This is a genomic window from Klebsiella sp. KPN54798, assembly GCF_021184225.1.
In the GTDB taxonomy this organism is placed as follows: domain Bacteria; phylum Pseudomonadota; class Gammaproteobacteria; order Enterobacterales; family Enterobacteriaceae; genus Klebsiella; species Klebsiella pneumoniae.
This window is the reverse complement of record NZ_CP089234.1, coordinates 4,913,632-4,969,158: the sequence shown is the minus strand read 5'-3', so window position 1 is coordinate 4,969,158 and position 55,527 is coordinate 4,913,632. Positions and strand designations below refer to the sequence as shown.

Below are 55,527 nucleotides of genomic sequence, written 5' to 3'. Positions count from 1 at the left end.
TTACCGACAGGCTACCGAGACCTTTACCCAGGCTTTGGTTAACCGTCAAATTGGTACGGTTGCGCAGCGAGCGCGAAGTGTAGTAGCCGTCATTAGAGTAGCTATCCAGGACCTCTGAGAGAGTATGAAATCCGCGAGTGGAGTAGCGGTAGCCGGCGATGGTCACGTTTGTACCCGTTTCAAGAATGTTTTTCCCGTAACGAACACGCCAGGACTGTCCGGAGGTCTTTTCATTCTCTTTCATTTTTGACCAGGCCTGGGTGACGTCTGCCGAGGCGGCGCCCAGTTCACCAAGGTTATAGCCAAGCCCTGTCGACAGCGCCTGATATCGCGAAGCCGCCTGCATGCCGCCATATAGCGTCATGCTGCTGGAGACGCCGTAGGTCGCGGTGGCTTGGGTAAACGGCGTTTCATCGACTCCGCCATCGTACGGGCGATATTTACCAGATGTGATCTCATATTCCAGCTGATCCTCACGGACCATCACCGGCAGGGTGGCGAACGGCACGACAAATTCTTGTTTCGATCCGTCGGATTCCTCCACTGTGACGTAAAGGTCGCCGCTACCGCCGCTCGGGTACATATCGGTGATTTCAAACGCCCCGGGAGCGACATAGGTCTGGTATACCTGATAGCCGTTTTGTTTAATGATGACGCGGGCATTGGTTCTGGCGATACCGCGAATAATTGGCGCATAGCCGCGCATACTTTCCGGCAACATCGTCGTATCGGTGGCCAGCTGAATACCGGTAAACGGCACGCTGTCGAAGATACCGTTGAGCGATGAACTCTCACCCATCACAAGGTTACTGTTGATGGAGCGGATGCTGCGCTGCATATAGAGATAGGCGGAATCCCAGTCCCCGGCACCGCTGTTGTTTTTATTCCAGGTGCTGAGGTTACGGATGCGCCACGGGCCAACGTTGAGGCCGGACTGCAGATTCAGACTGTAGTATTCATTATTGGCCTGCATGTCGTTTGAGCCGCTGAACTGATAGTTCACCAATAACGCGTTGATGCCGTCATCAAACTGATCCGGTGGAATATATCCCTGTGCGGTGGTGGATAAGGCCGCCTGCGGAATAGAGATATTTAAGCGCTGGGCGGTAAAGTCAAAATCTGCTTTGGTGTCAGGAATGACAGAAAAGTTTGCACAGCCGTTTTGATCCTCGGCTAACTCTGGAAAGGCTTTTATCCTTACGCCATATTCCGCGAGTGCTTTTAGACTCAGGCAGGGAACCAGAGCGGGTTCGCGGTTATCGCTGCTGGCGCGATTGTTGGCGACAAACTTTATGGTCCTGGTGTCCAGGTAGCGGCCATTAAACATAATATCGACCCGATAATCCCCTGGCGCCTGCGCGTTCTGAGTCTGAAATATGGATAAATCGGGAGTGGTTGATGGATCGCTACCATTCAATGAGCTAATGAATGAGGGATCGAAAAAGTCACGTGCTTGCGCTTTATTATTCAAACCAGAAAGCAATGCCGGAAGCATTGCGAGAAAGACGGTGGATAGTTTGAATAATCCATTATTCTTATTTGGCATAGACACATCCCTATAATGATAAAATAAATTTCTTATTACAGCGATGAGGAATAGAGCGACCCTGCTCCGCCATAATCATTGACCACTTTCCAGGTAATGCTGGAGGCATTAATATTTTCTTTTAGCGTCACTTCTTTGGTCGTCATTGGGGCGACGGAGTTGACTTCCGGCTTCACTTCTTTCCCACCAAGCTGGATGCTATTGAAATAAAAGAAAAACGGTGTCGGATTTTTGATGGTCAGCTTTTTGCCGGCCTTACGCCATTCGAGCTTTTTCGCTTCCGTATTAGGGGAGAGGTCGAAAAGTGTTTTGGGACGATAGACCAGACGCATGCGGTGACGAACCGCCAGTTGAATAGTATTGTTATTCGCTTTGGCATCATCTGCCGGAGGAATCGCCATCACGTTAAAATAGTACATGGATTCCCGGTCGGTCGGCGCATTAACGTTGCCGGTGGCAAACAGACGAACCGTATTCTGTTGTTTCCCCTCGAGGCGAAAAAGCGGTGGGGTAGCCATAAACGAAGGCGCTTTCCCTGCAGGCGTTTCAACCCAGGATTTAATCAGATAGGGAATATCATCTTTATTTTCGATTTGCGCGGTAATTTCACGCGCACCTTCCTTATAGAGGTAGCGGGTGGATTCAACGACAATACCGGCATGAGCAATACTGCTGAGGAGTAATGCACAGGATACGGTGAGATTTAATAAGGTCCTGAACATGGCTTTTCTCTGAATGCAAAAAAGGGCCCGCCGTGAAGCGGGACCCTTTAGGGAAAAATTAGAGGGTGTAATCGATAGTAAAGGTCGCAACACCTTTAACCGGACCTTCGGTAACCGGAGTCGCGGCGTTAGTTCTTACATAACCAGTGGTGTACTTCAGCTGAGTACCGTTGGTTGCAGAGTAGCTTTCGGACATAGTGTCGGAACCGTCGAAGGCTACGCGATGTGCATCGCTGACGCGCTGGATACCGATGCCGATACCGGCTGCACCGTTAGCGGCGGTGTTGTCCAGAATGGTTGCATCGCTGCTGGAGGTGCCACTAACATTTACGGTCACAGCGGTTACCGGTGAAGTGCTGCCCTGGGCACAGTCTTTCACATCAAAACCGAAGTCCTGAGTTTTGAACAGTTTACCAGCCGCTTCAGCGTTCGCTTCGGTGGTGGTAACAGTGATCAGCTGTACGATACCGTTGTTCAGGGTACCCGTCGGAGTCACGACGCAAGAGTTAGCTGCATCAGAGACTTCACCCAGTACAGTTACCTGAGCGGTGTTGGTTGCCATTGCCTGAGCACTCAGCACTGCAGATGCAGCGACCATTACAGCTACGATTGTCTTTTTCATTTAATTAATCCATATATAGATACTTAGTCCTGTGTAGAATCGATAACAGTTATCAAGGGAATGGAGTATGCATTCGCATTGATATTGAAAATAAGCGTCAGCTTTCCTTTATATAGTGCTGAGACCAATCATCCTGTTGAACGACGCTACCATATCGCTTGCCATAGCGAACCATGGAGAAGCGGGAGTAATTTAAAAGTCTGGTGCAAAAAATGCTTGTGAATTATTGATGAAGCACCCGTGAATTTAATGCTGCCCCCCATCTCTGATGAGATGTGGATTCCAGTTGAGATTAATTTAATCTGAAAATGTGACCATTAAGCAAGTTAGCTATCGCTTGTTTTTTTATCTGCGGTATCCTGTGGGCTGAACTTCAATGTGAAATGTACCTGTTTCCATCTGAAACAAGAATGTTCACATAATCGTTTGGTTGAAATCATTTGATTTTATTATGGATAATAGGGTTACGTGGGGCAAGGATATGGATGACGCAGTATTATTTAATGGGTGTATAATTAATCAGGAGATTATATTTAATGCCAATATGAATGAGCTGCGGCCGCTTGCCGGGGACGGGGAGTGCATCAGCCTCAATGCGCCAACCGCCAGATGCTTGCTGCTGCTTTTGCAGAATTGCGGCAAAGTCATTTCGCGGGATGAGTTCCTGGCGGCTGTATGGGAAACACGGGGGGTGGTCGTTTCGCAAAATACGTTCTATCAAAATATCTCTTTGCTGCGAAAATCGCTGGTAAAAGCTGGGCTATCTGAGGATATCATTATCACCGTCCGGCAAAAAGGCTTTAGCGTCGCTCCGAATACATTGGTCATTCCTCTCTCTGATGAAGAGTGCGAGAATATGAACCGGGTGACATTAACGCATTATCAGAATAATAAAGTTGTCGGCTTTATTTCTGAAGATAAGGAAAAACCTGACACTCATTTAAATCTTCCACTAATAGAAAACTCATCAAATCATGGCAGTGATTTGATGGCAAATAAACCGGAAGAAGGTGAAAAAGTATCTGAGCGGTTACATGTTACTTTTAAAATACCCATATGGTTAATCGCGCTAATTGTAGTGATGATTGTAATTAATATTATTGTGTTGGTCGTGCTAAACCGGTAGCTCGTCGCACCCAGGGGTTATAGCGCGGTGCGATAGTCATTTGCTGGTCACCTTAACACCCGTCTGTCGAAATCTTCCTATCGAAGGTCTGCCAGAACGTCCTGGCAGACCTTCAGTTTATTAACGCTGCTTCAGCCCTAAATCCAGCGGCGTCTTGCTGGGTTCCCCGCCGATCTCGCGCGCCAGCTTCGGCACCATATAGCCGGAGATGAGGGTCAATAGTTCACGCATGATTTCACGGGCTTCATCATCGCTGACCATGAAGTGCGCCGCCCCCTGCACCCGATCCAGCACATGCAAGTAGTAGGGCATTACCCCGGCGTCAAACAGCGCATTGCTGAGGTCGGCCAGGGTTTGCGCGTTGTCGTTCACCCCGCGCAGCAGCACGCTCTGGTTGAGCAGCGTGACGCCCGCCTGACGCAGCATGGCCATCGCCGCGCGAAACTCACCGTCAATTTCATTGGCGTGGTTAACGTGGTTAACCAGGATCACCTGCAGCGACGAACGCTGGAAGCGGCTGGCCAGCGTCTCGGTGATGCGCGCCGGGATCACAATTGGCAGGCGGCTGTGAATACGCAGACGCTTAACGTGTGGAATAGCTTCCAGCTGGGTCATCAGCCAGTCAAGCTCATGATCCTTCGCCATCAGCGGGTCGCCGCCGGAGAAGATGATTTCATCAAGCTGCGGATGTGCCGCGATGTAGTCCATCGCCGTCTGCCAGTTGCGCCTGGTGCCCTGATTTTCGGCGTATGGGAAGTGGCGGCGGAAACAATAACGGCAATTGACTGCACAACCGCCTTTCACCAGCAGCAGGGCCCGGTTGCGATATTTGTGCAACAGACCGGGCACCACGCTGTGCTGTTCTTCCAGCGGATCGGTGGAGTAGCCGGGGGCGACGATAAATTCTTCCTCGGCGGTAAGTACCTGACGAAGCAGCGGATCGTTAGGGTTGCCTTTCTCCATGCGGGCGATAAACGCGCGTGGGACGCGCAGCGGGAACAGGCGTCTGGCCTCGCGTCCGGCCAGCAGTTTTTCATCAGCGTCTACATTTAAAAGACGCAGCAGTTCATCAGGACTGGTCACAACATTGGCAAGTTGCGTTATCCAATCTTCTCTGGATGGGGTATTTAGGGTTACAATATGCGCCATTTTGTGGCTTAGCTACCAGTTAAACAATTTCAGAGGGCCTTATGGCGACTTACTATAGCAACGATTTTCGTGCTGGTCTTAAAATCATGTTAGATGGCGAACCTTATGCGGTAGAAGCCAGCGAATTCGTTAAACCAGGTAAAGGCCAGGCGTTTGCGCGCGTTAAGCTGCGCCGTCTGCTGACCGGTACCCGCGTTGAGAAAACCTTCAAATCTACCGATTCCGCAGAAGGCGCGGACGTTGTCGATATGAACCTGACTTACCTGTACAACGACGGTGAGTTCTGGCACTTCATGAACAACGAAACCTTCGAGCAGCTGTCTGCTGACGCGAAAGCGATCGGTGATAACGCTAAATGGCTGCTGGATCAGGCTGAGTGCATCGTGACCCTGTGGAACGGCCAGCCGATCGCGGTCACCCCGCCGAACTTCGTTGAGCTGGAAATCATTGAAACCGATCCAGGCCTGAAAGGCGACACCGCGGGTACCGGCGGTAAACCGGCGACCCTGTCTACTGGCGCGGTGGTTAAAGTTCCGCTGTTCGTTCAGATCGGCGAAGTGATCAAAGTGGATACTCGCTCTGGCGAATATGTATCCCGCGTGAAGTAATTTCGCGTCATGATGACCGGCGTAGCCTCCGTGCTGCGCCGCTCTTTTCGTACAGGCACAACGAGCACGATACATGAAGCGCAGCGTTAAACTCCTGGTGTTACTCTTTCTGAGCAGCGCGCTGTTGGCTGGCTGCAATACCGCCCGCGGTGTGGGCGAAGATATTCAGGGCCTGGGCCACGCTATCTCTCACGCTGTGAGCTGAATTTCCCTGCCGTTTCGTTAATGGCGCTTGCCTCCCGGTATGTCAGCCTCCTCCACGCATACTCCTTTTCTCTTAAAAATCGCAAAGATCCCTTCATCTTTGGACGGTTTGTCTATGCTTATAGGGCATGAAAACAAAACTGACACTAAGGATGACATTATGGTGAAAAAAACGATTGCAGCGTTCTTTACGGTTTTGGTCCTCTCTTCAGCACTGACCGCTTGTAACACCACGCGCGGTGTCGGTGAGGATATTTCAGACGGCGGCAACGCAATCTCTGGCGCGGCAACCAAAGCTCAGCAATAAACGCCGTCAACGGTACGGTTTAGCGCCGTACCGTTCTTCACTTCTCTCATTCCGTTGGATATACTCACCACGACTTTTCATCCACCTTACGGGACGACCCGTAAGCGTTTCTCATCCGGGGACGGCCCCAGCAAAGGAGCCTTATGTCCTGGATAGTCTTGTTTATCGCTGGCCTGCTGGAAGTGGTGTGGGCCGTCGGCCTGAAATATACCCATGGCTTTAGCCGCCTGGTTCCCAGCGTTATCACCATCGTGGCGATGGTGGCCAGCATGGCGCTGCTCTCATGGGCGATGAAAACCCTACCGGTAGGTACCGCCTACGCCGTCTGGACCGGGATCGGCGCCGTGGGGGCCGCCGTGACCGGTATTGTGCTGTTAGGGGAATCCGCCAGCGCCATGCGTATCGCCAGCCTTGTCTGTATCGTGATTGGCATCATTGGCCTGAAGATCAGCGCGCACTAATCATAGCGCTGATTGACCCAGACCAGTTTGCCGACATCAAAGCCCTGTCGGGTGGCAATGTCCAGCATCTGCTGCCTGACCTCCGGGGCGATGGTCGGCGCCCGGGCCAGCAGCCAGAGATAGTCGCGATCGGGGCCGCAGACCAGCGCGTAACGATACTCCTTATCCAGAGCAATGACGTTATAGCTGCCGTAGAAAGGGCCGAAGAAGGAAATCTTCAGCGCGGCGCGGCTGGGCTCCCCGGTAAAGTACGCTACCCCGTCCGTTTTCTGCCACATGCCGCGGTCGGGGTTATAACCTTTATTCACCACATCCAGACCGCCGTCATCACGTGGGTGCCAGGCGATCGTGACTTTTTCCAGCCCGCTTTCAAAAGGGTGGTCAAAGCGGGCGATTTCATACCAGGTACCCAGATAGCGCTGAACGTCGAAGGGACTGACCACGGTGACGCCCGGCGGCGGGGTGGGCGTGCTGCAGGCGACAGACAGGAACGAGACGGCAATCGCGGTGATTATCGGCAGGATACGCATGGCATGCTCCTTGCTGGCTTTTAAGCTAAGTGTAGAGTCCAGCAGGGAAAAGGCGGCAAGATTTTTCTATGAAGCGAGCCCGGTAGCAGAAATGCGACCGGGCTCTTGCAGGATCAGATAAACAGTACGCCAACGAGGGTGATGACGCTGAGGATTGCCGCCAGGCCGTAGAAGACCCATTTACCGTTTGGCACATGGATTTTCAGATCGTGCATGGCGTGGTGAATACGATGCAACCCACACCACAGCGGCAGGACAATCATCAGAAAGATGAATGCGCGGCCGATAAAGCTTTGGGCAAAGGCCAGCACACGCTCATAGCTGAAGGCGTCGGCCGGAGCGAGCCCCAGCGGCAGCAGGATGCCGACCAGCAGCACCATCACCGGCGCGACGATCGCGCCCCACATGCCGCCTGCGCCAAACAGCCCCCAGAATACGGGTTCATCGGAACGTTTCGGATTGGGATTAATCATCTCAGCCTCCTTACCAGAACAGGGCGACAAACAGGATCACCACGGTGACCACCGCCGTCACCACCCAGAGCCCTTTAATGACCGGCTCTGGCCCCATTTTTTCGCCTTTGATGATGACGTTGGCGGCTTTCGGCGCCAGCTCAAACCAGGTTTTGGTGTGCAGCAGCGCCGCCGCCAGAGTAATCAGGTTGAGGATTACCACCACCGGGTTTTGCAGGAATCCGATATATCCCGCCCAGCTCTCGGCGCCGTGCTTGAGGGCAAACAGCCCATAAATCAGCACAATGCTAAACCATACCGTCGGTACCGCTGTGCCTTCCCGTACCATGTAGAAGCGATAAAACGGCAGCTTTTTCCACCAGGTGGAGGTCATTGGTCGCACGTAGGGTTTGCGTTTCGTCGTCATAATGCACTCCTTAGCGTGGTTTCAGGGTGGCGATAAGAAAGTCTTTCGAGCTTTCCACCTTGCCCTGCTGGATCGCGGCCGCCGGGTCGACGTGCTTCGGACACACTTCCGAGCAGTAGCCAACGAAAGTACAGGTCCAGACGCCATTCTGGCCGTTAAGCTGCGCCATGCGTTCCTTTTTACCGTGGTCGCGGCTGTCTTCGTTATAGCGGTGGGCGAGGGTGATCGCCGCCGGGCCGATAAATTCCGGGTTCAGGCCGAACTGTGGACAGGCGGCATAGCACAGCCCGCAGTTGATGCAGCCGGAAAACTGATGGTATTTCGCCATCTGGGCCGGGGTCTGCTTGTTTGGCCCCTGGTCAGGCGTGCGGTTATTGCCGATGATATACGGCTTAATGGCTTCCAGGCTTTCGATAAAGTGGGTCATGTCCACCACCAGATCGCGCTCGATCGGGAAGTTGGCCAGCGCCTCAACTTTGATGCCTTTGGTGTAATCGCGCAGGAAGGTTTTGCAGGCCAGCTTCGGCACCTTGTTGACCATCATGCCGCAGGAACCGCAGATTGCCATTCGGCAGGACCAGCGGTAGCTCAGGTCTGGCGCCAGGTTGTCTTTGATGTAGCCCAGCGCGTCCAGCAGCGAGGTCTGTTCATCATAAGGCACGTCATAGAATGCGCTGTGCGGTGCGGTGTCGACCTCCGGATTGTAGCGCACCACTTCGACTTTCAGGTTTTTCATCTCAGCCATGGGTGGTCTCCTTCTTCTCAGCCGCGTCCGCTTCTGCGCCATAGACACGTTTTGCCGGCGGCAGCGTGGTGATCTTCACATCGCCATATTCCAGACGGGTAGTGCCATCGGCCTCGCGGAAGGCGAGAGTGTGCTTGAGGAAGTTGACGTCGTCGCGTTCGGTACAGCCTTCATCCAGACGCTGGTGCGCCCCGCGCGATTCTTTACGGGCGATGGCCGAGTGCGCCATACATTCGGCAACGTTTAAACCGTGCCCCAGCTCAATGGTGTAAAGCAGATCGGTATTGAACACGCTGGAGTTATCGGTAATGCGCACGCGCTTAAAGCGCTCCTGCAGTTCAGCCAGCTTGTCGATCGTTTTCTGCATCAGCTCCGGCGTGCGGTAGATGCCGCAGCCTTCCTCCATCGACAGCCCCATTTCATCGCGAATTTTCGCCCAGTTTTCGTTACCTTCCTGGTTGACGATATCTTTCAGGCGCTGCTCCACATCGGCAGCCTGCGCATCGAGGGCGGCGCCGTTTGCCTCGCCCGCCTGAGCGGCGCGCTGCATGGCCTGCTCCCCGGCCAGGCGGCCGAAGACCACCAGCTCGGCCAGCGAGTTGGAGCCCAGGCGGTTGGCGCCATGTAAGCCAACGGACGAGCATTCGCCCACGGCAAACAGCCCTTTGATCCGGGTTTCGCACTGCTGATCGGTTTCAATACCGCCCATGGTGTAGTGCGCGGTCGGGCGCACCGGGATCGGCTCTTTCACCGGATCGACGCCGACGTAGGCTTTCGCCAGTTCACAGATAAACGGCAGACGCTCCAGCAGTTTTTTCTCGCCGAGGTGGCGGAGATCGAGGTAGACCACGTCGCCGCGCGGCGTCGGGATGGTGTTCCCTTTCCGCCACTCGTGCCAGAAGGCCTGGGACACTTTGTCGCGTGGGCCCAGCTCCATATATTTATTCTTCGGTTCGCCGAGCGGGGTTTCCGGGCCCATGCCGTAATCCTGCAGATAGCGGTAGCCGTTTTTGTTGACCAGAATCCCGCCTTCGCCGCGGCAGCCTTCGGTCATCAGGATCCCGGAGCCCGGCAGGCCGGTCGGGTGATACTGAACGAATTCCATGTCGCGCAGCGGCACGCCATGGCCCAGGGCCATCCCCATCCCGTCACCGGTGACGATGCCACCGTTGGTGTTGTAGCGGTAGACGCGCCCGGCGCCGCCGGTAGCCAGCACCACGGCGTTAGCGCGGATCTGCACCAGGGTGCCTTCCATCATATTCATCGCCACCAGGCCGCGGGCCTGCCCGTCATCGACCAGCAGGTCAAGGACGAAATGTTCGTCAAAGCGCTGAATTTGGGGAAACTGAAGGGAGGTCTGGAAGAGGGTATGCAGCATGTGGAAGCCGGTTTTGTCGGCGGCAAACCAGGTGCGTTCGATTTTCATGCCACCGAAGCGTCGGACGTTGACGCTGCCGTCGGGGCGGCGGCTCCATGGGCATCCCCACTGCTCCAGCTGGGTCATTTCCGTCGGGCAGTGATGAACAAAATAGTCGACGACATCCTGCTCGCACAGCCAGTCGCCTCCCGCGACGGTGTCGTGAAAATGGTACTCAAAGCTATCGTGATCCTGGGCAACGGCTGCGGATCCCCCTTCTGCAGCGACCGTATGGCTGCGCATCGGATAGACTTTAGAAATCAGGGCGATTTTAGCGTTGGGGTTGGCCTGAGCGGCGGCGATAGCGGCACGAAGGCCTGCCCCGCCGGCGCCAATTACGGCGAGATCGGCTTGAAAAGTTTGCACGACATTCCTCCAGTTTTAGTGTATTTCGCCGCCGGGCTGGCGAAAAAGTATCACTGCTCCTTTATAGGTACAGGAGTATAGCCTTAGGGTCAGTATGGAAAATTGACGTGTTCGATTTTTTTATCGATATGTGCGGTTATTTATCAGTGGTATTTATGCGTCAGGGTTAACGATAGATTAATGGCATGTAGTCTGCCGGAGATTGCACAAAATTTGTTTCACTCGCCGGTTGCGAGTAGACTTCGTGCCCTTAATTTGCAATCGGAGAAAGTACCATGAGCGAGACGGCAACCTGGCAGCCGAGCGCACCCATTCCCAATCTGTTGAAGCGCGCGGCGGTGATGGCGGAAATCCGCCGTTTCTTTACCGATCGCGGCGTGCTGGAGGTGGAGACGCCTTGCATGAGTCAGGCGACGGTAACGGATATTCATTTGTTCCCGTTCGAAACCCGTTTCGTCGGCCCGGGCCATTCTCAGGGGCTTAACCTGTACCTGATGACCAGTCCGGAATACCACATGAAGCGCCTGCTGGCGGCAGGTTGCGGCCCGGTCTTCCAGCTGTGCCGCAGCTTCCGTAATGAAGAGATGGGGCGTCATCACAATCCGGAATTCACCATGCTGGAGTGGTATCGTCCATGCTATGACATGTATCGCCTGATCAATGAGGTGGACGATCTGCTGCAGCAGGTGCTGGAGTGCCAACCGGCGGAAAGTCTCTCCTATCAGCAGGCGTTTCAGCGCCATCTGGAAATTGACCCGCTCTCTGCCGATAAAGCACAGCTGCGTGAAGTCGCAGCGAAGCTGGATCTGAGCAATATCGCCGATACTGAAGAAGATCGCGATACCCTGCTGCAGCTGCTGTTCACCATGGGCGTGGAGCCGCACATCGGCAAAGATCGACCAACGTTCATTTATCATTTCCCGGCGACTCAGGCCTCTTTAGCGCAGATCAGCCCGGAAGATCATCGGGTCGCTGAGCGCTTTGAGGTCTATTACAAAGGTATTGAGCTGGCGAACGGTTTCCACGAGCTGACCGACGCCCATGAACAGCGCCTGCGGTTTGAGCAGGATAACCGCAAACGCGCCGCGCGCGGCCTTCCGCAGCAGCCCATCGATAACAACCTGCTGGCGGCGCTGGAGGCGGGTCTGCCGGACTGCTCCGGCGTGGCGCTGGGCGTTGACCGCGTGGTCATGCTGGCGCTGGGCGCTGAAAGCATCGGCGAAGTGATCGCCTTTACGGTAGACCGCGCCTGATCGCTTTTTCACCTCCCTCCGCCGGCGGGTGGGGGAGGTGAAAGACGACTCTGAACCTGACACCCTCGCCCCGGCTTTAGCCCGAATACCCACAATTTCCCTCCGTGATTTTGCTACTATCCGCGCTCTTTTTATGAGGCCAGGCGTCGCTCGTCGGGGCGATGCCCACGTTTGGATAGATTTATGCATCAACAACTCAAGAAGATGAGCCTGATCGGGCTGATTCTGATGATCTTCACCTCGGTGTTTGGCTTTGCCAACAGCCCATCGGCGTTTTATCTGATGGGCTATAGCGCGATGCCGTTTTACCTTTTTTCCGCCCTCTTTTTCTTTATCCCGTTCGCGCTGATGATGGCGGAGATGGGCTCAGCTTATCGTCGCGAAGAGGGCGGGATCTATTCCTGGATGAACCACAGCGTCGGGCCGCGCTTTGCCTTCATTGGTACCTTTATGTGGTTTGCCTCGTACGTAGTGTGGATGGTGAGTACCGCCGCTAAGATCTGGGTCCCGCTCTCTACTTTTTTGTTTGGCGCGGACAAAACCCAGACCTGGGCGCTGGGTAGCCTGACGCCGACGCAGACGGTCGGTATTCTGGCGGCCTGCTGGATGGTCGTGGTGACCTTTATTGCCGTCAAAGGGATCAATAAAATCGCTAAAATTACCGCCGTCGGCGGTATCGCGGTGATGGGGCTTAACCTGGTGCTGCTGCTGGTGAGCGGGGCGATCCTTCTGCTTAACGGCGGTCATTTCGCCCAGCCGTTAATCTTCACCCTTTCGCCTAATCCCGGGTATCAGTCGGGCATGGCGATGCTGTCGTTTGTGGTATTTGCCATCTTTGCCTATGGCGGAATTGAGGCGGTCGGCGGCTTAGTGGATAAGACCGATAAGCCGGAAAAGAACTTTGCCAAAGGTATTATCATCGCGGCGATCGTTATCTCGATCGGTTACTCGCTGGCGATTGTGCTGTGGGGCGTGAGCGCCAACTGGCAGCAGGTGCTTGGCGCGCGTTCGACCAACCTCGGCAACATCACCTATGTGCTGATGACCAGCCTCGGGGCGACGCTGGGCCAGGCCCTGCACCTGACCCCTGCGGCGTCAGCCCTGACCGGGGTCTGGTTCGCCCGAATTACCGGCCTGTCGATGTTTCTCGCCTACACCGGCGCGTTCTTCACCCTCAGCTATTCTCCCCTGAAAGCGATTATCCAGGGCACGCCAAAAGCGCTCTGGCCGTCGGTGATGACCCGTCTCAACGTCAACGGAATGCCCGCCGCGGCGATGTGGCTGCAGTGTCTGCTGGTCGGGGTGTTTATCGTACTGGTATCGTTCGGTGGGGATAGCGCTTCCGCGTTTTATAACAAGCTGACGCTGATGGCCAATGTCTCTATGACCTTGCCTTATCTGTTCCTGACCATCGCCTTCCCGTTCTTCAAGGCGAAAACCCATCTTGACCGGCCGTTCGTGATCTTCAAAAACCGTCCGTCGACGCTGCTGGCGACCGGCGTGGTGCTGCTGGTGGTGACCTTCGCCAATATCTTCACCATTATCCAACCCGTCATCGACAGCGGGGACTGGAACAGCACCCTGTGGATGGTCGGTGGGCCGATCTTCTTCTCACTGCTGGCGCTGGGGATCTACGAAAGCTACCGTCGGCGCATGGCGTCCGGCGCGCTGGTGATGGAGAGTTAAAGAACCTGCCCGGCGGTGCAGCCGGGCAGGGGATGGTTTACAGGCTACCAGCCGTACGGCGGCTGGTTTTTCCGGCCGAGGTCATGGTTTTACTGCTTTGCCTGCCGTCAATACTTTCCAGACGCATCTGGAATGGAGGGAACGGCATATCAATGCCATGCTCGCGGAAGCCCGCCAGGATCAGCTGATGCATCTCATGGCGCAGCGGCATGCGGTGCCCCATCTCCGCGGCAAAAATACGTAGCTCGAAAATCTGGATCCCCTGCTGCAGGTCGACGAGAAACGCCTCCGGCGCCGGGGTATCGATGACCAGCGAGCAGCGATGCGCCGCGGCGATGAGAATTTTCGTCACCTCTTCGGTATCGGCGTCCACAGGCGCCGGCACCGTCAGCACCACGCGGGTAACCGAGTCCGACAGCGACCAGTTGATAAACTGTTCGGTAATGAACGCCTTGTTCGGCACGATAATCTCTTTTCGGTCCCAGTCGCTGATGGTGGTCGCACGGGTATTAATGCGGGTGACGCTGCCCGTCAGGTCGCGAATGGTGACCGTATCGCCGATGCGGATCGGCTTCTCAAACAGGATAATCAGGCCGGAGATAAAGTTGGCGAAGATCTCCTGCAGGCCAAACCCGAGACCCACACCCAGCGCGGCGACCAGCCACTGCAGCTTCGACCACTCGATACCGATCATTGAGAAGCCCACCAGCCCGCCGACCAGCATCAGCAGATACTTAGTGATGGTGGTGATGGCGTAGCCGGTGCCGGGGGTTAAATCGAGATGCTGGAGGATCGCCAGTTCCAGCAGCGCGGGCAGGTTGCGTACCAGCTGAGTGGTGATGATCAGCACCAGAATGGCAATCAATACCGCGCCAAGCGTAATAGGCTCAAGGCTTTCCACCCCTTGTACCGTCGAGGTCACGTCCCACAGCGAGATATTCTCAAGGAAGCCAAACGCCGAGTGAATTTCCGACCACAGCACGATGACCGATAGCAGCGCGATCAGCATCAGCAGGGAGCGGACAAGCCGCAGCGACTGGGTACTGATGGCATCGAGGTCGACCTCGCTGACCTCCGTCTCCACCGACCCTTCCGGGCTGCTGACGTGAACGGGCTCATCTTCGCCGCGGGCGCGCTGAGCGAGAATTTCCGCGCGACGATGGCGGGCCCGGTCGAAGGCCAGCCGGCGGCGCTGGATCAGCATCCAGCGGCGGATGATGTGATAGACCACCAGCAGCAGGAACCAGATGGCGACCGAGGTTTCCAGACGCGCAAGCAGCGCCTGGGCGGTGGCGAGGTAGCCGACGGCGGCCGCCAGCATGGCCACCAGCGGGGCGCCAAGCATCAGGTTCCACAGCAGGCGGTTCACCATATTGTCGCCATTCCCCTCTTTATCCAGATAGAGCGGAATACCGGCGTGCTTAAGGCTCAGGGTGACCACCGCCAGCGCGCCGCAGATCAGCAGGAAGCACAGGCGGCCCAGCGAAGCGGAGAATTCGCGGTCGTTAAGATTATCGAACATGATCAGCGCCATAATCAGCGGCACAATCAGCCCGATGCTCATCAGGTAGTAGCGCATCGCCTTCGCCACGCGGCTACGCGGCCAGCCGAAGTGGGCGATAAACAGCCCGTTTGGCCGGGCGAAGGTGGCGCAGATCATCACCACCCACAGCAAAGGCACCGTCGCGGTGACTCCATCGCCAATCGCCACCGCCAGCGGGAACGGCCAGGCGGACTGCAGACCATAGCCGAGCGTCATCCACAGCACCGGCAGCGGCGAGGCCACCAGTATCGACCAGAAGACCGTGCGCAGCGTCAGCCAGAAGTGATCCTGGGTGACTTTCCCCACCCGGGCGCTGGAGCGCTCGAGAAAGCGGGTGAAATGGCGCCGCGAGCTGATGCTAAAGCCAACCAGCAGCAGGGCGGCAAACAGCGGCAGCAGGGTCTCTTTGCTGGTAAGCATCATCGCGCTGGCTTTGCCCAGTTCGCTGATGGTATCCAGGGAGATCAGGCGCCGCAGATCCTGGACGATCTCCAGCGGCCAGGAGAAGCCGATGGGGCTGACGTCCGAAGTCCAGAACAGATAGCGGTGGGTGGCTTCGTTGATCTCTTTCAGCGCGTCTTCCAGCTGGCCGTTGGCGACCTTCAGCTTGGTGAGCTCCAGCATCAGGGTGTCGCCGCCGCGCAGCAGCGAGTTCAGCAGCTCGTTCTGCGTGCGCAGCTGCGCCTGCAGGATCTTGTTCTGCTCGCTGGTCAGCGGTTCGCCGTCGGCCTGGCGGATCTGCCGCAGCTGCGGCTGCTTACTCAGCAAATCTTCAAAGCGCAGACGCTGCACACGCAGCTGCGCCATTTCCGTATCCAGCTGCTGCGGGCGAGGGCGCTCCGGCAGCCGCGCCACCTGGGCGCGCAGGGCTTCGCCCAGCAGATTGGAGGAGCCCAGCCACTGCGACTGCTCGCGCAGAGTGTTTAACGCCTGGCGCACCTGCAGCGTTTGATTCGTCGCCTGCCGCTGCTGGGACGCCACCAGATCCATGCGCTGCGCCTGCTGGTTCAGCGCCTGGGAGAGCTCACGGTTGACCTTAAACTGGGCGGTGATGTCCGGCGGCAGGTTTTCACTGTTCTCCGCCAGCAGTTCGGTACTCTCCAGCGCCTTTTCCGCCTCCCGCTGGCGCTGGCTGTTTTGCAGATTGCGCAGCGCCTGCAGATAGGCATCCAGCTGCTCGCTCTGTTTTTGCGCCAGCTCGGAACGGGCGCGCGACAGCTCCTGGCGGTTGTTGGCGGAGAGCTGGGCGAGGTCGAGTTCATCCACCAGCGCCTTCAGACGCGCCGATTCCGCCTGCAGGGCAAGATTTTGCGCCTGGGCGAGAGCATTGTTGCCGGTTTGCGTGCCGATGCGGCGCTCAACCTCATTGAGCTGACGACGGGCATCGGTTTGCTGCTGCGGCAGCTGGTTCAGGGAGTCGGCGATTTCACGCGCGCGATCCTGCTCCTGCTGCGCCTGGCGGCTCGATTCCAGCAGTTGGCTGCTGACCTGCAGGATCTCCTGGTTCAGCGCATCGGCGGTCAGGCCGGTTGGCACCTGGCGCGGCTCTTCGCTCAGATTATTGAGCTGGGCACGCAGGCTTTGAAACAGTTTGGGGAAATTGTCGATAACGTCCTGATACTGACGGGCGCGCTCGAGGGATGATTTTCGCTCCTCAAGCGCGTTCAGCGCGGACTGCAGAACTTCAACGGTTTCAGGCTGGGCGGGCTTTGCCGCCTTCGCCTGTTCCAGTTCCTGGGTTATCTGTTTAGCATCCGGGGCTGTCGCAGCGTACGCCCCGAAACTGAGGCTCAAGGCCAACAGGAAAGTGTATATCAGGCGCACGGCATAACCCTTTTGCTGAAGAATTAACCTTGGTCTTGTTTATCGTCAACCAGCGGGCTGGCGCGGTGTTCGGCGCGGATCTCTTCTTCCGGTAACGGAGCGGGTTCAGCGGCGGCGGTCGCTTCCACTGCTGTCGCCAGCGGTTGGCCGATCTTGGTCACGGACAGGCTTTGCAGCGTGTCGACCAGCTTCACCTGGCCCGGGGCAAACAGGTTGATCACGGTGGAACCCAGTTTGAAGCGGCCCATCTCCTGGCCTTTCAGCAAGGCGATGGAGCCTTCGTTGTCGCCAGCGGGCCAGGTCCAGCGTTTAATAATGCCTTCGCGCGGCGGGGTCACGGTGCCGGACCACACGGTCTCGATGCTGCCGACGATAGTTGCGCCCACCAGAATTTGCGCCATCGGGCCAAACTCAGTATCAAACAGGCAGATGACGCGCTCGTTACGGGCGAACAGGTTCGGCACGTTCTGCGCCGTCAAGTGGTTAACAGAGAACAGGTCGCCAGGAACGTAGATCATTTCGCGCAAGATGCCGTTGCACGGCATGTGTACGCGGTGATAGTCGCGCGGCGACAGGTAGGTGGTGGCGAAGCTGCCGTTACGGAACAGGTCGGCCATCTGATAGTTGCCGGCCAGCAGGGCTTCCAAACTGTAGTCATGACCCTTAGCCTGCAGGATTTTATCGTTCTCAATGGCGCCAAGCTGGCTGATCACGCCATCGGCCGGCATCACCAGCACGTTTGGATCGGTATTCAGCGGGCGAACGTCGTCGCGCAGCGGGCGCACGAAGAAATCGTTGAAGGTGCGATAAGCCGCGGTATCCGGCTTCTGCGCCTCTTTCATATCGACCTTGTAGTATTTCACGAACAGATCGATGACCAGCTTCGTCAGCCAACCTGCGCGTTTGCTCGCACCCCAGCCTGCGAGGCGGGTGAGCCACAGTTTAGGCAGAATGTATTGCAGTGAAAGTTTAAGATCGTTTAACAAAGTAGCCTCCAGGCCATGATATGTCGTTCCTGACCCCGCCTGCGGGCGGGGACCTGAAAAAAGGGGACGATTCTATACGTAAAACTCGCCAAATGGCATCTGCGTAAGCTGCGTCATCACCGCTGCCCGGCAGCGCCTGACGTGATGCTCAGCTTAATGATCAGTCATCGGACGAGGAAAAGTTTTTACGCGTTTTTACCTGTACCTGCGCCATGCTTTCCAGGATGCGGTGGTAGTTCTCAAAACGGCTTTCGGCGATCTTGCCGTTCTCTACCGCTTCGCGAAGCGCACAGCCAGGATCGGTATCGTGTTTACAGTCGCGATATTTGCAACGGCCTAAATAATCATGGAATTCGACAAAGCCGTTGGTGATTTGTTCCGCTTCCAGATGCCACAGGCCGAACTCACGTACCCCCGGTGAATCAATCACATCGCCGCCGTGCGGGAAGTGGTAGAGGCGTGCCGCGGTGGTGGTGTGTTGACCTAAGCCGGAAACGTCCGAGACATCATTGGTGAGGATCTGATCCTCGTTCAACCCGAGCAGGGCGTTCAGCAGGCTCGATTTACCGACCCCGGACTGCCCGGCGAAGATACTGATGCGGTCGGTCAGGGCCGCTTCCAGCGGCTTAAGGCCGTCCTGAGTCCGACTGGAAACCAGCAGCACGCGGTAACCGATGTTGCGGTAGATATCCATTTGCTCATTGACGAAGCGCAGACCATCATCATCCAGCAGATCGATTTTATTCAGCACAATGAGCGGCTCGATATCCTGCGCTTCGCAGGCCACCAGATAGCGATCGATAATATTCAGCGACAGCTCAGGCAGGATCGCGGAAACCACCACGATCTGGTCGATATTGGCGGCGATAGGCTTCACGCCGTCGTAAAAATCCGGACGCGTCAGGACGGAGGCGCGATCGTGCACCGCCTCGACGATCCCTTTGACGCTTACGCCGTCGGCGGCGTCTTTACCCGGCCGCCAGACCACGCGGTCGCCGGTGACCAGCGAGCGGATCGTCCGGCGGATATTGCAGCGATGCACGCTGCCGTCAGCGGATTCGACGTCGGCATGCATACCAAAGCGACTGATGACAATGCCTTCCGACGTTTCGCCAAACAGGTTGTCATCGTAGTCGGCCTTCTCCGCAGTGGTTTTCAGACGGCGCTGGTGGTTGGCTTTGACGCGGCGCTGCTGGCCTTTGGAGAGTTTATTTTTACTCAATCGAACTGGCTCCTGGTCGCCCTGATGGGGCAAAACCTCTATGATACACGCTATTTTAGATGAATATAGTCACGCGAGAAGGGTGGAAAATAGCATGAGTGCAAATGAAAACAACCTCATTTGGATCGATCTTGAGATGACAGGGCTGGATCCGGAGCGCGATCGCATTATCGAAATCGCCACCCTGGTGACCGATGCCAACCTGAACATTCTGGCTGAGGGCCCGGCCATCGCGGTGCATCAGTCGGACGCTCAGCTGGCATTAATGGACGAGTGGAATGTGCGGACGCATACCGGCAGCGGTCTGGTGGATCGCGTAAAGGCGAGCACCGTCAGCGAGCACGATGCCGAACTGGCGACCATTGAGTTTCTTAAGCAGTGGGTGCCGGCGGGCAAGTCGCCGATCTGCGGCAACAGTATCGGCCAGGATCGTCGCTTCCTGTTTAAGTACATGCCGCAACTGGAAGCCTATTTCCACTATCGCTATCTGGACGTTAGCACGCTGAAAGAGCTGGCGCGCCGCTGGAAGCCGGAAATTCTCGACGGCTTTAAAAAGCAGGGCACTCATCAGGCGATGGACGATATCCGCGAGTCGGTCGCCGAGCTGGCTTACTACCGCGAACACTTCATTAAACTGTAAACCGCGACCGGGCCCTGTGCGCGGCCCGGTACACTTTTCTGCGTTATTTAAACCACTTCTGCTGCATCTGCTGGAAGTCAGGTGTCGCCATGACCGCGGCCAGGGCATCGTTGATGGCGTTCAGCAGCTCCGGATCGTCTTTGCGCACCGCAATCGCATACTGCTTACCGTAATAAGCCGGGTCGGTGGCCCGTTCATCCATGATGGCGTAGTCAGGGTTCTCCTGCTGCCAGGCGTCGAGGGTGGCGAAGTCGCCCATGACGCCGGTTATTTGCCCGGCTTTCAGCGCGGCCAGGGCGCTGGCGACATCGTCGTAAGGGACAGCCTGTACGGCTTTCTGTTTATCACGCAGGTAGCGCTGATGCAGCGTGCCTTTCACCACGCCGACTTTTTTAGCCTTCAGATCGGCAAAGGAATGGGCGACATCTTTGTTGACGAGCACTACCCCGGAGAGCGCCTGGCGATAGGGTCGGCTGAAGGCGACCTGCTTCTCACGCATCGGGATCACTTCCATGCCGGCAATCACCGCGTCAAATTTCTTAAAGCGTAAAGCCGGGATCAGGGTATCGAAACGCTGCGCCGTGAACTGGCACTGCGCCTGCATCTGCTGGCACAGGGCGTGCGCGAGATCGATATCGAAGCCAACGGGCTGATTTTTGCCGTTGGCGGTGACAAACGGTGGATTGGCCGTGGTGGTGCCAAAATGGAGCGTCTCGGCTGACGCGGTTCCGATGGCCAGCGTGCTCAGCAGCAGGACGGTGAGGACTTTTCTCATGCTAATTCCCTGTTTGGCGTCGGGGTGGCCTCGTTATACGTCGCGCCACCGCTGTATGATGCGAGCGATTTTGCGTCATTCAGCCGGGCGGAAAAAGCGATTTTGCCCGTTATGACGCTTATTTATACAATTCAGCGGCGTGGGTGGCGAGAAAATGTCCATTTAAACAAAAAACGCAAAAAAGTGATCGTCAGGGGGTTGCAGGGGCATCGAATTCTCGTATAATGCGCCTCCCGTAACGACGCAGAAATGCAAATTACGACGCCATCGAAATATGGCAAAAAATGCAGTAACGCGGGAATAGCTCAGTTGGTAGAGCACGACCTTGCCAAGGTCGGGGTCGCGAGTTCGAGTCTCGTTTCCCGCTCCAAAATTTGAAAGCACCATCCTGATCAAAGGATTTCATCTCGCAGATGCGGGGCGAAAGCCGAAGATTAAGCGGGAATAGCTCAGTTGGTAGAGCACGACCTTGCCAAGGTCGGGGTCGCGAGTTCGAGTCTCGTTTCCCGCTCCAAAATTTGAAAGACACACCACACCAGTCGCAGTTTTCAGGTTGCTAGACGGTAGCTTGAATGACGATGATTAAGCGGGAATAGCTCAGTTGGTAGAGCACGACCTTGCCAAGGTCGGGGTCGCGAGTTCGAGTCTCGTTTCCCGCTCCAAATTTTCTTCCATCTCTTATTTATCCACAGTGCAATCCAGCGCCGGGGATGATTTTCGTTTGGTCCGCAGAAATACTGTGAACAGAGTTATCCACAGGTTGTCGTTCCGTCACTGGCGGCGCAAATGCTTCGCTTTGTAAATAGTGTCTTTGTATGTGATTGAAATTTAACAAATAAATTTCATTTCAAAATGTTAATCCGATCACTTGACCTTGGTCTGCGCCTTGAAACGCAATGTGTTTTAGATTTTATTCACAGCCTGTGAATGAATCAGGCGTCGCGCGGCAAGCCTTTCTCTACCACTCTGACCAGACGTAATTTTTTCGGCAGCTGTACTTCAACGGCGTCGGCGTTCCGCTTTTTCAGTTGCTGGGCAATCGCCCACTCAATGTGTTCGTCGAGAAGCGGGTGCTCGCCCCGGCGGCTCTCCAGGGCGCGAAGATGGGCTTCATCCCAGGGCGCATTGCCCAACGCGACGGCGATATTACGCAGCCAGCGCAGGTGGCCAATGCGACGAATCGCCGACCCTTCGGTCACCTTCAGAAACCACGCTTCGCTCCAGGCGAACAGCTCCACCAGCGGCGGGGCATGCAGCGCTTTGCGTGGGCTGAAATCCTCTTCATCGGTGAGCTGTGAGAAACGGTTCCACGGGCAGATCAGCTGACAATCATCACAACCGTAAATACGGTTGCCGATAAGTGGACGGAACTCCTCGGGGATTGCACCTTCCAGTTCAATGGTGAGATAGGAGATGCAGCGCCGGGCGTCGACGGTATAGGGCTCAACGATGGCCCCGGTGGGACAGATGGTCATGCAGGCGACGCAGCGCCCACACTCTTCCGCGACCGGGCTGTCGACCGGCAGGGGCAGATCAATCAGCAGTTCGCCGAGGAAAAAGAACGATCCGGCGTCGCGGCTTAAGATAAGTGAGTGCTTACCTGTCCAGCCTAGGCCCGCTTTTTCTGCGATTGGCCGTTCCAGGATAGGCGCGGAATCGACAAAAGGTCTAAAATTGAGCGAAGCACACTGTTCCTGAATCTTCTCCCCCAGCTTTTTCAGGCGATTACGTAGCAGCTTATGATAATCACGCCCGAGGGCATAACGGCTGACGTAACCCAGCGTGGGATCTTTCAGGGTGCGGGCAAAGGCGGCGTTAGCGGGCAGATAGTTCACCCGCACGCTGATGACGCGTAACGTACCGGGCAGCAGTTCGTGGGGACGGGCGCGCATCATACCGTGACGGGCCATCCATTCCATTTCGCCGTGGTATTGTTTATCCAGCCATGCCTGCAGTTTGGGTTCACTGGCGCTGAGGTCGGTATCGGCGATCCCCACCTGCTGGAACCCAAGCTCTGTGCCCCATTGTTTGATTTGTTGCGCTAACTGAACGAGATCGAGGGCTGTGACATGATGGACCATACAATGACGAAAAACCCTGACAGTATACCATACAACATTTGGCCTGCGGAGGCGCTGCGCCTGGCCGAACGAGAGGCGGCGGACAGCCTGGGGCTGACGCTGTTCGAACTCATGCAGCGCGCGGGCGAGGCGGCGTTCCAGCTGGCCAGCTGTGCTTATCCTGCCAGCGCGCACTGGCTGATCCTCTGCGGACATGGCAACAACGGCGGCGACGGATATGTCGTTGCGCGTCTGGCACAGGCCGCGGGGCGGCGGGTGACGCTGCTGGCGGTGGAGAGTGACAGCCCGCTGCCGGAAGAGGCGCAGGCGGCGCGGGAGGCATGGCTTAACGCCGGCGGCGTGATCCATGCGGCGACCATCCCATGGCCCGACGATATCTCACTGATTATTGATGGCCTGCTCGGCACCGGTCTGCGCAGCGCGCCGCGCGATCCCGTTGCGGCGCTCATCCACCAGGCGAACCACCACCCGGCGCCGGTGGTGGCGCTGGATATCCCTTCCGGCCTGAATGCGCAGACGGGCGCGACGCCAGGTGCAGTGGTACAGGCCGACCATACGCTGACCTTTATCGCCCTCAAGCCGGGGCTGCTGACCGGCAAGGCGCGGGATGTCGTCGGGCAACTCCACCATCATGCGCTGGGGCTCGAACGCTGGCTCGCCGGACAAAGCACTCCTCTGACGCGGTTTTGCGCCGCCCACCTCGCCGACTGGCTGCCGCCGCGGCGGGCCACCTCCCATAAAGGCGATCACGGTAAACTGGTGATTGTCGGCGGCGATCGCGGCACGGCAGGCGCTATCCGTATGTGCGGTGAAGCGGCCCTACGCAGCGGCGCGGGACTGGTGCGAGTACTTACTCACCCGGAGAACGTGGCGCCCATTGTCACCGTGCGGCCGGAATTAATGGTAGATGAACTGACGCCGCAGACTCTGAAAGCCGCGCTGGAGTGGGCGGACGTGGTAGCGATTGGCCCCGGGCTGGGGCAGCGCGAATGGGGACGCAGCGCCCTGCGCACGGTGGAAAGTTTTAACAAACCGATGGTCTGGGACGCCGACGCGCTGAACCTGCTGGCATTCAATCCCGATAAACGTCACAATCGCGTGCTAACGCCGCACCCCGGCGAAGCGGCCCGTCTGCTGAACGTCAGCGTGGCAGAAATTGAAAGCGATCGCTTACTTTCTGCGCAGCGTCTGGTAAAACGGTATGGTGGCGTGGTTGTGCTGAAAGGCGCGGGCACGGTGGTGGCCAGTGAAAGCGGGGCGATGGGCATTATCGATGCCGGCAATGCCGGGATGGCCAGCGGCGGGATGGGCGATGTGCTCACCGGCATCATCGCCGCGTTGTTAGGACAGCACCTGACGCCGTATGATGCTGCCTGTGCCGGGTGCGTCGCTCATGGTGATGCCGCCGACCGACTGGCCGCCCGCGAGGGCACCCGCGGCATGCTGGCGACCGATCTCTTTTCCACGCTCAGGCGTGTTGTTAACCCGGATGTGATTGACGTAGACCATGATTAACCGAGTGATTCCTTTACCCGATGAGCAGGCCACGCTGGCCCTTGGCGACCGCATCGCGCAGGCCTGTACCGGCGCCACCGTGATTTATCTGTATGGTGATTTAGGCGCGGGGAAAACGACCTTCAGCCGCGGCTTTTTGCAGGCGCTCGGTCACCGCGGCAATGTCAAAAGCCCAACTTATACCCTGGTGGAGCCCTATACCCTTGAGAACCTGATGGTGTATCACTTCGATCTCTACCGTCTGGCGGATCCTGAGGAACTCGAATTTATGGGGATCCGTGATTATTTTGCCGACGATGCCATCTGCCTGGTGGAATGGCCGCAGCAAGGCGCAGGTGTCCTGCCTGACCCGGATGTTGAAATTCACCTTGATTACCAGGCACAAGGGCGTGAGGCGCGTATTACCGCGATCTCCTCACGGGGTGAATCTTTACTGGCGCGTTTAGCCTTTTAGCCTGAAGGATGACGGGATGAAGTATCGCATAACCACCTGGCTTGCCGCTGCGCTGATGCTGTCGAGTCTTCACGCCACTGCGGCGAGTTTATCCGATATCCAGGTCTCTAACGGAGACCAGCAGGCCCGTATTACCCTAAGCTTTGTCGGTGAGCCGGAGTACTCCTTTACCCCACAGGGTAAACGTCTGGTGGCGCTGGATATCAAGCAGACCGGCGTATTGCAGGGACTACCGCTGCAGTTTAGCGGCAGCAACCTGGTGAAGAGTATTCGCGCCGGCACGCCGCAGGATACGCAGACGCTGCGTCTGCTGGTGGATCTGACGGAAGATGGCAAAACCCGGGCGGTGAAGCAACAGAACGGGGCGAATTACACGGTGGTCTTTACCATCAACGCCGACGCGCCGCCGCCGCCGCCTCCGCCGCCCGTGGTGGTGAAACGGGCCGACCCGCCGCCGGTGATGCCTTCCCGGACGACGACGTCAGGGCGTAACCCGTTCAGCTCGTCGGGTCATGAACGGCAGACGGTGATGACCTCCTCTCAGCCGGCGATGACCAACAATCAGACCGTGACTCGCCCGGCGGCCCGTACGGTGTCGGCGGATGATAAGGTGATTATCGCCATCGATGCCGGACACGGCGGTCAGGATCCTGGCGCGATTGGCCCGAACGGCACCAAAGAGAAAAACGTGACTATCGCTATCGCGCGCAAGCTGCGGGCGTTACTGAACGCCGATCCGCAGTTTAAGCCGGTGCTGACCCGCGACGGGGATTACTTTATTTCGGTGATGGGCCGCTCTGACGTGGCGCGTAAGCAAAACGCCAATTTCCTCGTCTCTATCCATGCTGACGCCGCGCCAAACCGCGATGCCACTGGCGCCTCGGTGTGGGTGCTCTCGAACCGTCGCGCCAACAGCGAAATGGCCGGTTGGCTCGAGCAGCATGAGAAACAGTCTGAACTGCTCGGCGGTGCGGGCGATGTGCTGGCAAACAGCCAGGCCGACCCCTACCTGAGCCAGGCGGTGCTGGATCTGCAGTTTGGTCATTCCCAGCGCGTCGGCTACGATGTGGCGACCAACGTGCTGAGCCAGCTGCAGCGTATTGGCAACCTGCACAAACGCCGCCCGGAGCATGCCAGCCTTGGAGTGCTGCGCTCGCCGGACATCCCGTCGATCCTCGTGGAAACGGGCTTTATCAGTAACAACGGCGAAGAGCGGCTGCTGGGGAGCGATGATTACCAGGAGCAGATTGCGGAGGCGATTTATAACGGCTTACGCAACTACTTTATGCAGCATCCGCTGCAGTCGGCGCCTCGCGGCGAGGCGGCGCAGACCGCCAGCGCCGCGGCGCCGGGCGGGATGTTGATTAACTAAGGAGCAGGGGATGCCGATTCAGGTTCTGCCGCCGCAGCTCGCCAACCAGATTGCCGCCGGCGAGGTGGTGGAGCGGCCCGCGTCGGTGGTGAAAGAGCTGGTTGAGAACAGTCTTGATGCGGGCGCCACGCGGATTGACATTGATATCGAACGCGGCGGCGCGAAGCTTATTCGCATCCGCGATAACGGCAGCGGCATCAAAAAAGACGAGCTGGCGCTGGCCCTAGCTCGTCATGCGACCAGCAAGATCGCCTCGCTTGACGATCTGGAGGCCATTATCAGCCTCGGCTTTCGCGGCGAAGCGCTGGCCAGTATCAGTTCGGTAGCGCGCTTAACGCTGACTTCGCGCACGGCGGAGCAGCAGGAAGCCTGGCAGGCGTATGCTGAAGGCCGCGATCAGGCGGTGACGGTGAAGCCGGCGGCGCACCCGGTCGGTACCACTCTGGAAGTCCTCGATCTGTTCTATAACACCCCGGCGCGGCGCAAATTTATGCGCACCGAAAAGACCGAGTTCGGCCACATTGACGAGGTGGTGCGCCGCATTGCGCTGGCGCGCTTCGACGTCACTATCAACCTCAGCCATAACGGCAAGGTGATGCGCCAGTATCGGGCCGTCGCTCAGGATGGCCAGCGCGAGCGCCGGCTGGGGACAATTTGCGGCGCCGCTTTTCTCGAACATGCGCTGGCGATCGAGTGGCAGCATGGCGATCTGACCCTGCGCGGCTGGGTCGCCGATCCGCTGCATACCACCCCGGCGCTGGCGGAAATTCAGTATTGCTACGTTAACGGGCGGATGATGCGCGATCGGCTGATCAACCATGCTATCCGCCAGGCCTGTGAAGACAAGCTAGGGGCCGATCAGCAGCCGGCGTTTGTGCTGTATCTGGAGATCGATCCCCATCAGGTGGATGTAAACGTCCACCCGGCCAAGCATGAGGTGCGTTTCCATCAGTCGCGCCTGGTGCACGACTTTATCTACCAGGGCGTACTGAGCGTACTGCAGCAGCAGCTTGACGCGCCGCTGGCGGAAAAAGACGACCCGCCGGCGCCGCGCCCGATGCCGGAGAACCGCATCGCCGCGGGCGGCAACCAGTTTGCGCGGCCAGCGGAAGCGCGGGAGCCTGCGACCCGCTTCAGCATCACGCCATCGCGTGAGCCTGCGGCCTCCAGCGGCAAACCGGGCGGCGCGAGCTGGCCGCATGCGCAGCCGGGTTACCAGAAGCAGCAGGGAGCGCTTTATCGTCAACTGCTCGACACGCCAACGGCGCCAAAGCCAGCGTTGCAGCCTCCGGCGGCGGCAGAGTTGGCCGGTCACAGTCAGAGCTTTGGCAGAGTGCTGACGATTGTTGGCGGCGACTGCGCGCTGCTGGAGCGCGAGGGCGGTCTGGCGCTGCTGTCGTTGACCGTTGCCGAGCGCTGGCTGCGCCAGGCGCAGTTGACCCCGGGAGCGGAGGCGGTATGTGCTCAGCCGCTGCTGATCCCGCTGCGGTTAAAAGTTACGGAAGGGGAAAAGCAGGCGCTGGCCGCCGCTCAGCCGGCGCTGGCGCAGCTAGGGATCGATGTGCATACCGATGCCCTGCACGTGACGGTGCGCGCGGTCCCTTTACCCTTAAGACAACAAAATTTACAAATCTTGATTCCTGAACTGATAGGCTACCTGGCGCAGCAAAACGCATTCGACGTCGGCAATATCGCCCAATGGATGGCGCGTAATCTGACGAGCGAACAGACGTCATGGAATATGGCGCAGGCGATTGCGCTGCTGGCGGACGTTGAGCGTCTTTGCCCGCAGCTGTTGAGAACGCCGCCGGGTGGCCTGTTACAACCTGTAGATCTCCATTCGGCGATGAATGCCCTGAAAGATGAATGATGTAACCGAGGCGAGCCTGCCCAAGGCAATTTTTTTAATGGGCCCGACGGCCTCCGGCAAAACCGCGCTGGCGATAGCCTTACGTAAAGTTTTGCCAGTAGAGTTGATTAGCGTTGATTCCGCCCTCATTTATCGGGGAATGGATATTGGCACCGCCAAACCGGATGCTGCGGAGCTTAGCGCTGCGCCGCATCGGCTGCTGGATATTTTGGATCCTGCGGAGGCCTATTCCGCGGCGGATTTTCGCCGCGATGCGCTGGCGGCGATGGCGGATATTGTCGCCGCCGGGCGAATTCCGCTGTTAGTCGGCGGAACGATGTTGTATTTCAAAGCGTTGCTGGAAGGATTGTCGCCCTTACCGTCGGCTGACCCAGAGGTCAGAGCGCGGATTGAGCAGCAGGCCGCAGAGCAGGGGTGGAATGCGTTACATCAGCAATTACAGGAGATCGATCCCGTGGCTGCTGCGCGTATTCATCCAAATGATCCGCAAAGGCTTTCCCGGGCACTGGAAGTTTTTTTCATTTCGGGTAAAACTTTAACGGAACTGACGCAAACGTCAGGAGACGCTCTGCCATATCAGGTGCATCAGTTCGCCATCGCCCCGGCGAGCCGTGAACTGCTCCATCAACGCATAGAACAGCGTTTTCATCAGATGTTAGCTTCAGGTTTTGAAGCAGAAGTACGGGCGCTTTTTGCCCGCGGAGATTTGCATACGGACATGCCTTCCATCCGTTGTGTCGGATACCGCCAGATGTGGTCATATCTCAATGGCGAGATCCCGTATGATGAGATGGTTTATCGAGGTGTTTGCGCCACGAGACAGTTAGCCAAACGTCAGGTCACCTGGCTGCGCGGTTGGGAAGGTGTGCACTGGTTAGACAGTGAACAACCTGAACAAGCGCTCAACAAAGTATTACAGGTTGTTGGTGCGAGCCAGAACTGAACGTGTACAATTAAACGGTATCGTGCGTAATTTTTTTTGAGAATCGTAAGGTTCTGAGTACAAAACAAGCATACATATAAGGAAAAGAGAGAATGGCTAAGGGGCAATCTTTACAAGATCCGTTCCTGAACGCTTTGCGTCGGGAACGCGTTCCGGTTTCTATTTATTTGGTGAATGGTATCAAGCTGCAAGGGCAAATTGAGTCTTTCGATCAGTTCGTGATCCTGTTGAAGAACACGGTCAGCCAGATGGTCTATAAGCACGCAATTTCTACTGTTGTCCCGTCTCGCCCGGTGTCTCACCACAGCAACAATGCTGGCGGCGGTTCCAGTAACTATCACCACGGTGGTAGCGCGCAGGGTTCTTCTGCGCCGCAACAAGACAGCGACGACGCCGAATAAGGCCAGTGCTGTTTTTCCACGCCGGGGAGCCAGGTTTTCTGCGTTCCCCGCTGGTATTTTATAAGGGGTTTACGCTTGTTTGACCGTTATGACGCCGGTGAGCAGGCGGTACTGGTACACATCTATTTTTCGCAAGACAAAGATATGGAAGATCTCCAGGAGTTTGAAACTCTGGCCTCTTCCGCCGGTGTCGAAGCAATGCAGGTGATTACCGGTAGCCGTAAAGCACCGCACCCGAAGTATTTTGTTGGTGAAGGTAAGGCAGTCGAAATTGCGGAAGCCGTTAAAGCGACCGGCGCTTCGGTCGTGCTCTTCGATCATGCCCTGAGTCCGGCGCAAGAACGTAACCTGGAACGCCTGTGCGAATGCCGGGTTATCGATCGCACCGGTCTTATTTTAGATATTTTCGCCCAGCGCGCGCGCACCCATGAAGGGAAATTGCAGGTCGAGCTGGCGCAGCTGCGCCATATGGCGACTCGCCTTGTCCGCGGTTGGACCCACCTTGAAAGACAGAAGGGCGGGATTGGTTTGCGTGGCCCGGGTGAAACCCAGCTCGAAACCGACCGCCGTTTATTGCGTAACCGTATCATGCAGATCCTGTCGCGGCTGGAAAAAGTCGAGAAACAGCGCGAGCAGGGGCGGCGGTCGCGTGCGAAAGCCGATATTCCTACCGTGTCGCTGGTGGGCTATACCAACGCCGGAAAATCAACGCTCTTTAATCAGATCACTGCCGCCGAGGTCTATGCCGCGAACCAGCTGTTCGCCACCCTGGACCCGACGCTGCGCCGCATTGACGTCCCTGACGTCGGCGAAACGGTGCTGGCCGATACCGTGGGCTTTATTCGCCATCTGCCGCACGATCTGGTAGCCGCGTTTAAAGCGACGTTGCAGGAGACGCGTCAGGCGACGCTGCTGCTGCATGTGATTGACGCGGCGGATGTCCGCGTGCAGGAAAACATTGATGCGGTAAATACGGTTCTCGCTGAAATTGAGGCCGATGAGATCCCGGCGCTGCTGGTGATGAACAAAATCGACATGCTTGACGATTTTGAACCGCGCATCGATCGCGACGATGAAAATAAACCGATTCGGGTCTGGCTTTCAGCCCAGACCGGGGTTGGCGTACCACTGCTTTTTCAGGCATTAACGGAGCGTCTTTCCGGTGAAGTGGCCCAGCATACGCTGCGCTTACCGCCGAAAGAAGGGCGACTGAGAAGCCGTTTCTATCAGCTTCAGGCGATAGAAAAAGAGTGGATGGAGGATGACGGCAGCGTGAGTCTGCAGGTGCGCATGCCGATCGTTGACTGGCGGCGCCTCTGTAAGCAAGAGCCAACGCTTGTTGACTATGTGGTTTAACCTTGCAGCTTGCCTGAAGATATTGACCCCTGTGGGGATATCAAAAACAAATATGGAGCATATACATGGCGTGGAATCAGCCCGGTAATAACGGACAGGACCGCGACCCGTGGGGGAGCAGCAAACCTGGCGGCAACTCTGAGGGAAATGGCAATAAAGGCGGTCGCGAGCAGGGGCCGCCGGATCTGGATGATATCTTCCGCAAGTTAAGTAAAAAACTTGGCGGGCTCGGCGGCGGCAAGGGCGGACTGGGCGGCGGCAATAGCGCGCAGGGGCCTCGCGGACCGATGGGCGGGCGTATTGTCGGCATCGTTGCCGCGGCGGCAGTGATTATCTGGGCGGCCAGCGGTTTCTATACCATTAAAGAGGCCGAGCGCGGCGTGGTCACCCGTTTTGGTAAGTTCAGCCATCTGGTTGAGCCTGGCCTGAACTGGAAACCGACCTTTATCGATAACGTTCAGGCGGTGAACGTGGAGTCGGTGCGCGAACTTGCGGCTTCCGGCGTCATGCTGACCTCTGACGAAAACGTGGTGCGCGTTGAGATGAACGTGCAGTACCGCGTCACCGATCCGGAGCGCTATCTGTTTAGCGTGACCAGCGCGGACGACAGTCTGCGTCAGGCCACCGACAGCGCGCTGCGCGGCGTGATCGGCAAATACACCATGGATCGTATTCTGACCGAAGGTCGTACCGTGATCCGTAGCGATACCCAGCGTGAGCTGGAAGAGACGATTCGCCCGTACAACATGGGTATCACTCTGCTGGACGTCAACTTCCAGACGGCGCGTCCGCCGGAAGAGGTGAAGGCCGCGTTTGACGATGCCATTGCCGCGCGTGAGAACGAGCAGCAGTACATTCGTGAAGCGGAAGCGTATACCAACGAAGTCCAGCCGCGGGCGAATGGTCAGGCGCAGCGTATCCTCGAAGAGGCACGCGCCTATAAGACCCAGACCGTTCTGGAAGCCCAGGGTGAAGTGGCTCGCTTTGCGAAGATCCTGCCGGAATACAAAGCCGCGCCGGAAATTACCCGCGAGCGTCTGTATATCGAAACCATGGAAAAAGTGCTGAGCCACACCCGTAAAGTGCTGGTCAATGACAGCAAAAACGGCAATCTGATGGTTCTGCCGCTGGATCAGATGCTGAAAGGCGCCGCTGCGCCGGCAGCAAAGAGCGATAGTAGTGACGCCAGCGATCTGCTGCGCCTGCCGCCAGCATCCAGCTCAAGCAGCGCCAGCACCTCATCAACCTCGAGCTCAACCGGGGGTAGCATTATGGACCAACGCCGCGCTAACGCGCAGCGTAACGACTACCAGCGTCAGGGGGAATAACGATGCGTAAATCTGTTATCGCGATCATTGTCATCGTGCTGGTAGTGCTCTACATGTCTGTCTTTGTCGTAAAGGAAGGCGAGCGCGGTATCACGCTGCGTTTCGGTAAAGTTCTGCGCGACGACGAAAACAAGCCGCTGGTGTATGCGCCAGGCCTGCACTTCAAGATCCCGTTTATCGAATCGGTGAAGATGCTGGATGCGCGTATTCAGACCATGGACAACCAGGCTGACCGTTTCGTTACTAAAGAGAAGAAAGACCTGATCGTCGACTCCTATATCAAGTGGCGCATCAGCGACTTCAGCCGTTACTACCTGGCAACCGGCGGCGGCGACGTCTCCCAGGCCGAGGTACTGCTGAAGCGTAAATTCTCTGACCGTCTGCGTTCTGAAATTGGTCGTCTGGATGTGAAAGATATCGTCACCGACTCCCGTGGTCGCCTGACCCTGGAAGTGCGCGATGCGCTGAACTCGGGTTCGGCCGGTACGGAAGATGAGGTTAGCACCCCGGCGGCTGACGACGCGATTGCTAAAGCGGCAGAGCGTGTGGAAGCCGAAACCAACGGTAAAGTGCAGGTGATCAACCCGAACAGTATGGCGGCGCTGGGTATCGAAGTTGTCGACGTACGTATCAAACAGATCAACCTGCCGGCAGAAGTGTCGGAAGCGATTTATAACCGTATGCGCGCGGAGCGTGAAGCGGTTGCTCGTCGCCATCGTTCACAGGGTCAGGAAGAGGCGGAAAAACTGCGCGCGACTGCGGACTATGAAGTCACCAAGACGCTGGCGGAAGCCGAGCGCCAGGGCCGTATCCTGCGTGGTGAAGGTGATGCGGAATCAGCGAAACTGTTTGCCGACGCGTTCAGCCAGGATCCAGGCTTCTACTCCTTTATCCGTAGCCTGCGTGCCTATGAGAAGAGCTTCCAGAGCAATCAGGATGTGATGGTCCTGAGTCCGGACAGCGATTTCTTCCGCTATATGCGTTCACCGGATTCGGCGCGTAAATAAGCCGGAGAAGGTGTAAACCTGAAGTAATAATGCGAAAAGGCGCCTGAAACAGGCGCCTTTTTTCATGCTGCGAGGGCGGGAATTAGTTGCCGAGTAGCTTGTTCAGCAGGCCGCCGATCACCGGCAGGCCTGCCAGCGCACTTTCGATGGTGCCGCCGATAGTCGACCCAACGCTTTCGCCCAGGGTTTTGCCCAGGTCCGGCGCCAGGTCGGCCAGATTGAGGGTGCCAAGCAGCGGCAGGTTAATGCTCAGGGCATCGGTGCCCATCGTCCATGCGGCTGCGCCGACCTTGCTGCCTAAGGCCGCCAGACCATCCTGTAACCAGCCTGCGCCGCTCACATTTTCGATTTCAAATGCGGTTAATTCTCTCATCATAATCTTCCTGATTAAGTAGACGTACCGGGTTGTAGTACGCGATGGCATAGTTACAATTTAAAAAATATCCAGCAATACAATTAGTTGTGAATTTTGTTTCACCTTTCCGGTTCATAATGAAGCTGAAATACGGGACAATGTGAAATGAGGGAATGAATTCACCATGCTGGCCGAGACGCCCGCGAGGGCGGCAATGATACTTTTCAATTAGGGTTGATGATGAACTCCACCATTTGGCTGGCGCTGGCGCTGGTTTTAGTACTTGAAGGGCTTGGCCCGCTGCTTTATCCGCGCGCCTGGCGCAAGATGGTAGCCAGCCTGAGCCAGCTACCGGATAATTTATTGCGTCGTTTTGGCGGCGGACTTGTGGTTGCCGGGATTGTGATCTACTACATGTTGAGGAAATCGATTGGCTGATCAAAAAGTGGTCGGATTTGCCTTATTTTGGATGCAAAAAGTGCTGTAACTCTGAAAAAGCGATGGTAGAATCCATTTTTAAGCAAACGGTGATTTTGAAAAATGGGTAACAACGTCGTCGTACTGGGCACCCAATGGGGTGACGAAGGTAAAGGGAAGATCGTCGATCTCCTGACTGAACGGGCTAAATATGTTGTGCGCTACCAGGGTGGTCACAACGCCGGCCATACTCTCGTAATCAACGGTGAAAAAACCGTTCTCCATCTTATTCCATCAGGCATTCTGCGTGAAAACGTCACCAGCATCATCGGTAACGGCGTCGTGCTGTCTCCGGCCGCGCTGATGAAAGAGATGAAGGGCCTGGAAGACCGTGGTATCCCGGTTCGCGAGCGTCTGCTGCTCTCTGAAGCCTGCCCGCTTATCCTTGACTATCACGTGGCGCTGGACGTGGCGCGTGAAAAAGCGCGTGGCGCGAAAGCGATCGGCACTACCGGTCGCGGCATTGGCCCGGCTTACGAAGATAAAGTCGCTCGTCGCGGTCTGCGCGTTGGCGATCTGTTCGATAAAGCAACCTTCGCCGATAAACTGAAAGAAGTGATGGAATATCACAACTTCCAGTTGGTGAACTTCTACAAAGCAGAAGCGGTTGACTACCAGAAAGTGCTGGACGATGTGATGGCGATTGCCGACATCCTGACCAGCATGGTGGTGGACGTATCCGACCTGCTGGATCAGGCGCGTCAGCGCGGCGACTTCGTGATGTTCGAAGGCGCGCAGGGTACGCTGCTGGATATCGACCACGGTACCTACCCGTACGTTACGTCCTCTAACACCACCGCAGGTGGCGTGGCGACCGGCTCCGGCCTGGGCCCGCGTTATGTGGATTACGTTCTCGGTATCATTAAAGCGTACTCAACTCGCGTCGGTGCAGGTCCGTTCCCGACCGAGCTGTTTGATGAAACTGGCGAGTTCCTCTGCAAGCAGGGTAACGAATTCGGCGCCACCACCGGCCGTCGTCGTCGTACCGGCTGGCTGGACGCGGTCGCAGTCCGTCGCGCGGTGCAGATTAACTCCCTGTCCGGCTTCTGCCTGACTAAACTGGACGTCCTCGACGGCCTGAAAGAAGTGAAAATCTGCGTTGGCTACCGTATGCCGGATGGCCGTGAAGTGACCACCACTCCGCTGGCTGCCGATAACTGGGAAGGTATCGAGCCTATCTACGAAACCATGCCGGGCTGGTCCGAAACCACCTTCGGCGTGAAAGAGCGCAGCGGCCTGCCGCAGGCAGCCCTGAACTACATCCAGCGTATTGAAGAGCTGACCGGCGTGCCGGTGGATATCATCTCTACCGGTCCAGACCGTACCGAGACTATGATTCTGCGCGATCCGTTCGACGCGTAATCACTCTCAAGGGGCGCCGTTCGGGCGCCCTTGTTTTTGCTGTTCGCCCGCCCCATTTCAAATAAATTAGCGGCCTGAGCGCTGGCTGGTTTATCATCAATAATAATGATGTCGCTCGACATACCCTGTTTTCTTTTCCCTGAGGTTTATGTGCAGTTAACGAGTTTCACCGATTACGGACTACGCGCGCTGATTTATATGGCGTCGCTGCCGGAAGGACGAATGACCAGTATCTCGGAAGTGACCGAGGTCTATGGCGTCTCCCGTAATCATATGGTTAAAATAATCAATCAGTTAAGTCGCATGGGCTACGTGACTGCCGTGCGGGGGAAGAACGGGGGCATTCGCCTCGGCAAACCAGCAGGACAGATCCGCGTCGGTGACGTGGTGCGTGACCTTGAACCCTTATCGCTGGTCAACTGCAGCAGCGAGTTTTGCCACATTACACCAGCCTGTCGTCTGAAACAGGCACTAGCTGAAGCCGCGCAGAGTTTTCTCAAGGAACTGGATAACTATACGCTGGCTGATTTGGTTGAGAAGAATCAACCGCTTTATAAATTATTGCTGGTGGAGTGACGCCACTCTGCCGGAGATGACAACGGAGGAACCGATATGTCACAAGATCCATTCCAGGAACGCGAAGCTGAGAAGTACGCGAACCCTATCCCGAGCCGGGAATTTATCCTCGAACATTTAACTAAACGGGAAAAGCCTGCCAGCCGCGATGAGCTGGCCATCGAGTTAAATATCGAGGGCGAAGAGCAAACCGAAGCGCTGCGCCGCCGCCTGCGCGCGATGGAGCGCGACGGTCAGCTGGTCTTCACCCGCCGCCAGTGCTATGCCCTGCCGGAACGCCTCGATCTCCTCAAAGGAACCGTTATTGGCCACCGCGATGGCTATGGTTTCCTGCGTGTTGAAGGGCGCAAAGACGATCTGTACCTGTCGTCAGAACAGATGAAAACCTGTATTCACGGCGACCAGGTGCTGGCTCAGCCGCTGGGCGCGGACCGTAAGGGCCGCCGCGAAGCGCGCATCGTCCGCGTCCTCGTGCCGAAAACCAGCCAGATAGTTGGCCGTTACTTCACCGACGCTGGCGTCGGCTTTGTCGTCCCGGACGACAGCCGCCTGAGCTTCGATATCCTGATCCCGCCGGAAGAGATAATGGGCGCGCGGATGGGCTACGTGGTCGTGGTCGAGCTGACCCAGCGACCAACCCGCCGCACCAAAGCGGTGGGTAAAATCGTCGAAGTGCTGGGCGACAACATGGGCACCGGCATGGCCGTCGATATGGCGCTGCGTACCCATGAAATTCCTTATGTCTGGCCGCCGGCGGTGGAAAAACAGGTTTCCGGTCTCAAAGAACAGGTGCCGGAAGAGGCGAAGGCCGGACGCGTCGATTTACGCTCGCTGCCGTTGGTTACCATTGACGGAGAAGATGCCCGCGACTTCGATGACGCGGTGTACTGCGAGAAGAAACGCGGCGGCGGCTGGCGCCTGTGGGTAGCCATTGCCGACGTCAGCTACTACGTGCGCCCGGGGACGCCGCTGGATGCGGAAGCGCGCAGTCGTGGCACCTCGGTCTACTTCCCGTCGCAGGTAGTGCCGATGCTGCCGGAAGTGCTGTCTAACGGTCTATGCTCGCTGAACCCGCAGGTCGATCGCCTGTGTATGGTGTGCGAGATGACGATTTCGTCAAAAGGCCGTCTGACCGGTTATAAATTCTATGAAGCGGTGATGAGTTCACATGCTCGCCTGACCTATACCAAAGTGTGGCATATGCTGCAGGGTGACCAGGAACTGCGCGAACACTACGCGCCGCTGGTGAAGCACATTGAAGAGCTGCATAACCTCTACAAAGTGCTGGAGAGCGCCCGCGAAGAGCGCGGCGGTATCTCATTTGAAAGTGAAGAAGCTAAATTCATCTTCAATGCCGAACGCCGTATTGAGCGTATCGAACAGACTCAGCGTAACGATGCGCATAAGCTGATTGAAGAGTGCATGATCCTGGCGAACATCTCCGCCGCGCGCTTCGTTGAGAAGGCGCAGGAGCCGGCGCTGTTCCGTATCCATGATAAGCCAACCACCGAAGCGATTACCTCCTTCCGTACCGTGCTGGCTGAGCTGGGACTGGAGCTGCCTGGCGGCAACAAGCCGGAGCCGCGTGATTACGCCGAGCTGCTAACCTCCATCGCCGATCGCCCGGATGCGGAAATGCTGCAGACGATGCTCCTGCGCTCCATGAAGCAGGCGGTCTACGATCCGGAAAACCGCGGTCACTTTGGCCTGGCGCTGCAGTCATACGCCCACTTCACCTCGCCGATTCGTCGTTACCCGGACCTGTCGCTGCACCGCGCTATCAAGTATCTGCTGGCCAAAGAGCAGGGACATAAAGGCAACAGCACCGAGACCGGCGGCTGGCACTACAGCATGGAAGAGATGCTCCAGCTGGGTCAGCACTGTTCGATGACCGAGCGCCGCGCCGACGAAGCGACGCGCGAAGTGTCTGACTGGCTGAAGTGCGACTTCATGCAGGATCAGGTGGGCAACATCTTCTCCGGCGTGATCGCCAGCGTGACCGGCTTTGGCTTCTTCGTCCGCCTGAACGATCTGTTTATCGACGGTCTGGTGCATGTTTCCAGCCTGGATAACGACTATTATCGTTTCGACCAGGTGGGGCAGCGTCTCATTGGTGAGTCCGGCGGCCAGACCTATCGCCTGGGCGACCGCGTGGAAGTCCGTGTGGAAGCGGTCAACATGGACGAGCGGAAAATCGACTTTACCCTGATCTCCAGCGAGCGTGCGCCGCGTAATGTCGGCAAGACCGCCCGTGAGAAAGCGAAAAAGAGTACCTCTGGCAAGCCGGGCGGCCGTCGCCGCCAGGTGGGTAAGCAGGTAAACTTCGAGCCGGACAGCGCTTTCCGTAAAGAGAAAGAGACCGCCCGACCGAAGAAAGAGAAAAAAGCGAAAAAACCGTCGGCGAAAACACAGAAAATCGCCGCCGCGACGAAAGCCAAGCGCGCGGCAAAGAAGAAGATCGCCGAGTGATTGACCTCCCTTCACCCTGAAGTCTGCTGACGCAGGATGGGGTGAAGGGGGCAGATAACAGAACCTAAAACGAGTACATCAATGAGTGAAATGATTTACGGCATCCATGCGGTGCAGGCACTGCTGGAGCGCGCACCTGAGCGTTTTCAGGAAGTTTATATTCTGAAAGGCCGTGAGGATAAGCGCTTGCTGCCGCTGATCCATGCCCTGGAAGCGCAGGGCGTGGTGATTCAGCTGGCCAACCGTCAGTTTCTTGATGAGAAGAGCGAAGGCGCTGTGCACCAGGGGATCATTGCCCGCGTGAAGCCGGGGCGTCAGTATCAGGAGAACGATCTGCCGGATCTGCTGGCGCAGCTCGATCAACCGTTCCTGCTGATCCTCGACGGCGTAACCGATCCGCACAACCTCGGCGCCTGCCTGCGTAGCGCCGACGCCGCCGGCGTGCATGCGGTGATCGTGCCAAAAGATCGTTCCGCTCAGTTGAATGCGACGGCGAAGAAAGTGGCCTGCGGCGCGGCGGAGAACGTCCCGCTGATCCGCGTCACCAACCTGGCGCGCACCATGCGTCTGCTGCAGGAAGAGAACGTCTGGATCGTCGGAACTGCAGGGGAAGCCGACCATACGCTGTTCCAGAGCAAAATGACCGGCCCGATGGCGCTGGTGATGGGCGCGGAAGGCGAAGGCATGCGTCGTCTGACCCGCGAACACTGTGATGAATTGATCAGCATCCCGATGGCGGGCAGCGTCTCCTCGCTGAACGTCTCGGTGGCTACCGGCATCTGTCTGTTTGAAGCAGTACGCCAGCGCAGCTAAGCTGAACCATCGACGAATCAAAAAAGCCATCCTCCGGGATGGCTTTTTTGTGACCGCTCTCGCGGGCGAGTATCCCTCCGGATAACCATACTTATGGCTATCGCCATTGATGGAGGGAGACACGATGCACTGGCAAACGCACACCGTTTTTAATCAACCCACCCCGCTGAATAACAGCAATCTGTTTCTGTCCGATACCGCTCTGCGTGAAGCAGTGGTCCGCGAAGGCGCCGGCTGGGATGGCGATCTGCTCGCCAGCATTGGCCAGCAGCTGGGGACAGCCGAATCGCTGGAGCTGGGACGCCTGGCCAACAGCAATCCGCCGGAGCTGCTGCGCTATGACGCCACCGGCGCCCGGCTGGACGACGTGCGCTTTCATCCTGCCTGGCACCTGCTGATGCAGGGGCTGTGCGCGAACCGGGTACATAACCTCGCCTGGCAGGAGGATGCCCGCGAAGGCGCGTTTGTCGCCCGCGCCGCCCGCTTTCTGCTCCATGCCCAGGTGGAGGCCGGGACGTTGTGCCCGATTACCATGACCTTCGCCGCGACGCCCCTGCTGCAGCACGCCCTGCCCGCGCCCTTTCGCGACTGGCTGTCGCCGCTGCTGAGCGACCGTTACGATCCGCACCTTGCGCCTGGCGGCCAGAAGCGCGGCCTGCTGATCGGCATGGGGATGACCGAGAAGCAAGGGGGGTCTGATGTGCTGAGCAATACCACTCGCGCGGAGAAAACGGCGGAAGGGTTTTACCGACTGGTGGGACACAAGTGGTTCTTCTCGGTGCCGCAGAGCGATGCTCACCTGGTGCTGGCTCAGGCTCCGACGGGGCTCTCATGCTTCTTTGTGCCGCGTCTGCTGCCCGACGGGCAGCGTAACGGCGTGCGTCTTGAACGCTTAAAAGAGAAGCTCGGCAACCGCTCCAACGCCAGTAGCGAAGTGGAGTTTTATGAGGCCTGCGGCTGGCTGGTGGGCGACGAAGGCGACGGCGTGCGGCAGATCCTCAGGATGGGCGGCCTGACCCGCTTTGACTGCGCGCTGGGCAGCCATGCCCTGATGCGTCGCGCCTTCTCGGTGGCGCTGTATCACGCGCTACAGCGTCAGGCGTTTGGCAAAAACCTGGTCGAACAGCCGATGATGCGCCAGCTGCTGGGGCAAATGGCGCTCCGTCTGGAGGGGCAGACCGCGTTTCTGTTTCGCCTGGCGCGGGCCTGGGACCGTCGGGATGATGCCCGGGAAAGCGCCTGGGCGCGCCTGTTTACGCCTGCGGCCAAGTTTGCCATCTGTAAGGCCGGTATCCCGTTTGTCGCCGAGGCGATGGAAGTGCTGGGCGGCATCGGCTATTGCGAGGAGAGCGAACTACCGCGGTTGTATCGCGAGATGCCGGTCAACAGCATCTGGGAAGGCTCCGGCAATATTATGTGCCTCGATGTGATGCGGGTGCTCAGCAAGCAGCCGGCGGCGATGGAGCTGCTGGCCGCGGAGTGTGCGGAGGTGAAAGGGCAGAACCGCCATCTCGACCGCGCATGGCGTCAGCTGCAGCAACTGCTGAAACGACCCGCCGAAGAGCAGGGGAGAGAGATTGCCCGGCTGGTCTATCGTCTTGGCGCGGGGGCGCAGATGCTGCGCCATGCTTCGCCGCCGCTGGCCGAAGCCTGGTGCCGGATGATGCTCGACACCCGCGGCGGCATACGTCTTGACGCGCCGACCCTCGACGACCTGCTGCTGCGGGCTATGGGGCGCGGGCGCCAGGCGCCTCAGGCGTAGAGAATGGCCTGCACGCGCCAGCTGTCCGGCTGTTGTTCCTCGTACATCTGAATAATGCGATACCAGGAGGCGCCTTGCTCGTCTGCTTTGCGGGCAATGGCGTGCTCTACATCCTGTTGGCTACCGGAAAGATTAGTGACGGAGATCAGACCGATTTCATTCAGGCCAGTGACGCAATCCGCGCTGGCGAATTCGGCTGACTGCGCGGACGTATTGGCCGTCGCAGCGGTTAACAGCAGGCTGGATAGGGTAAAAGATCGTTTCATCGTCAGCTCCATTTCACGTAGTCCCAAGGGCAGTCCGTTGCTAACGTCCTGCCAGGTGGCTGGCCGAACGTTATTATGCACAGGAGAACGTGAATGGACGCAAAGCTGTGTAAAGCAGATTTAAAGACGCCGCCTCGTTATCGACGATAGAGGATCGCCTGCGAATACCACTGGCCGGGTACCATGGTGTCATCGATCATGATGATGACGTAGTAATCGGCTTTGGCCGCTTCTGCTTTGGCCTTCAGCGCCGCTTCGACATCCATCGGCGAACCGTACATCAGTACGCTCACCGTGGCCATTTTATGCAGGCCAGCCGTCTGGTAGCGCTGGATCTCCTGCGGATGGTCGGTGGCGGGCGGCGGGGCTTCCGGCGTTCCCTGCAGGGCGCTACACCCGCTGAGGACGATAGCCAGTAACCACGGTGAAAACCTGCGCATAACCATATCTCGTTTCCTGATAGTGATAGTGTAGTGGTAGCCTTAACAGGATTGCCGGGGAATGTTCCCGAACTGTTATCTCTGACGCGATTTTCGAATGAAAATGTTGTGAAAGCGTAACCGGGTTCTCAACATTATGAATCGTAGCAAACTGGGTTGCCTGGTGAATGAATTTTCCCATGACGCCTAACCACGATAGAGAAGGAAGACGATAAATGATTGCACTAGAAATGCGCAACCTCGGCGGTGGTGAAATTTTACATGCCTGTCCGCAGGAGAGTCTGGATAAGCCCTTGCCCTGTATCGTCTTTTATCATGGCTTTACCTCGTCGAAGCTGGTCTACAGCTACTTTGCGGTGGCGCTGGCCGAGGCCGGATTCCGGGTGATCATGCCGGACGCGCCGGAGCATGGGGCGCGCTATCAGGGCGATGAGGCCGGGCGGATGCAGCGCTTCTGGCCGATTCTGCAGCAGAATTTCAGGGAGTTTCCTGCGCTGCGCGAGGCGATAATCGCTGAAGGATGGCTGGAAGGGGAGCGGCTGGCGGTGGCGGGCGCTTCGATGGGGGGAATGACGGCGTTGGGCATCATGACGCATCACCCGAGCTGAACAGCGTCGCCTGTCTGATGGGGTCGGGCTATTTTCGTTCCCTGTCGCAAACCCTGTTCCCCTCGCCTGATTTTGATGTCGATAGCCTCAACGAATGGGATGTCAGCCATCAGCTGGCGTCCCTTGCCCGGCGGCCGCTGCTGCTCTGGCATGGCGATGCCGATGACGTGGTGCCGCCGGAAGAAACCTTTCGACTAGAACAGGCGCTCCGGCAGGCTGACCTTGCCGCCAGGCTGACCTGTGTCTGGCAGAAAGGCGTCCGCCATCGCATTACGCCAGAGGCGCTGGCTACCACGGTCGCCTTTTTTCAGCAGCACCTTTAAACGCGGATTACGCTGACGCCTTGATCCTCAAGCTGTTTGAGGATCGCGGCATCGGCCTGTTTGCCGGTGATCACCACGTCTATTTGTCCGGCCTGGCTGAATAGCATCCCGGCGCGCTCGCCGATCTTGCTGCTGTCGACCAGCACCGCCAGTTTGCCGACCACGTTAAGCATTTTTTGCTCGGCCATGGCGGTCAACATATCCGTTTTGTAGAGGCCTTCGGCGGTGAGCCCTTTGCCGCTGGTAAACATCCAGTGTCCGGCATAGAGGCTGTTCTCGCTACCGTGGGGGCTGAGGGTGATGGCGTGGCTGCGGTTGTACTGGCCGCCCATGATAATCACGCTGTCATGCTCCTGGTCGATCAGGTAGTTAGCCAGCGGCAGATAGTTGGTGATGATCTGCACCGGTTTGCCGCACAGTTCCCGACCCAACAGAAAGGCGGTGGAGCCGCAGTTAATGACGATGCTCTCACCCGGCGCGATCAGTTGCGAAGCGGCGCGTGCAATACGCACTTTTTCATCCAGATTTTGCGCCTGGTGGATGTTCATCGGCGTCCAGCGGGGGCGCTGTTCGCTGATGGCTTCCGCGCCATTACGAACCTTTTTCAGTTTGCCGCTTTCATCCAGCTTGTTGATATCACGTCGGGCGGTAGCGGGTGAGATCCCGAGCCGCGACATCACCTGCTCCACGGTAACAAACCCCGTTTGGGCGAGCAGATCCAGCAGAATTTGGTGCCTTTGCGCTTCCGTCATGAGCGAATCCGATTAAAAGTGAACGGCAAAGATGATATTTGAAATCATGTGAAAATACTAACCCTGCGGCGGGGTATTTCCGGCAGGCAGGGCCTGCCGGCGGCGACTTACAGGAAGGATTTGAAAGGCAGATCCGGCTCAATGGTGAAGCAATCGTCGAAACCGCGCGGGTAGTGATATTCGAAATTGTCTTTATCCAGGGGCCAGGTAAATTTGCCGCCGACCTGCCAGATAAACGGCTTGAAGCCGTACTTCAGACGATCCTTTTTCATCTCCCACAGAACGCGGATCTCCTGCGGATCGGCCTGAAAGTTTGACCAGATATCATGGTGGAACGGGATCACAACTTTGGCGTTGAGCGACTCTGCCATGCGCAGGATATCGGCGCTGGTCATTTTGTCGGTGATCCCGCGCGGGTTCTCGCCATACGAGCCGAGGGCGACGTCAATCCGATGCTCGTTGCCATGCTTCGCGTAGTAGTTGGAGTAGTGGGAATCGCCGCTGTGGTACAGGTTGCCGCCCGGCGTTTTAAACAGGTAGTTGACCGCGCGCTGGTCCATGCCGTCCGGCAGTACGCCAGCGGCTTTTTGGTCCGCCGGGAGGGTGATCAGCGCGGTGCGATCGAACGCATCGAGCGCATGGATCTCAATGTCTTTGATCTTCACGACATCGCCAGGTTTCATGACGATACAGCGCGCTTTCGGCACGCCCCAACCGATCCACAGGTCGACGCAGGTTTTCGGGCCGATAAACGGCACATCGGCCGGGCAGTTCTGCATGACGGCGGCGGCGACGTTGACGTCAATATGATCGTTGTGATCGTGGGTCGCGAGGACCGCGTCAATCTGGCGAATGGCGAACGGATCCAGAACGAACGGCGTGGTGCGCAGGTTCGGCTGTAATTTTTTCACGCCTGCCATCCGCTGCATCTGGTGGCCGGTTTTCATCAGCGGATTGCCGTGGCTCTGTTTGCCAGTGCCGCACCAGAAATCGACGCAGACGTTAGCCCCGCCTTCGGATTTTAACCAGATACCGGTACAGCCGAGCCACCACATGGCGAAGGTGCCGGGCGCAACCTGCTCCTGCTCAATCTCTTCATTCAGCCAGCTGCCCCATTCCGGAAAGGTGTTCAGGATCCATGATTCACGGGTGATGGTCTGTACTTTACTCATCGTGCTCTTCCTCGTATTTTCAATAATAATCAAATTTTGATTGGTTTTGATTTATGTTGTCACTGGATTTTCAAGATTGCAATCTTGTTTTCCATCAATTTTACGAAGAGATGCGCATCACCTCTCAGGGGTTCCAGCATCCATAAAGGTTGTGATTTGTTTTATCTATATGATTTGAAAATGTTTAATTATGTTTCGGCGCTACTGCTCGGCAATAGTCACAATGAAATAGAGGATTATTGCGGCGCGCGTCACATTTAATCAAATTCAATCTTGTTGTGATTATTTTTGATTATTAGAGTGGGCAGCGAGAAATGCTGAGCGTAAGGCGCGTTCAGCGCCTTCACCATCGGGAGTGTGTTATGGCAATCCTCTACAACATCTTTACCGTTTTCTTTAATCAGGTGATGACCAATGCCCCGCTGCTGCTGGGTATCGTCACCTGTCTGGGCTATATCCTGCTGCGCAAAAGCGTCAGCGTGATTATTAAAGGCACGATCAAAACCATTATCGGCTTCATGCTGTTACAGGCCGGCTCCGGCATCCTCACCAGCACTTTTAAACCGGTGGTGGCAAAAATGTCAGAGGTGTACGGCATCAACGGCGCGATCTCTGACACCTATGCCTCGATGATGGCGACCATCGACCGGATGGGCGAGGCCTATAGCTGGGTGGGCTACGCGGTGTTGCTGGCGCTGGCGCTCAACATCTGTTACGTCCTGCTGCGCCGTCTAACCGGCATCCGCACCATCATGCTGACTGGCCATATCATGTTTCAGCAGGCGGGGCTGATCGCCGTCTCGTTCTTTATCTTTGGTTACGGAATGTGGACGACCATCATCTGTACCGCCGTGCTGGTCTCCCTGTACTGGGGTATCACCTCCAACATGATGTTCAAGCCGACTCAGCTGGTCACCGACGGCTGCGGCTTCTCCATCGGTCACCAGCAGCAGTTTGCCTCGTGGATTGCCTACAAAGTGGCGCCGTATCTGGGGAAAAAAGAGGAGAGTGTGGAAGACCTCAAGCTGCCAGGCTGGCTCAATATCTTCCACGACAACATTGTTTCCACCGCGATTGTCATGACCATTTTCTTTGGCGCGATCCTGCTTTCCTTTGGTATTGACGTCGTGCAGGCGATGGCGGGGAAAACCCACTGGACGGTCTATATCCTGCAGACCGGTTTCTCCTTCGCGGTGGCCATTTTCATCATTACCCAGGGCGTGCGGATGTTCGTCGCCGAACTGTCCGAAGCCTTCAACGGTATCTCGCAACGCCTGATCCCCGGCGCGGTGCTGGCGATTGACTGCGCCGCGATCTATAGCTTTGCGCCGAATGCGGTGGTGTGGGGCTTTATGTGGGGCACCATCGGCCAGCTGATTGCCGTCGGCATTCTGGTTGGCATTGGCTCTTCAATTCTGATTATTCCGGGCTTTATCCCGATGTTCTTCTCCAACGCGACGATTGGCGTCTTTGCCAACCACTTCGGCGGCTGGCGCGCGGCGCTCAAAATCTGCCTGGTGATGGGCATGGTTGAAATTTTCGGTTGCGTGTGGGCGGTGAAGCTCACCGGTATGAGCGCCTGGATGGGAATGGCGGACTGGTCGATTCTGGCGCCGCCGATGATGCAGGGCTTCGCCTCCATCGGGCTGGCGTTTATGGCCGTCATCATCCTGATTGCTCTCGCTTATATGTTCTTCGCTGGCCGCGCGCTGCGCGCCGAAGAAGACGCGGAAAAACAACTGGCAGAGGCCTCTGCCCAATAAGGAGTTCTGATTATGACCGTACGTATTCTGGCTGTGTGTGGTAACGGGCAAGGCAGTTCTATGATCATGAAAATGAAAGTGGATCAGTTCCTGACGCAATCCAATATCGACCACACGGTGAACAGCTGCGCGGTGGGTGAATACAAAAGCGAACTAAACGGCGCGGATATCATCATCGCTTCAACCCATATCGCGGGGGAGATTACCGTCTCCGGCAATAAACACGTGGTGGGGGTGCGTAATATGCTTTCCCCCGCGGATTTCGGGCCAAAGCTGCTGGAGGTGATTAAAGCTCATTTCCCGCAGGACGTGAAATAAGGAGCGGCTATGAAACTCCATGAATCACTGGCGCAGAATCACTCCATTCGCCTGCAGGCGGAAGCGGAAACCTGGCAGGAGGCGGTGAAAATCGGCGTCGATCTGCTGGTGGCCGCCGACGTGGTGGAACCGCGCTACTACCAGGCAATCCTCGACGGCGTCGCGCAGCACGGCCCCTATTTTGTGATCGCTCCGGGATTAGCCATGCCGCACGGGCGGCCGGAAGAGGGCGTCAAAAAAACCGGCTTTGCGCTGGTCACGCTAAAGAAACCGCTGATTTTCAACCACGAAGATAACGACCCGGTCGACATCCTGATCACCATGGCGGCGGTTGACGCCACCACCCACCAGGAAGTGGGCATCATGCAGATCGTTAACCTGTTTGATGACGAAGCCAATTTCGACCGTTTACGCGCCTGCCGCAGTGAGCAGGAAGTGCTGGATTTAATCAAAAACGCCACCGCGGCGGCTGTTTAAAAGGAACACTATCATGTCATTACCTATGTTACAGGTCGCCCTCGACAACCAAACGCTGGCCAGCGCTTATGAAACAACCCGTCTGATCGCCGAAGAGGTAGATATCATTGAAGTCGGCACTATCCTCTGCGTCGGTGAAGGTGTACGCGCGGTGCGCGAACTGAAAGCGCTGTATCCGCATAAAATCGTGCTGGCGGACGCCAAAATTGCCGATGCTGGCAAGATCCTGTCGCGGATGTGCTTCGAAGCCAACGCCGACTGGGTCACGGTGATCTGCTGCGCCGATATCAACACCGCCAAAGGGGCGCTGGATGTCGCCAAAGAGTTCAACGGCGATGTGCAAATTGAGCTGACCGGCTTCTGGACCTGGGAGCAGGCGCAGGCGTGGCGCGAGGCGGGTATTCAGCAGGTGGTCTATCACCGCAGCCGCGACGCGCAGGCGGCAGGCGTGGCGTGGAGTGAGGCGGATATCAGCGCGATTAAGCGTCTGTCTGATATGGGCTTCAAAGTGACCGTCACCGGCGGGCTGGCGCTGGAAGACCTGCCGCTGTTTGCTGGGATCCCTGTTCACGTCTTTATTGCCGGACGCAGCATCCGCGATGCTGCCTCGCCGGTGGAAGCGGCGCGCCAGTTTAAACGCTCTATCGCCCAGCTGTGGGGTTAAGGAGCGACTATGTTGGCGAAATCCATTCCGCTCGGCATCTATGAAAAAGCGCTCCCCGCCGGGGAGTGCTGGCTGGAGCGGCTAAAGCTTGCAAAAGCGCTGGGCTTTGATTTCGTTGAGATGTCTCTCGATGAAACGGACGCCCGCCTTGCGCGGCTGGACTGGAGCCCGGAGCAGCGTCTGGCGCTGGTCAAGGCGGTGGCTGAAACCGGCGTCCGGGTGCCGTCGATGTGCCTTAGCGCCCATCGCCGTTTTCCGCTGGGTAGCGAAGACGACGCGGTGCGGCATCAGGGGCTGGAAATTATGCGAAAAGCTATTCAGCTGGCGCAGGATGTGGGGATTCGGGTGATCCAGCTGGCAGGCTACGACGTCTATTACCAGCAGGCGAACGATGAGACGCGCCGCCGCTTTCGTGACGGCCTGAAACAGAGCGTCGAGATGGCCAGCCGAGCCCAGGTAACCCTGGCGATGGAGATCATGGACTACCCGCTGATGAACTCGATCAGTAAAGCGCTGGGCTATGCCCATTACCTGAATAATCCGTGGTTCCAGCTTTACCCGGATATCGGCAATCTGTCGGCGTGGGATAACGACGTCCAGATGGAGCTGAAGGCGGGGAGCGGGCATATCGTGGCGGTACACGTCAAAGACACAAAGCCCGGCGTCTTTAAAAACGTGCCGTTCGGCGAAGGGGTGGTCGATTTTGAACGCTGCTTCGAAACGCTCAAGCAGACCGGCTACTGCGGACCGTACCTGATTGAGATGTGGAGCGAAACCAGCGCTGACCCGCTGGCGGAGGTGGCGAAGGCGCGTGACTGGGTGAAGGCGCGGATGGCCCGCGCGGGCCTGATGGAGGCGGCATAATGCAACAGCTGAAACAGCAGGTGTTCGAGGCCAATATGGATCTGCCGCGCTACGGCCTGGTGACCTTTACCTGGGGTAACGTTAGCGCCATTGACCGGCAGCGTGGGCTGGTGGTGATTAAGCCCAGCGGCATCGCCTACGAGTCAATGACCGTCGATGACATGTCGGTGGTTGATCTGCAGGGGCACGTGGTGGAAGGGCGCTGGCGTCCCTCCTCTGATACCGCCACCCATCTGGCGCTCTATCGCCGTTATCCCGACCTTGGCGGGGTGGTGCATACCCATTCGACGCACGCCACCGCCTGGGCGCAGGCGGGGCTGGCGATCCCGGCGCTCGGCACCACCCATGCGGACTACTTCTTCGGCGATATTCCCTGCACCCGGGCGCTTAGCGCACAGGAGGTGGACGAGGCCTACGAGCTGAACACCGGGCAGGTGATTATCGAAACGCTGGGTGAGGCCAATCCGCTGCATACGCCGGGGATCGTCGTCTATCAGCACGGGCCATTTGCCTGGGGCAAAGACGCCCACGAGGCGGTACACAACGCGGTGGTGATGGAAGAGGTGGCGCGCATGGCGTGGATTGCCCGCGGCATTAATCCGCAGTTGCAGCCCATCGATAGCTGGCTGATGAATAAGCATTTTCAGCGTAAGCATGGGCCAAACGCCTACTATGGGCAAAAGTAGATAGCGCGCTCCGGGGCTTTCACCCCTCACGGTGAAGCAACTGGTCTGGCCCCGGAGCCGTTTTTAATCCTGACGATAGGCCGACGGCATCACGCGCATGCCGATGAGCGTGACCACGCAAATTATCGCCCCGGCGTAAAACGTCGAGGCTGCGCCGAAGGTTTCCCACAGTACCCCCGCGCCGGTGCTGGCCAGCAGCAGAGCCAGGCCACTCATCAGATTAAACATACCGAACGCCGTGCCGCGTAGCTCCGGTGGCGCCGTATGGGCGACCATCGCCGCCAGCAGGCCCTGGGTCATTCCCATATGAATCCCCCACAGCGCGACGCCGATCAGCAGCGTGCTCCAGTGGCCGCTGAGCGCCAGCACGATATCGGCGAGGATCAGCACCAGCAGCCCCCACTGCAGCAGTTTGCTGTGGCTCATGCTGTCTGAGAGTTTACCGAACGGGTAAGCCGTGAGGCTGTAGACCAGGTTCATCGCCACCATCACCAGCGGGATGGTATAGAGCGGGATCTCCATCTGCTGGGCGCGCAGCACCAGAAAGGCTTCGCTGAAGCGGGCGAGGGTGAAAATGCTGCCGATCGCGACCACCCACCAGTAGGCGGCGGAGAGCTTTTTCAGGTTTTCGCGCTTCAGCGGATTGCTGCGTTTGTGCGCGATGGCGGATTTTGGCTCCTGTAGACCGAATCCGAGCAGGAGAATGGAGAGCACGGCGGGAATGACCGCCACCCAGAAAATAGCGTGAAAATCGTTGGCCCAGATAAACATCAGCAGCACCGCCAGCAGCGGGCCGAGAAAGGCGCCGACGGTATCCAGCGCCTGGCGTAGTCCGTAGGCGGCGCCGCGGATCTCCGGCGGGGTGACGTCGGCGACCAGCGCATCGCGCGGCGCGCCGCGAATACCTTTGCCTACGCGGTCAATCATGCGGGCGCTAAACACCACCCCGGCGGTAGGGGCGATGGCAAACAGCGGCTTACTGAGCGCGCCCAGGCCGTAGCCCAGCAGCGCCAATCCTTTACGCTTGCCGACATAGTCGCTGATCGCGCCGGAGAAGACCTTCAGGATCAGGGCGGTGGCTTCCGCCAGTCCCTCGATAAGACCGATAATTATCACGCTGGCGCCGAGGGTAGTGGCCATAAACAGCGGTAAGAGGCTATGGATCATCTCGGAGGAGACATCCATCAGCAGGCTGACGCCGCCGAGTACCCAAACGCCTTTAGGGATACGGCCTAAGGTGGCGAAACGCGGAACCATCAATCACTCCTGATTATCAAATGGCGAGTGGCTGATTAAATCAGGTTGCGATGACGCTGGTAAGTCGGTTTGTAAAATAATTCTCAATTGCGTTTAGGCGCAGACCTCGCTTCGCCCCTCGCGAGGAGAGGCGAAGAATCGGGCAGGCGTTAGCGGTATATCACCGCGCTGGCGCGAAGCGGGCCGTTGGTTTCGGGTTCGTGCATCAGGATAGGCTGAAAGTATTTCGCCCCCTGCGCATCGCTCATCTGGCTAAGGGCCTGTTCGGCCTCGTGCTCAGTGGCCATATTGTGATTGATATAGATAACGCCGAGGCTCTGCACGTCGTCCATGTTGCGGGCCTGACGTTCGGTGATTTGGATAGCTGCCAGCGCGTTGGCGCTGAAGAAAAGCGCAGCCATCATGGCGATGATTTTCAGTTTCATATACTACGCTCCTGACTGACAGTCCTGACGCTGACTCGGGGCTCTCCTGTGGTCGTTAGGCTTTGATATAAGTGTAATCGCTGCGCGTTCATCGCATGGCGACCTTTTCTGATGCAGTTGTTCAAAAAAATGCCGCTTCCTTTATTGGTTAATTTTAAATCACCCACTTAGCCCAGCTTGGCGCTTAGTGCGAATTATTTGTGCAAATGCGCTTGTGTTCCTGAGGGGCCGCCATTAGAATGACGCGTCAATTTTTCAGCCGCCCTTTAACACGTTCCTTGCCTCCATGGGCCGCGGCTGACCCAGACAGGAGGCTGAATAATCCGTAAGGAGCAATTCGATGCGTCATTACGAAATCGTTTTTATGGTCCATCCTGACCAGAGCGAACAGGTTCCGGGCATGATCGAACGTTACACTGGTGCAATTACTGCAGCAGCAGGTACGATCCACCGTCTGGAAGACTGGGGCCGCCGTCAGCTGGCTTATCCGATCAACAAACTGCACAAAGCTCACTACGTTCTGATGAACGTTGAAGCGCCGCAGGAAGCGATCGATGAGCTGGAAACTAACTTCCGCTTCAACGACGCCGTTATCCGCAGCATGGTAATGCGTACTAAGCACGCTGTTACCGAAGCATCTCCGATGGTTAAAGCGAAAGACGAGCGCCGTGAGCGTCGCGAAGATTTCGCCAACGAAACCGCAGATGATTCTGAAGCTGGGGATTCTGAAGAGTAATCCTGATGACCAACCGTCTGGAGCTGTCCGGCATTATTTGCAGGACTCCACTTCGTAAGGTCAGCCCGTCAGGAATTCCTCACTGCCAGTTCGTGCTTGAGCATCGTTCAGTGCAGGAGGAAGCCGGTTTTCACCGGCAGGCATGGTGTCAAATGCCCGTTATTATTAGCGGTCACGAAAACCAGGCCATTACTCACAGTATAACGGTCGGTAGCGCAGTAACCGTTCGAGGGTTCATCTCTTGCCATAAGGCAAAGAACGGCTTGAGCAAAATGGTTCTGCATGCCGAGCAGATTGAATTGATAGATTCTGGAGACTAGCCATATGGCACGTTATTTCCGTCGTCGCAAGTTCTGCCGTTTCACCGCGGAAGGCGTTCAAGAGATCGACTATAAAGATATCGCTACGCTGAAAAACTACATCACCGAAAGCGGTAAGATTGTCCCGAGCCGTATCACCGGTACCCGTGCAAAATACCAGCGTCAGCTGGCTCGCGCTATCAAACGCGCTCGCTACCTGTCCCTGCTGCCGTACACTGATCGTCATCAGTAATCGGTCACGGTCCATTAATACGACTTTGAGAGGATAAGGTAATGCAAGTTATTCTGCTTGATAAAGTAGCAAACCTGGGTAGCCTGGGTGATCAGGTTAACGTTAAAGCGGGCTACGCTCGTAACTTCCTGGTCCCGCAGGGTAAAGCTGTTCCTGCTACCAAGAAAAACGTTGAATTCTTCGAAGCACGTCGTGCTGAACTGGAAGCCAAACTGGCTGACGTTCTGGCAGCAGCTGAAGCTCGTGCTGAGCAGATCAACGCCCTGGAATCCGTAACCATCGCGTCTAAAGCTGGCGACGAAGGTAAACTGTTCGGTTCCATCGGTACTCGCGACATCGCTGACGCTGTTACTGCAGCAGGCGTTAAAGTTGCTAAGAGCGAAGTTCGCCTGCCGAACGGCGTTCTGCGTAACGTTGGCGAGCACGAAGTGAACTTCCAGGTTCACAGCGAAGTATTCGCTAAAGTTATCATCAACGTGGTTGCTGAGTAATCGGCCTCTGACGTTCTGGTAACAACAAACCGCCGGCCTTGTGCCGGCGTTTTGCTTTTTAGCGCCTTTCATTTTGCGGCGGCGTAACGCTTGCTGTCGTCTTCTCTGCTATCGCGCACGCACAAAGCTGCCGTTCGACTGGCGGGTAAACAGCACCTGCTGGCCGTTGCCGGTATCGATAGTGAGCCCGGTGACCACGCCGTTGGCGTTCTGCCGAATTTGCACCGTCTGTCCACTCTGCAAAGTGCTTAGTGGTTTGCCAGCGCCTTCAACCTGCGCCATGGCGTAAACGTCAGTGGCCGGCAGTCCATGATCGCGGAACAGCTGCGCCAGGGTTTTGCCTGACTCGATGCGATAGGTCCGCCATTGCTGCTCAATACCCGGCGCGGACTGCTGTGATGAGGATTGATAAGGCTGGGTGGCGGCGGGCTGCTGCGTCTGCGCCTGATCCGGCTGCTCATCCTGAATCGGCTCCGGAGCGACCGGCGCCATCTGATCGGCGTCGCTCACGGTAGGCGTATTAGTGATCGGCGGCAGCGGAACGGCCTGATTGCCGCCAGCTTGCGGCTGGGACTGCGACTGTAGATTCAGGTTCGCTTCACGGCTGGTGGACGCCGGGCTTTGGCTATCATCGGAGGGAAGCAGAATACCGATAATAACCAACAGGAAGCCAGCGATAATTCCCCGGCGGTGCATCGGAGGCAGCGGGTCCAGGAGGCGAAAATGATCCGGGGCGTGCCAGATTTTCGCCAGGGTAGATGTCAGTTCAAAGCGCCCGGGCATGGCTTTCCTCCTGCTCCGCATATTTATATCCTGCTCATGAGTATAGATGGCTAACGTCCTGATGACCGGAACAAAGTGAAGTTAACCTGCTGCCGCCTATTGTTTCTTTTTCGCTGAGATTTGTCATCATTCGCCGACAAAGTTTTACCCATTTCGCTATGGCTGTTATGCTTTCGCACGCTTTTATCTTGATGTTTATCACCCAAAAAGGAACAACGATGGCAACCCCAACTTTTGACACTATCGAAGCGCAGGCAAGTTACGGTATCGGCTTGCAGGTTGGACAACAGCTGAGCGAATCCGGCCTGCAGGGGCTGCTGCCGGAAGCGCTGGTGGCGGGTATCGCCGATGCGCTGGAAGGTAACCAGCCGCAGGTGCCGGTGGAAGCCGTTCACCGCGCGCTGCGTGAAATCCACGAGCGTGCTGACGCTGTGCGTCGCGAGCGTTTTCAGGCCATGGCCGCTGACGGCCAAAAATACCTTGATGAAAACCGCGAGAAAGAGGGTGTGAACAGCACCGAGTCTGGTCTGCAGTTCCGCGTACTGACCCAGGGCGAAGGCCCGATCCCGGCGCGTACTGACCGCGTTCGCGTGCACTACACTGGCAAACTGATCGACGGCACCGTCTTCGACAGCTCCGTCGCTCGCGGTGAACCGGCTGAATTCCCGGTGACCGGCGTGATCGGCGGCTGGATTGAAGCGCTGACTCTGATGCCGGTCGGTTCTAAATGGGAACTGACGATCCCGCACAACCTCGCCTACGGTGAGCGCGGCGCTGGCGCATCGATTCCTCCGTTCAGCACCCTGATCTTCGAAGTTGAACTGCTGGACATTATCTAAACAGCAGCGGCTTCCTCTTCCCCGCGGCAGGGGAAGCCATAAAAATAGCGTAAAATCCTTAAGTTAAAAATTAATTGGAATTATGTTTTGCATTCATCACGTATGGGTGTATTTTTGTGAGCTATTTCGCGTTAGATGAGTGATATAACACTCACTTTAAACATAAAATTAACATTATATCTAAATCATAGTATTCATCCCTCCGATTCTTACCTAATATCGACTAGCCCTTGCTGGGGTTAATGACAGACGACGGGCCATCAGAGCCTGAACAACACAGACAGGTACAACAGGAAGAAATCACATGGTAGATCAGGTTAAAGTCGCTGCTGTCGAGCAGGAGCCGACTGAACAATCGCTACGGCGAAATCTCACAAACCGACATATTCAGCTGATCGCGATTGGCGGAGCGATCGGCACCGGGTTATTTATGGGTTCTGGCAAAACCATCAGCCTTGCCGGACCATCCATTATCTTTGTTTATATGATTATCGGTTTTATGCTGTTTTTCGTGATGCGTGCCATGGGCGAATTACTGCTGTCGAACCTCGAATATAAATCCTTTAGCGACTTCGCGGCCGATCTGCTGGGGCCGTGGGCGGGCTACTTTACCGGCTGGACCTACTGGTTCTGCTGGGTAGTGACCGGGATGGCGGACGTTGTCGCCATCACCGCCTACGCGCAATTCTGGTTTCCCGGACTCTCCGACTGGGTCGCCTCGCTGGCGGTGATCCTGCTGCTGCTGGGCCTGAACCTGGCCACCGTCAAGATGTTTGGCGAAATGGAGTTCTGGTTCGCGATGATCAAAATTGTCGCCATCGTGGCGCTGATCGTGGTCGGCCTGGTAATGGTGATGATGCATTTCAAATCGCCGACCGGGGTCGAAGCCTCTTTCGCCCACCTGTGGAATGACGGCGGCTGGTTCCCGAAAGGGCTGAGCGGCTTCTTCGCCGGCTTCCAGATTGCGGTGTTTGCCTTCGTGGGGATTGAGCTGGTGGGGACCACCGCCGCCGAAACCAAAGACCCGGAAAAGTCCCTGCCGCGGGCGATTAACTCCATCCCGCTGCGTATCATTATGTTCTACGTCTTCGCGCTGATTGTGATTATGTCGGTGACGCCGTGGAGCTCCGTGGTGCCGAGCAAGAGCCCGTTCGTTGAGCTGTTCGTGCTGGTTGGTCTGCCGGCGGCGGCGAGCCTGATCAACTTCGTGGTGCTGACCTCCGCGGCCTCCTCGGCCAACAGCGGCGTGTTCTCTACCAGCCGTATGCTGTTCGGTCTGGCGCAGGATGGTCAGGCGCCGAAGATGTTCGCCAAGCTGTCGAAGCGTGCGGTGCCGGCGAAGGGCTTAACCTTCTCCTG

Annotated in this window: 57 protein-coding genes, 3 tRNA genes and 1 pseudogene (2 of these 61 cut by a window edge); 39 read left to right on the top strand and 22 right to left on the bottom strand. The window is 57.2% G+C overall.

What is annotated here, in order from left to right; genetic code table 11:
* The 3 genes in view from LPQ25_RS23875 to LPQ25_RS23865 are tightly spaced (at most 58 nt apart) and all read right to left on the bottom strand, a layout consistent with a single transcriptional unit that may run on beyond the window.
* Window positions 1–1,546, bottom strand: the 5' portion of a protein-coding gene (locus tag LPQ25_RS23875; RefSeq protein WP_014908086.1) for a fimbria/pilus outer membrane usher protein. The gene continues 998 nt to the left of window position 1, outside the view; only the first 1,546 of its 2,544 coding nucleotides appear in the window; it begins with the start codon at window positions 1,544–1,546; its stop codon lies off the left edge, out of view.
* 35 nt (window positions 1,547–1,581) lie between these two features.
* Complete coding sequence (locus LPQ25_RS23870) at window positions 1,582–2,268, bottom strand: fimbrial biogenesis chaperone (protein WP_004872804.1); 687 nt, start codon at window positions 2,266–2,268, stop codon at window positions 1,582–1,584.
* Window positions 2,269–2,326: 58 nt separating this feature from the next.
* Complete coding sequence (locus LPQ25_RS23865) at window positions 2,327–2,890, bottom strand: fimbrial protein (protein ID WP_004872803.1); 564 nt, start codon at window positions 2,888–2,890, stop codon at window positions 2,327–2,329.
* 481 nt (window positions 2,891–3,371) lie between these two features.
* Here LPQ25_RS23865 and LPQ25_RS23860 point away from each other — a divergent pair, with 481 nt between their 5' ends.
* Window positions 3,372–4,016 (top strand): winged helix-turn-helix domain-containing protein, encoded by a 645-nt coding sequence (locus LPQ25_RS23860; protein WP_002885498.1) that lies wholly within the window; start codon window positions 3,372–3,374, stop codon window positions 4,014–4,016.
* A 120-nt stretch (window positions 4,017–4,136) separates the two neighbouring features.
* Here LPQ25_RS23860 and epmB read toward each other — a convergent pair whose 3' ends face one another.
* Window positions 4,137–5,165 (bottom strand): EF-P beta-lysylation protein EpmB, encoded by a 1,029-nt coding sequence (gene epmB / locus LPQ25_RS23855; RefSeq protein WP_002885500.1) that lies wholly within the window; start codon window positions 5,163–5,165, stop codon window positions 4,137–4,139.
* Between the two features lie 41 nt (window positions 5,166–5,206).
* Here epmB and efp point away from each other — a divergent pair, with 41 nt between their 5' ends.
* The 4 genes from efp (at window position 5,207) to sugE (ending at window position 6,745) form a co-directional block, all read left to right on the top strand.
* Window positions 5,207–5,773: an elongation factor P gene (gene efp, locus LPQ25_RS23850; RefSeq protein ID WP_002885506.1), complete on the top strand. Its 567-nt coding sequence runs from the start codon at window positions 5,207–5,209 to the stop codon at window positions 5,771–5,773.
* Between the two features lie 73 nt (window positions 5,774–5,846).
* Entirely contained in the window at window positions 5,847–5,978 is a 132-nt protein-coding gene (locus LPQ25_RS23845; RefSeq protein WP_002885511.1) for an entericidin A/B family lipoprotein, read from the top strand.
* A 159-nt stretch (window positions 5,979–6,137) separates the two neighbouring features.
* On the top strand, window positions 6,138–6,284 hold the full coding sequence (gene ecnB, locus LPQ25_RS23840; RefSeq protein ID WP_002885518.1) for a lipoprotein toxin entericidin B: 147 nt from the start codon (window positions 6,138–6,140) through the stop codon (window positions 6,282–6,284).
* A gap of 143 nt (window positions 6,285–6,427) precedes the next feature.
* Window positions 6,428–6,745 (top strand): quaternary ammonium compound efflux SMR transporter SugE, encoded by a 318-nt coding sequence (sugE, locus tag LPQ25_RS23835; RefSeq protein WP_002885521.1) that lies wholly within the window; start codon window positions 6,428–6,430, stop codon window positions 6,743–6,745.
* On the opposite strand, the gene LPQ25_RS23830 is transcribed toward sugE, so the two are convergent.
* From LPQ25_RS23830 to frdA, 5 genes are all read right to left on the bottom strand, one after another.
* Window positions 6,742–7,275 carry a lipocalin family protein gene (locus LPQ25_RS23830; protein WP_004222047.1) on the bottom strand — a complete coding sequence of 178 codons (534 nt, stop codon included), beginning with the start codon at window positions 7,273–7,275 and terminating at the stop codon, window positions 6,742–6,744. The two genes, sugE and LPQ25_RS23830, sit on opposite strands and share 4 nt — an antisense overlap.
* A 113-nt stretch (window positions 7,276–7,388) precedes the next feature.
* Complete coding sequence (gene frdD, locus LPQ25_RS23825; RefSeq protein WP_002885526.1) at window positions 7,389–7,748, bottom strand: fumarate reductase subunit FrdD; 360 nt, start codon at window positions 7,746–7,748, stop codon at window positions 7,389–7,391.
* A gap of 10 nt (window positions 7,749–7,758) precedes the next feature.
* The gene (frdC, locus tag LPQ25_RS23820) at window positions 7,759–8,154 is read right to left on the bottom strand and encodes a fumarate reductase subunit FrdC (RefSeq protein ID WP_002885530.1); all 396 of its coding nucleotides are present in this window, start codon (window positions 8,152–8,154) and stop codon (window positions 7,759–7,761) included.
* 10 nt (window positions 8,155–8,164) lie between these two features.
* The gene (gene frdB, locus LPQ25_RS23815) at window positions 8,165–8,899 is read right to left on the bottom strand and encodes a fumarate reductase iron-sulfur protein (protein ID WP_004177729.1); all 735 of its coding nucleotides are present in this window, start codon (window positions 8,897–8,899) and stop codon (window positions 8,165–8,167) included.
* Window positions 8,892–10,682 carry a fumarate reductase (quinol) flavoprotein subunit gene (frdA, locus tag LPQ25_RS23810; RefSeq protein WP_012737205.1) on the bottom strand — a complete coding sequence of 597 codons (1,791 nt, stop codon included), beginning with the start codon at window positions 10,680–10,682 and terminating at the stop codon, window positions 8,892–8,894. Before frdA ends, frdB begins: the two co-directional genes overlap by 8 nt.
* A 275-nt stretch (window positions 10,683–10,957) precedes the next feature.
* On the opposite strand from frdA, the gene epmA reads away from it, so the two are divergent.
* Both epmA and yjeM read left to right on the top strand, forming a co-directional pair.
* Window positions 10,958–11,935 (top strand): elongation factor P--(R)-beta-lysine ligase, encoded by a 978-nt coding sequence (gene epmA / locus LPQ25_RS23805; protein ID WP_004146714.1) that lies wholly within the window; start codon window positions 10,958–10,960, stop codon window positions 11,933–11,935.
* A 183-nt stretch (window positions 11,936–12,118) separates the two neighbouring features.
* Window positions 12,119–13,621, top strand: coding sequence for a glutamate/gamma-aminobutyrate family transporter YjeM (gene yjeM / locus LPQ25_RS23800; protein ID WP_012737206.1), 1,503 nt, complete (start codon window positions 12,119–12,121; stop codon window positions 13,619–13,621).
* A gap of 37 nt (window positions 13,622–13,658) precedes the next feature.
* Here the strand turns inward: yjeM and mscM are convergent, their stop codons facing one another.
* From mscM to rsgA, 3 genes are all read right to left on the bottom strand, one after another.
* On the bottom strand, window positions 13,659–16,988 hold the full coding sequence (mscM, locus tag LPQ25_RS23795; protein WP_004146716.1) for a miniconductance mechanosensitive channel MscM: 3,330 nt from the start codon (window positions 16,986–16,988) through the stop codon (window positions 13,659–13,661).
* Between the two features lie 23 nt (window positions 16,989–17,011).
* Window positions 17,012–17,974 carry an archaetidylserine decarboxylase gene (asd, locus tag LPQ25_RS23790; RefSeq protein WP_002885536.1) on the bottom strand — a complete coding sequence of 321 codons (963 nt, stop codon included), beginning with the start codon at window positions 17,972–17,974 and terminating at the stop codon, window positions 17,012–17,014.
* 160 nt (window positions 17,975–18,134) lie between these two features.
* Window positions 18,135–19,196 carry a small ribosomal subunit biogenesis GTPase RsgA gene (gene rsgA, locus LPQ25_RS23785; protein WP_004178332.1) on the bottom strand — a complete coding sequence of 354 codons (1,062 nt, stop codon included), beginning with the start codon at window positions 19,194–19,196 and terminating at the stop codon, window positions 18,135–18,137.
* A 94-nt stretch (window positions 19,197–19,290) separates the two neighbouring features.
* Between rsgA and orn the strand changes: the two genes are divergently transcribed.
* On the top strand, window positions 19,291–19,836 hold the full coding sequence (gene orn, locus LPQ25_RS23780; protein WP_014908085.1) for an oligoribonuclease: 546 nt from the start codon (window positions 19,291–19,293) through the stop codon (window positions 19,834–19,836).
* Window positions 19,837–19,879: 43 nt separating this feature from the next.
* Here the strand turns inward: orn and LPQ25_RS23775 are convergent, their stop codons facing one another.
* Window positions 19,880–20,611 carry a transporter substrate-binding domain-containing protein gene (locus tag LPQ25_RS23775; RefSeq protein ID WP_012737208.1) on the bottom strand — a complete coding sequence of 244 codons (732 nt, stop codon included), beginning with the start codon at window positions 20,609–20,611 and terminating at the stop codon, window positions 19,880–19,882.
* Between the two features lie 294 nt (window positions 20,612–20,905).
* On the opposite strand from LPQ25_RS23775, the gene LPQ25_RS23770 reads away from it, so the two are divergent.
* The 3 genes from LPQ25_RS23770 to LPQ25_RS23760 all read left to right on the top strand — a co-directional run bounded on the left by LPQ25_RS23770 (window position 20,906) and on the right by LPQ25_RS23760 (window position 21,273).
* Window positions 20,906–20,981, top strand: a tRNA-Gly gene (locus LPQ25_RS23770).
* Window positions 20,982–21,049: 68 nt separating this feature from the next.
* Window positions 21,050–21,125, top strand: a tRNA-Gly gene (locus LPQ25_RS23765).
* Between the two features lie 72 nt (window positions 21,126–21,197).
* Window positions 21,198–21,273 (top strand) — tRNA-Gly (locus tag LPQ25_RS23760).
* A gap of 270 nt (window positions 21,274–21,543) precedes the next feature.
* On the opposite strand, the gene queG is transcribed toward LPQ25_RS23760, so the two are convergent.
* Window positions 21,544–22,692, bottom strand: coding sequence for a tRNA epoxyqueuosine(34) reductase QueG (gene queG, locus LPQ25_RS23755; RefSeq protein ID WP_234599493.1), 1,149 nt, complete (start codon window positions 22,690–22,692; stop codon window positions 21,544–21,546).
* A gap of 3 nt (window positions 22,693–22,695) precedes the next feature.
* On the opposite strand from queG, the gene nnr reads away from it, so the two are divergent.
* The 9 genes from nnr to hflC all read left to right on the top strand — a co-directional run bounded on the left by nnr (window position 22,696) and on the right by hflC (window position 32,938).
* On the top strand, window positions 22,696–24,207 hold the full coding sequence (gene nnr, locus LPQ25_RS23750; protein ID WP_004198690.1) for a bifunctional ADP-dependent NAD(P)H-hydrate dehydratase/NAD(P)H-hydrate epimerase: 1,512 nt from the start codon (window positions 22,696–22,698) through the stop codon (window positions 24,205–24,207).
* Window positions 24,200–24,661, top strand: a complete 462-nt coding sequence (tsaE, locus tag LPQ25_RS23745; protein ID WP_002885589.1) for a tRNA (adenosine(37)-N6)-threonylcarbamoyltransferase complex ATPase subunit type 1 TsaE — start codon at window positions 24,200–24,202, stop codon at window positions 24,659–24,661. The genes nnr and tsaE overlap by 8 nt, the downstream gene beginning before the upstream one ends.
* A gap of 16 nt (window positions 24,662–24,677) precedes the next feature.
* Window positions 24,678–26,033, top strand: coding sequence for an N-acetylmuramoyl-L-alanine amidase AmiB (gene amiB / locus LPQ25_RS23740; protein ID WP_004152021.1), 1,356 nt, complete (start codon window positions 24,678–24,680; stop codon window positions 26,031–26,033).
* Between the two features lie 10 nt (window positions 26,034–26,043).
* A complete protein-coding gene (gene mutL, locus LPQ25_RS23735) occupies window positions 26,044–27,903 on the top strand; it encodes a DNA mismatch repair endonuclease MutL (RefSeq protein ID WP_012737210.1) in 1,860 nt (619 codons plus the stop codon).
* Window positions 27,896–28,846, top strand: coding sequence for a tRNA (adenosine(37)-N6)-dimethylallyltransferase MiaA (gene miaA / locus LPQ25_RS23730; protein WP_002885652.1), 951 nt, complete (start codon window positions 27,896–27,898; stop codon window positions 28,844–28,846). The genes mutL and miaA overlap by 8 nt, the downstream gene beginning before the upstream one ends.
* Before the next feature lie 92 nt (window positions 28,847–28,938).
* Window positions 28,939–29,247: an RNA chaperone Hfq gene (hfq, locus tag LPQ25_RS23725; protein WP_002885659.1), complete on the top strand. Its 309-nt coding sequence runs from the start codon at window positions 28,939–28,941 to the stop codon at window positions 29,245–29,247.
* A gap of 75 nt (window positions 29,248–29,322) precedes the next feature.
* Window positions 29,323–30,603 carry a ribosome rescue GTPase HflX gene (gene hflX / locus LPQ25_RS23720; protein ID WP_004146725.1) on the top strand — a complete coding sequence of 427 codons (1,281 nt, stop codon included), beginning with the start codon at window positions 29,323–29,325 and terminating at the stop codon, window positions 30,601–30,603.
* Between the two features lie 65 nt (window positions 30,604–30,668).
* Window positions 30,669–31,931, top strand: a complete 1,263-nt coding sequence (gene hflK / locus LPQ25_RS23715) for an FtsH protease activity modulator HflK (RefSeq protein ID WP_004146726.1) — start codon at window positions 30,669–30,671, stop codon at window positions 31,929–31,931.
* Between the two features lie 2 nt (window positions 31,932–31,933).
* Window positions 31,934–32,938 (top strand): protease modulator HflC, encoded by a 1,005-nt coding sequence (gene hflC, locus LPQ25_RS23710; protein ID WP_002885662.1) that lies wholly within the window; start codon window positions 31,934–31,936, stop codon window positions 32,936–32,938.
* A gap of 82 nt (window positions 32,939–33,020) precedes the next feature.
* Here the strand turns inward: hflC and LPQ25_RS23705 are convergent, their stop codons facing one another.
* Window positions 33,021–33,311: a hypothetical protein gene (locus LPQ25_RS23705; protein ID WP_002885663.1), complete on the bottom strand. Its 291-nt coding sequence runs from the start codon at window positions 33,309–33,311 to the stop codon at window positions 33,021–33,023.
* 222 nt (window positions 33,312–33,533) lie between these two features.
* Between LPQ25_RS23705 and LPQ25_RS23700 the strand changes: the two genes are divergently transcribed.
* The 6 genes from LPQ25_RS23700 (at window position 33,534) to LPQ25_RS23675 (ending at window position 40,752) form a co-directional block, all read left to right on the top strand.
* On the top strand, window positions 33,534–33,731 hold the full coding sequence (locus tag LPQ25_RS23700; protein ID WP_002885664.1) for a DUF2065 domain-containing protein: 198 nt from the start codon (window positions 33,534–33,536) through the stop codon (window positions 33,729–33,731).
* 102 nt (window positions 33,732–33,833) lie between these two features.
* Entirely contained in the window at window positions 33,834–35,132 is a 1,299-nt protein-coding gene (locus LPQ25_RS23695; RefSeq protein WP_002885665.1) for an adenylosuccinate synthase, read from the top strand.
* A gap of 150 nt (window positions 35,133–35,282) precedes the next feature.
* Window positions 35,283–35,708: a nitric oxide-sensing transcriptional repressor NsrR gene (gene nsrR / locus LPQ25_RS23690; protein ID WP_002885667.1), complete on the top strand. Its 426-nt coding sequence runs from the start codon at window positions 35,283–35,285 to the stop codon at window positions 35,706–35,708.
* A gap of 36 nt (window positions 35,709–35,744) precedes the next feature.
* On the top strand, window positions 35,745–38,177 hold the full coding sequence (gene rnr / locus LPQ25_RS23685; protein ID WP_002885668.1) for a ribonuclease R: 2,433 nt from the start codon (window positions 35,745–35,747) through the stop codon (window positions 38,175–38,177).
* Between the two features lie 81 nt (window positions 38,178–38,258).
* Window positions 38,259–38,990, top strand: a complete 732-nt coding sequence (rlmB, locus tag LPQ25_RS23680; RefSeq protein WP_002885669.1) for a 23S rRNA (guanosine(2251)-2'-O)-methyltransferase RlmB — start codon at window positions 38,259–38,261, stop codon at window positions 38,988–38,990.
* A 124-nt stretch (window positions 38,991–39,114) separates the two neighbouring features.
* Entirely contained in the window at window positions 39,115–40,752 is a 1,638-nt protein-coding gene (locus LPQ25_RS23675) for an isovaleryl-CoA dehydrogenase (RefSeq protein ID WP_014908084.1), read from the top strand.
* On the opposite strand, the gene yjfN is transcribed toward LPQ25_RS23675, so the two are convergent.
* On the bottom strand, window positions 40,743–41,018 hold the full coding sequence (yjfN, locus tag LPQ25_RS23670) for a DUF1471 family protease activator YjfN (protein WP_002885673.1): 276 nt from the start codon (window positions 41,016–41,018) through the stop codon (window positions 40,743–40,745). The genes LPQ25_RS23675 and yjfN overlap by 10 nt on opposite strands.
* Before the next feature lie 137 nt (window positions 41,019–41,155).
* Window positions 41,156–41,464: a biofilm peroxide resistance protein BsmA gene (gene bsmA / locus LPQ25_RS23665; protein WP_004177699.1), complete on the bottom strand. Its 309-nt coding sequence runs from the start codon at window positions 41,462–41,464 to the stop codon at window positions 41,156–41,158.
* Window positions 41,465–41,673: 209 nt separating this feature from the next.
* Here bsmA and yjfP point away from each other — a divergent pair.
* Window positions 41,674–42,389, top strand: a pseudogene (gene yjfP, locus LPQ25_RS23660) (esterase).
* Here the strand turns inward: yjfP and ulaR are convergent.
* The gene (gene ulaR / locus LPQ25_RS23655) at window positions 42,386–43,141 is read right to left on the bottom strand and encodes an HTH-type transcriptional regulator UlaR (RefSeq protein WP_004177697.1); all 756 of its coding nucleotides are present in this window, start codon (window positions 43,139–43,141) and stop codon (window positions 42,386–42,388) included. The pseudogene yjfP and the gene ulaR sit on opposite strands and share 4 nt — an antisense overlap.
* 107 nt (window positions 43,142–43,248) lie before the next feature.
* On the bottom strand, window positions 43,249–44,313 hold the full coding sequence (ulaG, locus tag LPQ25_RS23650; RefSeq protein WP_004194176.1) for an L-ascorbate 6-phosphate lactonase: 1,065 nt from the start codon (window positions 44,311–44,313) through the stop codon (window positions 43,249–43,251).
* A gap of 362 nt (window positions 44,314–44,675) precedes the next feature.
* Between ulaG and ulaA the strand changes: the two genes are divergently transcribed.
* From ulaA to LPQ25_RS23620, 6 genes are read left to right on the top strand one after another with little or no spacing between them, the layout of a single operon-like run.
* Window positions 44,676–46,076, top strand: a complete 1,401-nt coding sequence (gene ulaA / locus LPQ25_RS23645; RefSeq protein WP_012737212.1) for a PTS ascorbate transporter subunit IIC — start codon at window positions 44,676–44,678, stop codon at window positions 46,074–46,076.
* Between the two features lie 12 nt (window positions 46,077–46,088).
* A complete protein-coding gene (ulaB, locus tag LPQ25_RS23640; RefSeq protein ID WP_002885682.1) occupies window positions 46,089–46,394 on the top strand; it encodes a PTS ascorbate transporter subunit IIB in 306 nt (101 codons plus the stop codon).
* A 9-nt stretch (window positions 46,395–46,403) separates the two neighbouring features.
* Entirely contained in the window at window positions 46,404–46,871 is a 468-nt protein-coding gene (gene ulaC / locus LPQ25_RS23635) for a PTS ascorbate transporter subunit IIA (RefSeq protein ID WP_002885683.1), read from the top strand.
* A gap of 13 nt (window positions 46,872–46,884) precedes the next feature.
* Window positions 46,885–47,535 carry a 3-keto-L-gulonate-6-phosphate decarboxylase UlaD gene (ulaD, locus tag LPQ25_RS23630; RefSeq protein WP_012737213.1) on the top strand — a complete coding sequence of 217 codons (651 nt, stop codon included), beginning with the start codon at window positions 46,885–46,887 and terminating at the stop codon, window positions 47,533–47,535.
* A 9-nt stretch (window positions 47,536–47,544) separates the two neighbouring features.
* Window positions 47,545–48,399, top strand: coding sequence for an L-ribulose-5-phosphate 3-epimerase (locus LPQ25_RS23625; protein ID WP_004210671.1), 855 nt, complete (start codon window positions 47,545–47,547; stop codon window positions 48,397–48,399).
* A complete protein-coding gene (locus LPQ25_RS23620; protein WP_002885687.1) occupies window positions 48,399–49,085 on the top strand; it encodes an L-ribulose-5-phosphate 4-epimerase in 687 nt (228 codons plus the stop codon). The genes LPQ25_RS23625 and LPQ25_RS23620 overlap by 1 nt, the downstream gene beginning before the upstream one ends.
* A 63-nt stretch (window positions 49,086–49,148) precedes the next feature.
* Here the strand turns inward: LPQ25_RS23620 and LPQ25_RS23615 are convergent, their stop codons facing one another.
* Window positions 49,149–50,342 carry an MFS transporter gene (locus LPQ25_RS23615; RefSeq protein WP_004177693.1) on the bottom strand — a complete coding sequence of 398 codons (1,194 nt, stop codon included), beginning with the start codon at window positions 50,340–50,342 and terminating at the stop codon, window positions 49,149–49,151.
* Window positions 50,343–50,491: 149 nt separating this feature from the next.
* Window positions 50,492–50,767, bottom strand: a complete 276-nt coding sequence (locus LPQ25_RS23610) for a YdgH/BhsA/McbA family protein (RefSeq protein ID WP_002885689.1) — start codon at window positions 50,765–50,767, stop codon at window positions 50,492–50,494.
* A 340-nt stretch (window positions 50,768–51,107) separates the two neighbouring features.
* On the opposite strand from LPQ25_RS23610, the gene rpsF reads away from it, so the two are divergent.
* Genes rpsF through rplI form a run of 4 tightly spaced genes read left to right on the top strand, consistent with a single transcriptional unit; the run spans window position 51,108 to window position 52,546 of the window.
* The gene (gene rpsF / locus LPQ25_RS23605) at window positions 51,108–51,503 is read left to right on the top strand and encodes a 30S ribosomal protein S6 (protein WP_002885691.1); all 396 of its coding nucleotides are present in this window, start codon (window positions 51,108–51,110) and stop codon (window positions 51,501–51,503) included.
* Between the two features lie 5 nt (window positions 51,504–51,508).
* The gene (priB, locus tag LPQ25_RS23600; protein WP_002885722.1) at window positions 51,509–51,823 is read left to right on the top strand and encodes a primosomal replication protein N; all 315 of its coding nucleotides are present in this window, start codon (window positions 51,509–51,511) and stop codon (window positions 51,821–51,823) included.
* Between the two features lie 4 nt (window positions 51,824–51,827).
* Entirely contained in the window at window positions 51,828–52,055 is a 228-nt protein-coding gene (rpsR, locus tag LPQ25_RS23595; RefSeq protein WP_000135199.1) for a 30S ribosomal protein S18, read from the top strand.
* Window positions 52,056–52,096: 41 nt separating this feature from the next.
* Window positions 52,097–52,546 (top strand): 50S ribosomal protein L9, encoded by a 450-nt coding sequence (gene rplI, locus LPQ25_RS23590; RefSeq protein WP_002886682.1) that lies wholly within the window; start codon window positions 52,097–52,099, stop codon window positions 52,544–52,546.
* Window positions 52,547–52,654: 108 nt separating this feature from the next.
* Here the strand turns inward: rplI and LPQ25_RS23585 are convergent, their stop codons facing one another.
* Complete coding sequence (locus LPQ25_RS23585) at window positions 52,655–53,329, bottom strand: LysM-like peptidoglycan-binding domain-containing protein (RefSeq protein WP_004177687.1); 675 nt, start codon at window positions 53,327–53,329, stop codon at window positions 52,655–52,657.
* Window positions 53,330–53,547: 218 nt separating this feature from the next.
* Between LPQ25_RS23585 and fklB the strand changes: the two genes are divergently transcribed.
* Both fklB and cycA read left to right on the top strand, forming a co-directional pair.
* A complete protein-coding gene (gene fklB / locus LPQ25_RS23580; protein ID WP_002886687.1) occupies window positions 53,548–54,168 on the top strand; it encodes an FKBP-type peptidyl-prolyl cis-trans isomerase in 621 nt (206 codons plus the stop codon).
* A gap of 304 nt (window positions 54,169–54,472) precedes the next feature.
* Window positions 54,473–55,527, top strand: partial view of a D-serine/D-alanine/glycine transporter gene (gene cycA, locus LPQ25_RS23575; protein WP_002886688.1) — the 5' portion only. 349 nt of this gene lie beyond the right edge of the window; only the first 1,055 of its 1,404 coding nucleotides appear in the window; its start codon is at window positions 54,473–54,475; its stop codon lies off the right edge, out of view.

Coding starts and splice junctions, on each gene's coding strand:
- hfq (WP_002885659.1), top strand. CDS start 28,939: ATGGCTAAGGGGCAATCTTTACAAGATCCGTTCCTGAACGCTTTGCGT.
- rpsR (WP_000135199.1), top strand. CDS start 51,828: ATGGCACGTTATTTCCGTCGTCGCAAGTTCTGCCGTTTCACCGCGGAA.
- LPQ25_RS23610 (WP_002885689.1), bottom strand. CDS start 50,767: ATGAAACTGAAAATCATCGCCATGATGGCTGCGCTTTTCTTCAGCGCC.
- rpsF (WP_002885691.1), top strand. CDS start 51,108: ATGCGTCATTACGAAATCGTTTTTATGGTCCATCCTGACCAGAGCGAA.
- LPQ25_RS23675 (WP_014908084.1), top strand. CDS start 39,115: ATGCACTGGCAAACGCACACCGTTTTTAATCAACCCACCCCGCTGAAT.
- LPQ25_RS23700 (WP_002885664.1), top strand. CDS start 33,534: ATGAACTCCACCATTTGGCTGGCGCTGGCGCTGGTTTTAGTACTTGAA.
- LPQ25_RS23870 (WP_004872804.1), bottom strand. CDS start 2,268: ATGTTCAGGACCTTATTAAATCTCACCGTATCCTGTGCATTACTCCTC.
- yjeM (WP_012737206.1), top strand. CDS start 12,119: ATGCATCAACAACTCAAGAAGATGAGCCTGATCGGGCTGATTCTGATG.
- rnr (WP_002885668.1), top strand. CDS start 35,745: ATGTCACAAGATCCATTCCAGGAACGCGAAGCTGAGAAGTACGCGAAC.
- ulaA (WP_012737212.1), top strand. CDS start 44,676: ATGGCAATCCTCTACAACATCTTTACCGTTTTCTTTAATCAGGTGATG.
- yjfN (WP_002885673.1), bottom strand. CDS start 41,018: ATGAAACGATCTTTTACCCTATCCAGCCTGCTGTTAACCGCTGCGACG.
- frdC (WP_002885530.1), bottom strand. CDS start 8,154: ATGACGACGAAACGCAAACCCTACGTGCGACCAATGACCTCCACCTGG.
- LPQ25_RS23860 (WP_002885498.1), top strand. CDS start 3,372: ATGGATGACGCAGTATTATTTAATGGGTGTATAATTAATCAGGAGATT.
- LPQ25_RS23830 (WP_004222047.1), bottom strand. CDS start 7,275: ATGCGTATCCTGCCGATAATCACCGCGATTGCCGTCTCGTTCCTGTCT.
- efp (WP_002885506.1), top strand. CDS start 5,207: ATGGCGACTTACTATAGCAACGATTTTCGTGCTGGTCTTAAAATCATG.
- hflK (WP_004146726.1), top strand. CDS start 30,669: ATGGCGTGGAATCAGCCCGGTAATAACGGACAGGACCGCGACCCGTGG.
- mutL (WP_012737210.1), top strand. CDS start 26,044: ATGCCGATTCAGGTTCTGCCGCCGCAGCTCGCCAACCAGATTGCCGCC.
- ulaR (WP_004177697.1), bottom strand. CDS start 43,141: ATGACGGAAGCGCAAAGGCACCAAATTCTGCTGGATCTGCTCGCCCAA.
- LPQ25_RS23775 (WP_012737208.1), bottom strand. CDS start 20,611: ATGAGAAAAGTCCTCACCGTCCTGCTGCTGAGCACGCTGGCCATCGGA.
- LPQ25_RS23615 (WP_004177693.1), bottom strand. CDS start 50,342: ATGGTTCCGCGTTTCGCCACCTTAGGCCGTATCCCTAAAGGCGTTTGG.
- rplI (WP_002886682.1), top strand. CDS start 52,097: ATGCAAGTTATTCTGCTTGATAAAGTAGCAAACCTGGGTAGCCTGGGT.
- LPQ25_RS23620 (WP_002885687.1), top strand. CDS start 48,399: ATGCAACAGCTGAAACAGCAGGTGTTCGAGGCCAATATGGATCTGCCG.
- hflC (WP_002885662.1), top strand. CDS start 31,934: ATGCGTAAATCTGTTATCGCGATCATTGTCATCGTGCTGGTAGTGCTC.
- LPQ25_RS23865 (WP_004872803.1), bottom strand. CDS start 2,890: ATGAAAAAGACAATCGTAGCTGTAATGGTCGCTGCATCTGCAGTGCTG.
- miaA (WP_002885652.1), top strand. CDS start 27,896: ATGAATGATGTAACCGAGGCGAGCCTGCCCAAGGCAATTTTTTTAATG.
- ulaG (WP_004194176.1), bottom strand. CDS start 44,313: ATGAGTAAAGTACAGACCATCACCCGTGAATCATGGATCCTGAACACC.
- amiB (WP_004152021.1), top strand. CDS start 24,678: ATGAAGTATCGCATAACCACCTGGCTTGCCGCTGCGCTGATGCTGTCG.
- frdD (WP_002885526.1), bottom strand. CDS start 7,748: ATGATTAATCCCAATCCGAAACGTTCCGATGAACCCGTATTCTGGGGG.
- ecnB (WP_002885518.1), top strand. CDS start 6,138: ATGGTGAAAAAAACGATTGCAGCGTTCTTTACGGTTTTGGTCCTCTCT.
- queG (WP_234599493.1), bottom strand. CDS start 22,692: ATGGTCCATCATGTCACAGCCCTCGATCTCGTTCAGTTAGCGCAACAA.
- epmB (WP_002885500.1), bottom strand. CDS start 5,165: ATGGCGCATATTGTAACCCTAAATACCCCATCCAGAGAAGATTGGATA.
- bsmA (WP_004177699.1), bottom strand. CDS start 41,464: ATGGTTATGCGCAGGTTTTCACCGTGGTTACTGGCTATCGTCCTCAGC.
- rlmB (WP_002885669.1), top strand. CDS start 38,259: ATGAGTGAAATGATTTACGGCATCCATGCGGTGCAGGCACTGCTGGAG.
- frdB (WP_004177729.1), bottom strand. CDS start 8,899: ATGGCTGAGATGAAAAACCTGAAAGTCGAAGTGGTGCGCTACAATCCG.
- sugE (WP_002885521.1), top strand. CDS start 6,428: ATGTCCTGGATAGTCTTGTTTATCGCTGGCCTGCTGGAAGTGGTGTGG.
- LPQ25_RS23705 (WP_002885663.1), bottom strand. CDS start 33,311: ATGAGAGAATTAACCGCATTTGAAATCGAAAATGTGAGCGGCGCAGGC.
- ulaC (WP_002885683.1), top strand. CDS start 46,404: ATGAAACTCCATGAATCACTGGCGCAGAATCACTCCATTCGCCTGCAG.
- LPQ25_RS23845 (WP_002885511.1), top strand. CDS start 5,847: ATGAAGCGCAGCGTTAAACTCCTGGTGTTACTCTTTCTGAGCAGCGCG.
- epmA (WP_004146714.1), top strand. CDS start 10,958: ATGAGCGAGACGGCAACCTGGCAGCCGAGCGCACCCATTCCCAATCTG.
- LPQ25_RS23585 (WP_004177687.1), bottom strand. CDS start 53,329: ATGCCCGGGCGCTTTGAACTGACATCTACCCTGGCGAAAATCTGGCAC.
- ulaD (WP_012737213.1), top strand. CDS start 46,885: ATGTCATTACCTATGTTACAGGTCGCCCTCGACAACCAAACGCTGGCC.
- tsaE (WP_002885589.1), top strand. CDS start 24,200: ATGATTAACCGAGTGATTCCTTTACCCGATGAGCAGGCCACGCTGGCC.
- priB (WP_002885722.1), top strand. CDS start 51,509: ATGACCAACCGTCTGGAGCTGTCCGGCATTATTTGCAGGACTCCACTT.
- LPQ25_RS23695 (WP_002885665.1), top strand. CDS start 33,834: ATGGGTAACAACGTCGTCGTACTGGGCACCCAATGGGGTGACGAAGGT.
- nnr (WP_004198690.1), top strand. CDS start 22,696: ATGACGAAAAACCCTGACAGTATACCATACAACATTTGGCCTGCGGAG.
- fklB (WP_002886687.1), top strand. CDS start 53,548: ATGGCAACCCCAACTTTTGACACTATCGAAGCGCAGGCAAGTTACGGT.
- ulaB (WP_002885682.1), top strand. CDS start 46,089: ATGACCGTACGTATTCTGGCTGTGTGTGGTAACGGGCAAGGCAGTTCT.
- LPQ25_RS23625 (WP_004210671.1), top strand. CDS start 47,545: ATGTTGGCGAAATCCATTCCGCTCGGCATCTATGAAAAAGCGCTCCCC.
- orn (WP_014908085.1), top strand. CDS start 19,291: ATGAGTGCAAATGAAAACAACCTCATTTGGATCGATCTTGAGATGACA.